Origin of the sequence: Thauera carbonicopians (genome assembly GCF_025699485.1) — a bacterium.
Lineage (GTDB): Bacteria > Pseudomonadota > Gammaproteobacteria > Burkholderiales > Rhodocyclaceae > Thauera.
In genome coordinates, this window is the sequence record NZ_JANUXN010000002.1 from 55193 (window position 1) to 111252 (window position 56060).

At 66.9% G+C, this 56060-nt stretch carries 54 protein-coding genes, 1 tRNA gene, 1 pseudogene and 1 other annotated feature (2 of these 57 running past the window's edge); of the genes and pseudogenes, 35 read left to right on the forward strand and 21 right to left on the reverse strand.

The annotated features are described in order from the left end of the window. From NX068_RS02795 to NX068_RS02855, 13 genes and pseudogenes are all read left to right on the forward strand, one after another. On the forward strand, positions 1-139 hold the 3' end of the coding sequence (locus tag NX068_RS02795) for a serine protease (protein WP_263459779.1). The gene continues 1613 nt to the left of window position 1, outside the view; the window shows 139 of its 1752 coding nt (coding positions 1614-1752); its start codon lies off the left edge, out of view; its stop codon occupies positions 137-139. A gap of 86 nt (positions 140-225) precedes the next feature. Beyond that, positions 226-2532: a serine protease gene (locus NX068_RS02800; RefSeq protein ID WP_263459780.1), complete on the forward strand. Its 2307-nt coding sequence runs from the start codon at positions 226-228 to the stop codon at positions 2530-2532. Between the two features lie 40 nt (positions 2533-2572). Next, positions 2573-2962, forward strand: coding sequence for a RidA family protein (locus tag NX068_RS02805; RefSeq protein WP_263459781.1), 390 nt, complete (start codon positions 2573-2575; stop codon positions 2960-2962). 94 nt (positions 2963-3056) lie between these two features. Beyond that, positions 3057-4367 (forward strand): NAD(P)/FAD-dependent oxidoreductase, encoded by a 1311-nt coding sequence (locus tag NX068_RS02810; RefSeq protein ID WP_263459782.1) that lies wholly within the window; start codon positions 3057-3059, stop codon positions 4365-4367. A 184-nt stretch (positions 4368-4551) separates the two neighbouring features. After that, positions 4552-5776 (forward strand): annotated as a pseudogene (locus NX068_RS02815) (IS3 family transposase). Next, positions 4832-4948: a sequence feature (AL1L pseudoknot), on the forward strand. Its footprint overlaps the pseudogene before it by 117 nt. Before the next feature lie 138 nt (positions 5777-5914). Beyond that, positions 5915-6406: a hypothetical protein gene (locus tag NX068_RS02820; RefSeq protein ID WP_263459783.1), complete on the forward strand. Its 492-nt coding sequence runs from the start codon at positions 5915-5917 to the stop codon at positions 6404-6406. Continuing rightward, on the forward strand, positions 6363-7148 hold the full coding sequence (locus tag NX068_RS02825) for a hypothetical protein (RefSeq protein WP_263459784.1): 786 nt from the start codon (positions 6363-6365) through the stop codon (positions 7146-7148). Before NX068_RS02820 ends, NX068_RS02825 begins: the two co-directional genes overlap by 44 nt. 220 nt (positions 7149-7368) lie before the next feature. Continuing rightward, a complete protein-coding gene (locus NX068_RS02830) occupies positions 7369-8211 on the forward strand; it encodes a phosphate/phosphite/phosphonate ABC transporter substrate-binding protein (protein ID WP_263459785.1) in 843 nt (280 codons plus the stop codon). Positions 8212-8229: 18 nt separating this feature from the next. Continuing rightward, complete coding sequence (locus NX068_RS02835; protein ID WP_263459786.1) at positions 8230-9225, forward strand: DUF2157 domain-containing protein; 996 nt, start codon at positions 8230-8232, stop codon at positions 9223-9225. Further along, a complete protein-coding gene (locus NX068_RS02840; RefSeq protein WP_263459787.1) occupies positions 9222-10274 on the forward strand; it encodes a DUF4401 domain-containing protein in 1053 nt (350 codons plus the stop codon). Before NX068_RS02835 ends, NX068_RS02840 begins: the two co-directional genes overlap by 4 nt. After that, on the forward strand, positions 10271-10789 hold the full coding sequence (locus NX068_RS02845; protein WP_263459788.1) for a GDYXXLXY domain-containing protein: 519 nt from the start codon (positions 10271-10273) through the stop codon (positions 10787-10789). The genes NX068_RS02840 and NX068_RS02845 overlap by 4 nt, the downstream gene beginning before the upstream one ends. Positions 10790-10939: 150 nt before the next feature. Continuing rightward, positions 10940-12025, forward strand: coding sequence for an efflux RND transporter periplasmic adaptor subunit (locus tag NX068_RS02850; protein WP_263459789.1), 1086 nt, complete (start codon positions 10940-10942; stop codon positions 12023-12025). A gap of 18 nt (positions 12026-12043) precedes the next feature. Beyond that, entirely contained in the window at positions 12044-15124 is a 3081-nt protein-coding gene (locus NX068_RS02855) for an efflux RND transporter permease subunit (protein ID WP_263459790.1), read from the forward strand. A 95-nt stretch (positions 15125-15219) separates the two neighbouring features. Here the strand turns inward: NX068_RS02855 and NX068_RS02860 are convergent, their stop codons facing one another. The 3 genes from NX068_RS02860 to miaA form a co-directional block, all read right to left on the reverse strand. After that, positions 15220-15441 (reverse strand): HP1242/YdcH family protein, encoded by a 222-nt coding sequence (locus NX068_RS02860; protein ID WP_263459791.1) that lies wholly within the window; start codon positions 15439-15441, stop codon positions 15220-15222. A 113-nt stretch (positions 15442-15554) separates the two neighbouring features. Continuing rightward, positions 15555-16100 (reverse strand): DUF1415 domain-containing protein, encoded by a 546-nt coding sequence (locus NX068_RS02865; protein ID WP_263459792.1) that lies wholly within the window; start codon positions 16098-16100, stop codon positions 15555-15557. A 30-nt stretch (positions 16101-16130) separates the two neighbouring features. Continuing rightward, positions 16131-17096 carry a tRNA (adenosine(37)-N6)-dimethylallyltransferase MiaA gene (gene miaA, locus NX068_RS02870; protein ID WP_263459793.1) on the reverse strand — a complete coding sequence of 322 codons (966 nt, stop codon included), beginning with the start codon at positions 17094-17096 and terminating at the stop codon, positions 16131-16133. 193 nt (positions 17097-17289) lie between these two features. Here miaA and NX068_RS02875 point away from each other — a divergent pair, with 193 nt between their 5' ends. Then, positions 17290-18162 (forward strand): DNA ligase, encoded by an 873-nt coding sequence (locus tag NX068_RS02875; RefSeq protein WP_442806675.1) that lies wholly within the window; start codon positions 17290-17292, stop codon positions 18160-18162. A gap of 231 nt (positions 18163-18393) precedes the next feature. Here NX068_RS02875 and mutL read toward each other — a convergent pair whose 3' ends face one another. After that, positions 18394-20262 carry a DNA mismatch repair endonuclease MutL gene (gene mutL / locus NX068_RS02880; RefSeq protein WP_263459795.1) on the reverse strand — a complete coding sequence of 623 codons (1869 nt, stop codon included), beginning with the start codon at positions 20260-20262 and terminating at the stop codon, positions 18394-18396. 112 nt (positions 20263-20374) lie between these two features. Between mutL and NX068_RS02885 the strand changes: the two genes are divergently transcribed. The 5 genes from NX068_RS02885 to NX068_RS02905 are packed head-to-tail and all read left to right on the forward strand — an operon-like array spanning position 20375 to position 24544. Next, positions 20375-21133: a hypothetical protein gene (locus tag NX068_RS02885; protein WP_263459796.1), complete on the forward strand. Its 759-nt coding sequence runs from the start codon at positions 20375-20377 to the stop codon at positions 21131-21133. A 50-nt stretch (positions 21134-21183) separates the two neighbouring features. Further along, on the forward strand, positions 21184-21846 hold the full coding sequence (gene purN / locus NX068_RS02890) for a phosphoribosylglycinamide formyltransferase (RefSeq protein WP_263459797.1): 663 nt from the start codon (positions 21184-21186) through the stop codon (positions 21844-21846). Further along, complete coding sequence (locus tag NX068_RS02895; RefSeq protein WP_263459798.1) at positions 21843-22592, forward strand: DUF3108 domain-containing protein; 750 nt, start codon at positions 21843-21845, stop codon at positions 22590-22592. The genes purN and NX068_RS02895 overlap by 4 nt, the downstream gene beginning before the upstream one ends. A gap of 1 nt (position 22593) precedes the next feature. Beyond that, positions 22594-23958 (forward strand): RsmB/NOP family class I SAM-dependent RNA methyltransferase, encoded by a 1365-nt coding sequence (locus NX068_RS02900; protein WP_263459799.1) that lies wholly within the window; start codon positions 22594-22596, stop codon positions 23956-23958. A gap of 58 nt (positions 23959-24016) precedes the next feature. Further along, positions 24017-24544, forward strand: coding sequence for a phospholipase D family nuclease (locus NX068_RS02905; protein WP_263459800.1), 528 nt, complete (start codon positions 24017-24019; stop codon positions 24542-24544). Positions 24545-24557: 13 nt separating this feature from the next. Here NX068_RS02905 and queD read toward each other — a convergent pair whose 3' ends face one another. Both queD and NX068_RS02915 read right to left on the reverse strand, forming a co-directional pair. Then, entirely contained in the window at positions 24558-25001 is a 444-nt protein-coding gene (gene queD, locus NX068_RS02910) for a 6-carboxytetrahydropterin synthase QueD (RefSeq protein WP_263459801.1), read from the reverse strand. A 206-nt stretch (positions 25002-25207) separates the two neighbouring features. Then, on the reverse strand, positions 25208-25501 hold the full coding sequence (locus tag NX068_RS02915; protein WP_068634944.1) for a helix-turn-helix domain-containing protein: 294 nt from the start codon (positions 25499-25501) through the stop codon (positions 25208-25210). A gap of 259 nt (positions 25502-25760) precedes the next feature. Between NX068_RS02915 and NX068_RS02920 the strand changes: the two genes are divergently transcribed. Both NX068_RS02920 and NX068_RS02925 read left to right on the forward strand, forming a co-directional pair. Then, positions 25761-26990, forward strand: coding sequence for an aspartate kinase (locus tag NX068_RS02920; protein WP_263459802.1), 1230 nt, complete (start codon positions 25761-25763; stop codon positions 26988-26990). 62 nt (positions 26991-27052) lie between these two features. Further along, positions 27053-27145: transfer RNA gene (locus tag NX068_RS02925), tRNA-Ser, on the forward strand. A 78-nt stretch (positions 27146-27223) separates the two neighbouring features. Here NX068_RS02925 and NX068_RS02930 read toward each other — a convergent pair. Continuing rightward, the gene (locus NX068_RS02930) at positions 27224-27967 is read right to left on the reverse strand and encodes a flagellar brake domain-containing protein (RefSeq protein ID WP_263459803.1); all 744 of its coding nucleotides are present in this window, start codon (positions 27965-27967) and stop codon (positions 27224-27226) included. A gap of 107 nt (positions 27968-28074) precedes the next feature. Here NX068_RS02930 and NX068_RS02935 point away from each other — a divergent pair, with 107 nt between their 5' ends. Beyond that, entirely contained in the window at positions 28075-28941 is an 867-nt protein-coding gene (locus NX068_RS02935; RefSeq protein ID WP_263459804.1) for a putative RNA methyltransferase, read from the forward strand. A gap of 107 nt (positions 28942-29048) precedes the next feature. Next, positions 29049-29732 carry a DUF3334 family protein gene (locus tag NX068_RS02940; RefSeq protein ID WP_263459805.1) on the forward strand — a complete coding sequence of 228 codons (684 nt, stop codon included), beginning with the start codon at positions 29049-29051 and terminating at the stop codon, positions 29730-29732. Between the two features lie 11 nt (positions 29733-29743). Here the strand turns inward: NX068_RS02940 and NX068_RS02945 are convergent, their stop codons facing one another. From NX068_RS02945 to NX068_RS02960, 4 genes are read right to left on the reverse strand one after another with little or no spacing between them, the layout of a single operon-like run. Next, on the reverse strand, positions 29744-31093 hold the full coding sequence (locus tag NX068_RS02945; RefSeq protein WP_263459806.1) for a hypothetical protein: 1350 nt from the start codon (positions 31091-31093) through the stop codon (positions 29744-29746). A gap of 49 nt (positions 31094-31142) precedes the next feature. Next, on the reverse strand, positions 31143-32549 hold the full coding sequence (locus NX068_RS02950) for a hypothetical protein (protein ID WP_263459807.1): 1407 nt from the start codon (positions 32547-32549) through the stop codon (positions 31143-31145). Next, positions 32546-33424, reverse strand: a complete 879-nt coding sequence (locus tag NX068_RS02955; protein WP_263459808.1) for an ABC transporter ATP-binding protein — start codon at positions 33422-33424, stop codon at positions 32546-32548. Before NX068_RS02955 ends, NX068_RS02950 begins: the two co-directional genes overlap by 4 nt. Positions 33425-33426: 2 nt before the next feature. Further along, the gene (locus tag NX068_RS02960) at positions 33427-33816 is read right to left on the reverse strand and encodes a GntR family transcriptional regulator (RefSeq protein ID WP_263459809.1); all 390 of its coding nucleotides are present in this window, start codon (positions 33814-33816) and stop codon (positions 33427-33429) included. A 166-nt stretch (positions 33817-33982) separates the two neighbouring features. Here NX068_RS02960 and aroQ point away from each other — a divergent pair, with 166 nt between their 5' ends. From aroQ to NX068_RS03015, 11 genes are all read left to right on the forward strand, one after another. Continuing rightward, complete coding sequence (gene aroQ, locus NX068_RS02965) at positions 33983-34420, forward strand: type II 3-dehydroquinate dehydratase (protein ID WP_263459810.1); 438 nt, start codon at positions 33983-33985, stop codon at positions 34418-34420. Between the two features lie 98 nt (positions 34421-34518). Continuing rightward, a complete protein-coding gene (locus NX068_RS02970) occupies positions 34519-34731 on the forward strand; it encodes a DUF3079 domain-containing protein (protein WP_263459811.1) in 213 nt (70 codons plus the stop codon). A gap of 126 nt (positions 34732-34857) precedes the next feature. Then, positions 34858-35574, forward strand: coding sequence for a PepSY domain-containing protein (locus NX068_RS02975; RefSeq protein WP_263459812.1), 717 nt, complete (start codon positions 34858-34860; stop codon positions 35572-35574). Continuing rightward, on the forward strand, positions 35574-36248 hold the full coding sequence (locus NX068_RS02980; protein WP_263459813.1) for a response regulator transcription factor: 675 nt from the start codon (positions 35574-35576) through the stop codon (positions 36246-36248). Before NX068_RS02975 ends, NX068_RS02980 begins: the two co-directional genes overlap by 1 nt. After that, entirely contained in the window at positions 36241-37545 is a 1305-nt protein-coding gene (locus NX068_RS02985; protein WP_263459814.1) for a sensor histidine kinase, read from the forward strand. Before NX068_RS02980 ends, NX068_RS02985 begins: the two co-directional genes overlap by 8 nt. Positions 37546-37711: 166 nt before the next feature. Then, on the forward strand, positions 37712-38890 hold the full coding sequence (locus tag NX068_RS02990) for a glycosyltransferase family protein (protein ID WP_263459815.1): 1179 nt from the start codon (positions 37712-37714) through the stop codon (positions 38888-38890). Further along, complete coding sequence (locus NX068_RS02995) at positions 38880-40109, forward strand: glycosyltransferase (RefSeq protein ID WP_263459816.1); 1230 nt, start codon at positions 38880-38882, stop codon at positions 40107-40109. Before NX068_RS02990 ends, NX068_RS02995 begins: the two co-directional genes overlap by 11 nt. Then, on the forward strand, positions 40109-41290 hold the full coding sequence (locus NX068_RS03000; RefSeq protein ID WP_263459817.1) for a glycosyltransferase family 4 protein: 1182 nt from the start codon (positions 40109-40111) through the stop codon (positions 41288-41290). The genes NX068_RS02995 and NX068_RS03000 overlap by 1 nt, the downstream gene beginning before the upstream one ends. Beyond that, positions 41287-43086, forward strand: a complete 1800-nt coding sequence (locus tag NX068_RS03005; RefSeq protein ID WP_263459818.1) for an ABC transporter ATP-binding protein — start codon at positions 41287-41289, stop codon at positions 43084-43086. The genes NX068_RS03000 and NX068_RS03005 overlap by 4 nt, the downstream gene beginning before the upstream one ends. Then, positions 43076-45349 carry an aminoglycoside phosphotransferase family protein gene (locus tag NX068_RS03010; RefSeq protein ID WP_263459819.1) on the forward strand — a complete coding sequence of 758 codons (2274 nt, stop codon included), beginning with the start codon at positions 43076-43078 and terminating at the stop codon, positions 45347-45349. Before NX068_RS03005 ends, NX068_RS03010 begins: the two co-directional genes overlap by 11 nt. Further along, entirely contained in the window at positions 45346-46623 is a 1278-nt protein-coding gene (locus NX068_RS03015) for an alginate export family protein (protein WP_263459820.1), read from the forward strand. The genes NX068_RS03010 and NX068_RS03015 overlap by 4 nt, the downstream gene beginning before the upstream one ends. Before the next feature lie 6 nt (positions 46624-46629). On the opposite strand, the gene NX068_RS03020 is transcribed toward NX068_RS03015, so the two are convergent. Further along, entirely contained in the window at positions 46630-47352 is a 723-nt protein-coding gene (locus tag NX068_RS03020) for a fumarylacetoacetate hydrolase family protein (RefSeq protein ID WP_263459821.1), read from the reverse strand. A 209-nt stretch (positions 47353-47561) separates the two neighbouring features. Here NX068_RS03020 and NX068_RS03025 point away from each other — a divergent pair, with 209 nt between their 5' ends. After that, positions 47562-48788: an MFS transporter gene (locus NX068_RS03025; protein ID WP_263459822.1), complete on the forward strand. Its 1227-nt coding sequence runs from the start codon at positions 47562-47564 to the stop codon at positions 48786-48788. Here NX068_RS03025 and NX068_RS03030 read toward each other — a convergent pair whose 3' ends face one another. The 9 genes from NX068_RS03030 to NX068_RS03070 form a co-directional block, all read right to left on the reverse strand. Next, positions 48789-49571: a flagellar brake protein gene (locus NX068_RS03030; RefSeq protein WP_263459823.1), complete on the reverse strand. Its 783-nt coding sequence runs from the start codon at positions 49569-49571 to the stop codon at positions 48789-48791. Positions 49572-49591: 20 nt separating this feature from the next. Continuing rightward, the gene (locus tag NX068_RS03035; protein WP_263459824.1) at positions 49592-50359 is read right to left on the reverse strand and encodes a flagellar brake protein; all 768 of its coding nucleotides are present in this window, start codon (positions 50357-50359) and stop codon (positions 49592-49594) included. A 74-nt stretch (positions 50360-50433) separates the two neighbouring features. Then, on the reverse strand, positions 50434-50775 hold the full coding sequence (locus tag NX068_RS03040) for an EscU/YscU/HrcU family type III secretion system export apparatus switch protein (RefSeq protein ID WP_263459825.1): 342 nt from the start codon (positions 50773-50775) through the stop codon (positions 50434-50436). Further along, complete coding sequence (fliK, locus tag NX068_RS03045) at positions 50768-51916, reverse strand: flagellar hook-length control protein FliK (RefSeq protein WP_263459826.1); 1149 nt, start codon at positions 51914-51916, stop codon at positions 50768-50770. The genes NX068_RS03040 and fliK overlap by 8 nt, the downstream gene beginning before the upstream one ends. A gap of 47 nt (positions 51917-51963) precedes the next feature. Further along, entirely contained in the window at positions 51964-52284 is a 321-nt protein-coding gene (locus NX068_RS03050) for a flagellar protein FliT (protein WP_263459827.1), read from the reverse strand. A gap of 13 nt (positions 52285-52297) precedes the next feature. Next, positions 52298-52702: a flagellar export chaperone FliS gene (gene fliS, locus NX068_RS03055; protein ID WP_263459828.1), complete on the reverse strand. Its 405-nt coding sequence runs from the start codon at positions 52700-52702 to the stop codon at positions 52298-52300. A gap of 14 nt (positions 52703-52716) precedes the next feature. Beyond that, entirely contained in the window at positions 52717-54174 is a 1458-nt protein-coding gene (gene fliD / locus NX068_RS03060; RefSeq protein WP_263459829.1) for a flagellar filament capping protein FliD, read from the reverse strand. Between the two features lie 23 nt (positions 54175-54197). Next, a complete protein-coding gene (locus NX068_RS03065; protein WP_263459830.1) occupies positions 54198-54587 on the reverse strand; it encodes a flagellar protein FlaG in 390 nt (129 codons plus the stop codon). A gap of 82 nt (positions 54588-54669) precedes the next feature. Then, on the reverse strand, positions 54670-56060 hold the 3' portion of the coding sequence (locus NX068_RS03070) for a flagellin N-terminal helical domain-containing protein (protein ID WP_263459831.1). It continues 91 nt past the right edge of the window; only the last 1391 of its 1482 coding nucleotides appear in the window; its start codon lies off the right edge, out of view — the gene reads right to left on this strand; it ends in the stop codon at positions 54670-54672.

The following is a 56060-nucleotide window of genomic DNA, read 5'->3' on the forward strand; positions in this document are numbered from 1 at the left end:
CCTGATGATGCTCTATCGTGCCGCTGGCCGCGATGCGGATGTCCGGCGCGCCCATACCCACTTGCGTGGCCTGGATGCAGAGATGGCCGAGCGTGCCTACTTCGGGATGATCCGGCCCTACGAGGTCTCTCCGCAATGAAATCCAGCACTGGATTCCTTTTCCGCCAGGCGATTCGTGCCTCGGCGGTGCGCTTGTCGGCCTTGTTGATGACGTCCGTTTGCGTCATGTCCGCCGGGTATGCGGCCGACGATGCACAGGCAGTGTTCGCCCGCGCAGCCCCTTCGGTCGTCACCGTCATCGCCCATGCCGAAGGCGGCATCTACGGCGGCCAGGGGAGCGGCGTGGTGGTCGACAAGGGCCGGGTGGCGACCAACTGCCACGTCGTTCGCGATGCAGGCAGCCTCAGCGTGCAGCATGGCACGGCGGAGCTCGCGGCGCGCTGGACGGAGGCAGACCGCAGCCGGGATCTGTGCATACTCGACGTGAAGGGGCTGCAGGCGCCGCCGGTGCGCGTCCGCAAGCGCAACAGCCTGGCCGTGGGCGAGCGGGTGCATGCGGTGGGCAATCCGCTCGGTTTCGGACTGACGGTGTCGAGCGGCATCGTCTCGCATTTTCCGCACATCGATGGCGAGGAGCTGATCCTCAGCACCGCTTCGCAGTCGCCGGGTTCGAGCGGCGGTGGGCTGTTCGACGACGAAGGGTGGCTGGTGGGGCTGACGACCAGCGTGTTCACAGCGGGGCAGAACCTCAATCTTGCGCTGCCTGCGGAGTGGATCGGCGAACTCGCCAAGCGCGCTGTGACACCGATTCCTCCACCCGCGCCGCCCGCGGCCGAGCCGCGCTGGCTGGCAGACGCCGAAGCCCTGATGGCGGCCGCACGCTGGGCTGAACTCGAAAAGCATGCTCGCAGGTGGATGGCTGCCCAACCCGGCTCCGTCCGGGCCAGGGTGGAACTGGCGCGTGCCTTGGGCTCGATGCAGAAGCGGAGCGAAGCCGAGGCGATCCTGCGCGAAGCGCTCGAGCTGGACGCGTTTTCGGTGAATGCCTTGCGCTTGCTCGCCGTCCTGCTGAAGGAGGATGGCAGACGTGCCGAAGCCGAAGCGCATCTGACGCGCGCCGAGGCGATTCTGCCCGGCAGCAGCGACCTGGCGGCCTTGCGCGCAAGCTGGCTGCTCGACGACGGCCAGCCGGAGCTGGCCCTGGCCCGGATCGAACGTGCGCTTGCCTACGATCCGCTGTTCCATGGCCACTGGAACCAGCTCGGCCGCATTCATCGCGCACTCGGCCAGGCCGATGCGGCGCAAAAGGCCTTCCGTACCGCGCTCGACCTCAACCGGCAGGACGAGGAGGCACGCAAGGCACTGGCGCGGCTGCTGGCCGAAAGTGGAAATGCCGACGAAGCTCATCGCGCACTTGCAAGCAAGCCGGGGGAGGCCAGCACCGATGTCCCGACCTGGCTCCAGATCGGCATCACCGATTACAACCGCCAGCACTATGCGCCGGCCGAAGATGCGTTCCGCAAGGCACTCGAGCTCGACCCCGGCTTTGCCGAAGGCTGGGAAAAGCTCGGCATGACCCTGGCGCGGACGCTGAGGGACAAGGAAGCGGAGTCGGCGCAGGACCGTGCGCTCGAACTCGATCCGACGCTGTTCGAGGCCAGGCTGGAGCGCGCCGAACTGCGCGCCCGCCGCGGCGACTTGCAAGGGGCCATCGAGGATGCCCGGCGCCTGACCGAACTGGCGCCGACGGAAGCGCGCGCATGGCGCACGCTCGGCAGACATCGTTTCACTGCTCAGGATCAGCGCGGCGCGATGGCGGCTTACCGGCAGATCGATGCACTGGGCAAGGCGGACGCCACCGACCTCGCCGCGCTGGCCGATCTCCTCGGCAAACTGGGCGATCGCGCGGGCGCGCTGGCCGTCTTCGAGCGGGCCGAGAAAATCGACCCGAACAACGCCGGCGTGTTCATCAACCTCGCCGGCTTCCATGGCCGCAATGGCGATCTCGACAAGGCCTGGACGTACATCGAGCGGGCGCTGACGCATGATCCGCGCAACGCCACCGCTCTCAGTACCAAGGGCTACATCCAGTTGCTGCGCGGCAAGCCGGTCGAAGCGGCGCAGACCCTGGAGCAGGCCGTACTGTACGAACCGAAGCTGGCCAACGGCTGGATCAACCTCGGGCACGCCCATTTGCGCAACCGCGATGTCGGTCGGGCCATCCCCGCGCTGGAAAAAGCGCTGTCGCTCGCTCCCCAGGCGCTCGATGCCCACCTCTACATCGCTCAGGCCCATCTTACGGCGCGAAATGCGGCAAAGGCCCGCGCCCATGCCGAAACCATCCTGATGCGGCAGGCCGACATGCCGGCGGCGCTGAGCATCGTCACGCTGGCCCACCTGATGGAAGGCAGCCAGGCGCAAGCTGTCTCGGCTCATGCGAAACTGCGCGCCCGAGACGCGAAAATCGCCGCTGGCGTGAAGCAGCAGGCGCTGGCGCTGGGCTTGTCAGGTGCAGCCAGCCTGTCCGATTGATCCGTGTTTCAACCCCATTCCAGATTCCGGAGTCCTGCCCATGCCAAGATCGCTCGTCCCCGCCCCGCTTTTCCCGCCCATAGGCCCCTACAGTCACGCCGTCGTGGCCGGCGGCCAGGTCTTCATCTCGGGCACGCCCGGTGTCGATCCCGAAACCGGCCAGATGGCCGGGGATGACGCCTACCGGCAGTCGAAGCAGATCCTGAGGAATTTCCAGGCCATGCTCGAAGCGGCCGGCGGCACACTCGACGACATCGTCAATGTCCAGGTCAACCTCGTGAATGTTGACGACTTCCACGAGATGAACCGGGCTTATGCCGAGTTCTTCACCGAGCCTTACCCTGCCCGCGCCGTGGTGGCGATTGCGGCATTGCCGAAGCAGGGGGCGCTGATGACGATGAGTGCGATCGCGGTGCTGAAGAAGGGCTGAAGGCGAGGTGAAAATGGCTTGAGTCCGTCGGGCTGGCAGCCGGAAACGAGACTGGTTATTCTTCATTTCCAACCCAACAGAGCCCGAGGAAAAAATGGAGAATGCCCGGAGTGGCAGCATTGTCGTCATCGGCGGCGGCGCAGGCGGGCTGGAGCTGGTTTGCAAGCTTGGCAGAAAGCTCGGCCGCGACAAGGTGGTTCTCGTGGAGCGGAACCTGACCCATATATGGAAGCCCACGCTTCACGAAGTTGCCGCCGGCACATTGGACATGAACCAGGAAGGCCTGTCGTATCCGATGCTCGCTTACCAGAACAACTTCACTTTCGTATATGGGGCCTTCTCCGGCATCGATCTCGCGGCGAGTGAAATCGTCGTATCGGCATCGGGGGGCGAAGATGGCGGGCTCGTATATCCCGAGCGCAGGATCAAGTTTTCCAGGCTCTGCATTTCCGTTGGCAGCACGTCGAACTACTACAACACGCCCGGAGCGGACGAGAACACCATCTCGCTGAACAGTCCCCGGGACGCGGATCGCTTCAGGGCCGAAATGATGGCCCAGATGATTCGTGCGGAAAATGAAAAGGCCAAAGGCAATTCGGGCACCATCGACGTGGTGATCATCGGCGGCGGCGCCACCGGCGTCGAACTTGCGGCCGAGCTGCGTGAAGCGGGTGGAATCTATGCGAACTACGGCTTCACCCATCTGGTGCCCAACACGGACGTGAGGATCACCTTGCTCGAAGGCTCCAGCCGCATTCTGGCGCCGCTGAGCGAGCGGGTTTCCAATGGGGCAACCCATCTCCTGGCCAAGAGAAACATTCAAGTGGTGACGAATTGCCGCGTCAGCCGAATAGAGAAGGACCATCTGCTCGACGCGAACGGGAAAAGATACGATTTCGACATGTGCGTCTGGGCCGCGGGGATCAAGGCACCGGATTTTCTTGCTTCACTGGGATTCCCGACGAACAGGATCGGGCAGCTCGAAGTGACGGACAGCTTGAACGTCAAGGGCCATGAGCATATCCATGCCCTCGGCGATTGCGCATCGTGCATGCAGGCCGATGGCAAGCCTGTTCCGCCGAGGGCCCAGGCCGCGCATCAGCAGGCGGATTACGTCTTCAAGGCAATCATGAGCGCCGTCGAGGGGCGTGAGCCCGTGAAGCAGCCCTACTGCTACAAGGATCATGGCTCCCTGGTTTCATTGGGTACGCAGACCAGCGTGGGCAGCCTGATGGGCTCATTGACCGGCGGGACGCTGTTCGTCGATGGCCTCTTCGCGCGCTGGCTCTACATCAGCCTGCACCTGATGCACCACAAGGCCATTCTCGGTTTTGGCCGCACGGCGGTGCTGGCAATTGCCAGAGTACTCGTCAAGAGAAGTACGGCATTGGTCAAGCTGCACTGATCTGCTTGCTTCTCGCCACCATGACTTCATGCCCAATTGTTGTGCCTACTGCCAAGAGCTCACCGAACACACACCAGACAAACCGAACACCTAGCAGCCAAGCCCCCTTGAAAGGGCAAACGGCACCAGGCTGAATCGCCCCGGGTTTTGAGGAGGCTCCAACTCTTGAGAAGATGGAGCCCTGATGAAGAAGTCGATGAAGTTTTCCCCAGAAGTCGTCGAGCGCGCCGTGCGTATGGTGTTCGAGGCCAAGGATCAGTACGGATCCCAGTGGGCGGCGATCGTGTCGATTGCGGCAAAGATTGGCTGCACGGGGCCGAAACGCTGCGGCGATGGGTTCGCCAACATGAGCGCGACGCCGGCCAGCGTGAGGGGCTCACGAACGCCGAGCAGCAACGCATCAGGGAACTCGAGCGCGAGGTGCGCGAGTTGAAGAAGGCCAACGAGATCCTGCGCCTGGCTAGCGCGTATTTCGCACAGGCGGAGCTCGACCGCCGCAACAAGTGATGAACGGTTTCATCGACATGCACCGCGAGCGCTTCGGGGTCGAGCCGATCTGCAAGGTGCTGCAGGTTGCCCCGTCGGCCTATCGGCGCGCGGTGGCGCACCGGCGCGATCCGGCTTTGCGCTGTGCGCGAGCCCGCCGCGACGAGGTGCTGGAAGGTCACATCGAGCGGGTCTGGCAGGCGAATCTGCAGGTGCATGGGGCGCGCAAGGTGTGGCGGCAGTTGCGCCGCGAAGGCCTCGAGGTCGCCCGTTGTACCATCGAACGACTGATGCGGACCAAAGGGCTGCGCGGCGCCATGCGCGGCAAGGCAATTCGGACCACCCGTGCCGATCCGGCTGCACCTTGTCCGCTCGATCGCGTCAATCGGCAGTTCGCTGCGCAGCGCCCCAACCAGCTTTGGGTCTCCGACTTCACCTATGTCTCGACCTGGCAGGGTTTCGGGTACGTCGCCTTCATCATCGACGTCTTCGCTCGCTACATCGTAGGCTGGCGCGTCAGTCGGTCCATGCATACGGAGTTTGTCCTCGATGCGCTGGAACAGGCCCTTTGGGCGCGCCAACCCGAACGTAATGCTTTGATTCATCATAGCGACCGCGGCTCGCAGTACGTCTCGATCCGCTACAGCGAGCGATTGGCGGAAGCCGGTATCGAGCCCTCGGTCGGCAGTCGGGGCGACAGCTACGACAACGCGCTGGCCGAGACCATCAACGGGCTGTACAAGGCAGAAGTAATCCACCGGCGCGGCCCCTGGAAAAGCGTCGAAGCGGTCGAACTGGCCACCCTCGAATGGGTCTCCTGGTTCAACCACCACCGGTTGCTTGAGCCAATCGGCTACCTTCCTCCAGCCGAGGCTGAGGCAAACTATTACCGCAGTCAAACTGGGCAGGCCGTTCCTGCCTGACTCAAACAAAACGGCCTCCGCGAATCCCGGGGCGATTCAGGCTGTTAATTGTCATATGCATGCGTCAAAGACTCTTGCGTCACCACAGAACTCTGCTAACATACAAATGCAATTAATTATCATTCTCGTGGAGGATGCATGACCAGTCAACTCATCAGAAGATCACTCCCCATTCTACTGATCTGCTTAGGAACTAGCGGCTATGCATCCGCAGAGCAGGTAATTTCCCCTACATGGAACATGTGGATGTTCTCAAGGGCCAACTGCATCAACAATGAAACTATTTCCTTTGAATATGCTTTGAACGAGTACTGGCAAATGGAAATAATGTCTTCCCACTTCAACTTTGAAGCCGGGGAAGGCAGCCCTTCAGAGCTATTTTTCTTTGAGCCTTCGACAGTGACATATCGAGCAGCGGCCGTGAACTGGGGGGGAGGCCTTTTTGGTTACTGGGAAGTTCTTGGGTGGCATGGATTAGGTCCCGCATGGGGAACAATATTGGATGAAGCATATCAACTAATCGGCCAAAATTGCCCACATGATAACTTTAGCTGGAGCTTTACAGGCGGAGGTCACGAAATTCATTATGTTGGCCAATGCAAAGTTACATACACCGATTCGTGCTGGTAAAACCGGTAAAATCATCATGGAAAAATACTCGATGTCGCGAAAAGTTGCTATCAGTTTATTTATAATGCATCCATTTTTCGTCACTCAAGCCGAAATAGAAACAGAATTCCTCCCCCCTTCGCAGATCAAACCCCCAACAAGCATAAGCGCTGCTGCGCAAGAAGAGTTCAATAAAAGAATAAAGCTACAAATACAGAACCAAAAAAGAGAAAAAGAGCAGCGCCCGGACCCAGAATCAGTTTTGTCAATTCAGCAGATCCCTGTCAGAATGGGGAATTTCACATCACTACCAAATGTTGCGGAAAAGTTATTACACCTTCCAGACACGGCTTTTACGACAAAATCACCTTCCGTAAATATCGCTGACATATCTAAAACTGCCCTTCGCGAGTGCGAACTACTTAAGTCCCTTCCAATCGGCGGCGAGCTAAAGGACTCGGTCACAGGCAATGGAAAGTTTTTTTATTGTAACTCCATCGGGGTCGTAAGCCTGGAAGAGTCATTGCTATATTCGAACCGTCATGTAGACACAGTAAACACTCTTGCCGTAAATGCAAAAATAATTATTGGTGGAATTAGGCGGGGCGCCATCGTTTCACGAATTCGCAATGAATCAGGCGATGATGGGGTCACTCGGATCCAATGGCGCAGTGGTGAAAAAAATATGGTAATTCGTGCCCAAGGATTCGACGACAAAATAGCTCAGCATGTAGAGCATATAGTTGCCACCTTCCCGGACTGACCCAAGGCGCGGAACATCTAGCACCGCAAGATGTTCCGCGCTTTACCTGAGTTCGTTAAATGACCATCCAGCTTCATATCGAACTCTGCGTTCATGACTACAAGCGAACTCGTTGCTCCTGCAGCCGCGTGACGGAATGCACATTCCGTCCGCGGCCATGGCTGCGATCATGGGCGATCCGTTCCAGGCCAATGATTCCCACTCCAGGTACCGGCTGCGCATGAAAACTCCTTCGTTTCGCCATCTCGTCCCGTCGCTCGCAATCCTTGCGGCAATCTCCCTGGGCCCCCTGCCGGCCGTGGCACAGGAGGTGAAGCCGATTGCGCTGGCCGTCAGCGAAGGCACCTCGGGCGGTATCGATGCTGCGGCAGGCCGCAAGAAATACGCGCCGATGGCGGACCGCCTGTCGGCCGCGCTCGGCAGGAAGGTCGAAGTCGTTTTCGTGCGCGAATTCGCCGAGCTGGAAAAGGGCATGAAGGATGGCCGTTTCGATTTCGTCGTTGCCCGTCCGTCCGACTATCCGGCGCGCGGCCTGCGCGACTACGGCTACCAGTACGTCGCCAATGCCGAGCCCGAGGGGCATTGCATGCTGGCCGTGCCAGCCGGTTCGCCGATCCGGACGCTCGCGCAACTGCGCGGCAAGACCTTCGTGCTGCCGGAGGAAGTCGCCTACATGACGCGCTTCTGCCGTGCCGAATTGCGCGACAAGGGCATCGACCTGGCGAAGGAGAAGGTTTTCTACGTGCGAGAACAGGGCGCGATCCCGTTCGGCCTGGAAAACGGCATCGTCGATGTCGGCGGCATGGCGTCCTATTCCGGGGCGATCCGCCAGTGGCGGGAGAAGGGACACCGCGTGCTGCACGAATCGGTCGGTCAACCCTACATGCCCGTCGTCGCCGGCCCCCGGGTATCGGCCGAGGCGCTGGATTCGGCGCGTGTGACGCTGCTCGGGCTGTCTGCGGACGAACAGGGCAGGGCTTTCCTGCGCCAACTCGGGATCGACGGCTTCGCTGCAGACGGTGAAGATCGCCTGCGTGCCTTGCTGGAATGGTTGGGGGTTTGAGTCGGGTTTCTCTTTTTCATGAACTGGTCTTTCACACAACGCGCGCAGATATTCCGCCTTGCCGAGGCGGGTGGGCTGACGCCGGCACAACTTGCGCGGGCGGCGGCCTGCGGACCCTTGCAGCCTGAGCCTGACGAGTGGCGGCGGATGCTCGACCGTTTGCTGGCTTTCGGCGGTGCCTTGCTGCTGGGGGCCGGCGTGGTGTTCTTCTTCGCCTGGAACTGGGATGCACTGCATCGCTTCGCCAAGTTCGGCCTGGCGGCTGCGGCCTTGCTGGCTTGCGGAGCCACGGCCTTGTGGGCGACGCCGCGCGGGATCGCGTTCCGGGCGGCGCTGTTCGGCGCCTGCATTGCCACCGGCGCACTGCTGGCGCTGATCGGCCAGACTTACCAGACCGGCGCGGACGTGTGGGAGCTGTTCGCGGCCTGGGCGGCGCTGATGCTGCCTTTCGTGCTGCTGTCGCGTTCGTCGGCCAGCTGGACGCTGTGGCTGGCGGTGGCGAACATGGCCTTGCTGCGCGCCCTCTCGCAGACTGGGTCGATGGGCCTCTGGGGCTATCTCGACGGCGTGTTCGGCCTGTATTCGCTGCTGCTGGTGGCGGGCTTGAACCTGGTGTTGCTGCTGGCCTTCGAGTGCCTGGGGCGCTGGCTGCTGGTCGATGCGCAGCGCTGGATGGCGCGGCTGGCGGCGCTGGGGGTGGTGGCACCCTTGTGCGTGGCGGCGGTGCTGGGCTGGTTCGAGGTCGATTTCCGGCCGGGGCTGACGGTGTTTGCGCTGGCCGCGCTTGCGGGTGGCGCGGCGTATGGCCTGTGGCGGCGGGATGTCGCGATCCTGGCCTTGCTGACCTACGCGGCGATTGCGGTGCTGACCGCGGGGCTGCTGCGCGTGCTCGATACATACGATTTTGCCGCCTTGAACGTCCTCGGGCTGTTCGTGATCCTTGCCTCCAGCGCCGCGGGCTGGGCGCTGATGCGGCTCCATCGCGAGGCTGGCGACGGCGGGAGCGGATCATGAGCGTGCACGAATCGGCAGGTGGCGGCAGGCTTGCCGATCTGCTGCGCGAGCGCGGCATCGTCGATGAGGCGGAGCAGCCGGCGCTGCCGGCGCAGCAGTCCGGGCCCTGGTGGTTGATGCTGCTGCAGGCGCTGGCGGCATGGCTGGCGTCGCTGCTGATCGTGGCGGGGCTGGTGCTGCCCGCGGTCGGCCTCGGTACGGCGGGGACCGGCGTCATGGGCGGCGTGTCGTGCATCGCCGCGGTCGCGCTGTTCCGGCGCGGCGCCCTGTTCACCGATCAGATGGGGCTGGCCTTGTCGCTGGCGGGGCAGGGATTGCTGATGTGGACGGCGGACGAATGGTTCGAGCCCGGTGCCTGGCGTCAGATGGCGGGCGTGGGCGTGCTGGTGAGCGGGGCGATGCTGCTGCCGCGGGCGAGCCGGCTGCACCGGATCGTGTGCGCGCTGCTGCTGAGCCTTGCGCTCGGCGTGCTGATCGGGCCGGGGCTTGCGTGCGAGCTGTTCGGCATCGCGCTGATGGCGGCGGCGATACTGGCTTGCGCCACCCGCGAGCGCTGGGCGGCGCAGCCGTGGGGCGGTCTGCTCGGCGCGGTGACGCTGGCTTTGGGTCTGGCTGCGCTGCTGTTGCCGCCTTTGCTGTCGCGGGCGCGAGCCGATTTCCTGCTCGATGGCACGGATTTCCGCGGCCCGATGATCTGGCTGGCGATCGGTGCTGCGCTGGTGCTGGTCGCCTTGCTCGGCCATCTGCTGCGGGCAGCTTCTCCCGGGCTGCAACTGGCGGCGGGCGGGCTCGCGCTGTCGTGGGCGCTGGTGTTCCATACCGCGCCGGGCCTGATCGTGGCCGTCGGTGTGTTCATTGCCGCCTTCCAGGCCAGCCAGCGCACGCTGGCGGGGTTTGCGCTGCTGGCGGCGGTGCTGTACGTGGGCGAGTTCTACTATCTGCTCGACGTGAGCCTGCTGCACAAGTCCGGCCTGCTGGTGCTGGGCGGCGCGGCCTTGCTGGCCTTGCGTGCCTGGGTGCTGCGCACTGCCGCGGGAGCGCGGACATGAGCAATCGGAGCTGGCTGCGCATTGCCGTCGTTGCGGCGATGGCGCTGGTGCTGGGCGTGTCGCTGAAGGCGGTCCTCGACCGCGAGCGCACGCTGACGCAAGGCCGCGTCGTGCTGCTGGAGCTGGCGCCGGTCGATCCGCGCTCGCTGATGCAGGGTGACTACATGGCGCTGCGCTTCGCCATCGACCGCGGCTTGACGGCTCAGGGGGACGAGAGCGAGGCGCTTGACGGCCCGCCTGGGGCTTACGCCGTGCTGGCGCTGGATGCCGATGGCCGTGCCCGGCTGGCGGGTGTTGCCGATGCGCTGCCGGCCGGCGACACGGTGGCGATGCGCATCCGCTGGCGCGACGGCGGCCCCACGGTCGGGCCGAATGCCTTCTTCTTCCAGGAAGGCACGGCCGAAACCTACGAAGCGGCGCGCTGGGGAGAGTTCCGCGTGGCGCCGGACGGCAGCGCGCTGCTGACGCATCTGCGCGACGAGGCGCTGACGCGGCTGGGCGAGCAGCGGCGCTGAGGCCGCCTGCGGTGACCGGCCGTGGCAGGCGTCACGGGCGCATGAACTTGCACCATGTCCGCGGTGTCTGCTTTCAGCAGCGCGGTACTTGCCTGTGGGACAATCGCGGCGCCGTGTTTCGTTCTCATTCTCGTCTCCCGCTGGATTGCCATGTCGTCTCGCCGCCCCGTCATCGTCGCCCTGTGCACCATCGGCCTTGCCGGCCTGGCGGCTTACGCATGGTATGCCAACCAGCCGCGCAGCACGCCGGCGGACACGCTGCTGGCGGTGGAGGCGCCGGTGGTGGTCGAAGTGGCGAGAGTGGAAAGGCGGGCGATGGCCGACGACGTCACTGCCGTCGGTTCGCTGGTGTCCAATGAATCGGTGGTGCTGCGGCCCGAAGTGGCGGGGCGCATTTCGCGCATCGCCTTCCGCGACGGCGAGCCGGTCAGGCGCGGCGACGTGCTGGTCGAGCTGGATGCGGCGGTGCAGCGTGCCGAACTGCAGCAGGCGCAGGCCAACCTGACGCTGGCCGAAGCCAATTTCCGCCGCAGCGAAGACCTGTTCGCGCGCAAGTTCGTCAGCCAGAGCAGCCGCGACAATGCCCGCGCCGAACTCGAAGTGGCGCGCGCCGGTGTCGCGCTGGCGCGGGCGCGGCTGGAACGCACGCAGCTTCGGGCGCCTTTCGACGGCGTGGTCGGCATCCGCAGCGTCAGTCCGGGCGATTACGTCAAGGACGGCGATGCGCTGATCAACCTCGAGGACATCGCCCGGCTGAAGGTGGATTTCCGCCTGCCCGAGCTTTATCTCGACCGTGTGAAGCCCGGCCAGACGCTCGAGCTGAGCAGCGACGTATTGCCCGGCGGCAGCTTCGCCGCGCGGGTGGATGCGATCGACCCGCTGGTCGATGCCCAGGGCCGCGCGGTGCGCCTGCGCGCCAGCCTGGCCAACCCCGAAGGCCGCCTGCGCCCCGGCGTGTTCGTGCGCGTGCGGCTGATCCTGGCCGAACGGCCCGAGGTGCTGGTGGTGCCGGAAACGGCGCTGGTGCCGGCGCCCGGCAACGTGCAGTTCGTCTATCGGGTGGTGGATGGCAAGGCGCAGCGGGTGGACGTGCGCACCGGCATGCGGCGCGAGACGATGGTGGAAATTACCGATGGCCTGGATGCCGGGGCGGAGGTGGTCACCGCCGGCCAGCTCAAGCTGCGCGACGGTGCGCCGGTGAACGTGCTGCAGGGCTCCTTGGCCGGCGCCGCCTGAGCGACGGGAGCCGCGAAGATGGTCATTTCCGATATCTGCATCAAGCGCCCGGTGTTCGCCACCGTGCTGTCGCTGCTGGTGCTGCTGGTGGGGCTGATGTCGTACTCGCGGCTGACGGTGCGCGAGTACCCCAACATCGACGAACCGGTGGTGACGGTCGATACCACCTACCGCGGCGCCAGCGCGGCGATCGTCGAGTCCCAGGTGACGAAGCCGCTGGAAGATTCGCTGGCCGGCATCGAGGGCGTGGACGTGCTGTCGTCGATCAGCCGCCAGGAGCGCAGCCAGATCACCGTGCGCTTTCGCATCGAGCGCAATGCCGACAGCGCCGCCGCCGACGTGCGCGACCGCGTGTCGCGTGTGCGCCGCCGCCTGCCCGACGACGTCGACGAGCCGGTGATCGCCAAGGTCGAGGCCGACGCCAACCCGATCATCTGGGTGGCGTTTTCGTCCGATCGCCATTCCCCGCTGGAAATGAGCGACTTCGCCAACCGCGTCATCAAGCCGCGCCTGCAGACCCTGCCGGGCGCGGCGGATGCGCGCATGTTCGGCGAGCGGCGCTATTCGATGCGGATCTGGCTGGACCGCGAGCGCCTGGCGGCGTTCGGCCTGACCGTACAGGAAGTGGAGAACGCCATCCGCGGCCAGAACGTGGAACTGCCCGCCGGCCGCATCGAAAGCAGCCAGCGCGAGTTCACCGTGGTGGCGCGCACCGACCTGGCGCAGATCGACGAATTCGAGGCGGTGGTGGTGCGCCAGCCGGCCAATGCGGCCGACTACCCGGTGCGCATCCGCGACATCGGCCGCGTCGAAGTGGCGCCGGAGAACGAACGCTCGTCGGTGCGCTTCATGGGCCGGCCGTCGATCTCGCTCGGGCTCATCAAGCAGGCCACCGCCAACCCGCTCGATCTCAAGCGCGGGCTGGAAGAGATGCTGCCGAGGCTGGAGCACGAACTGCCCGAAGGCATGTCGATGACGATCGCCAACGACACCACGGTGTTCATCGAGCGTTCGATCGATGCGGTGTTCTCGACGATCTGGGAGGCGGTGCTGCTGGTGGCGGCGGTGTGCCTGTTCTTCCTGCGCAACTGGCGTGCGATGCTGGTGCCGCTGGTGACGATTCCGGTGTCGCTGGTGGGCGTGTTCACGCTGATGTTCGCGCTGGGCTTTTCGATCAACACACTGACGCTGCTCGCGTTGGTGCTGGCGATCGGCCTGGTGGTGGACGACGCCATCGTGGTGCTGGAGAACATCTACCGCCATATCGAGGAAGGCATGGCGCCGGTGGCCGCCGCCTTCCAGGGCGCGAAGGAGATCGGCTTCGCCGTGGTGGCGATGACGATCACGCTGGCGGCGGTGTATGCGCCGGTGGCTTTCATGACCGGGCGCACCGGCAAGCTGTTCACCGAGTTCGCGCTGACGCTGGCCGGCGCGGTGATCGTGTCCGGCTTCGTCGCGCTGACGCTGTCGCCGATGATGTGCTCCAGGCTGCTGCGCCACGAACGCAGCCATGGTCCGATCTACAACGCCGTCGAAGGCTTCCTGAACTGGCTCACCGAAGGCTATCGCAGCCTGCTGGCGGCGTCGCTGAAAGTACGCTGGCTGGTGATGCTGGCGTTCGTGCTGGTGGCGGGGACCTCGGTGCTGCTGCTGGGGCAGTTGAAGAACGAACTGGCGCCGCTGGAAGATCGCGGCCGGGTGGTCGGCATGTTCAACGGCCCCGAAGGTTCGACCATCGACTACATGTCGCGCTATGCGCTGGAGATCGAGCGCATCTATGCCAGCCTGCCGGAAGTCGACCGCTATCTGGTCATTACCGGCAACCCCACGGTGTCGCAGGGGATTTCCTTCGTCGGCTTCACCGACTGGAGCGAGCGCGAACGCGGCGCAGCGCAGATCGCCGAAGAACTGGGGCCCAGGCTGAAGGCGATTCCGGGCGTGAACGCCTTCCCGGTGATGCCGGCCTCCTTCGGCCAGAGCCCGCGTTCGCGGCCGCTCAGCTTCGTGGTGTCGACGTCGGAATCCTATGACGAACTCGCCCGCCATGCGGAGGCGATCCTGGACGAGATGCGCGGCAACCCGGGCCTCGTCTCGCCCGACACCGACCTCAAGCTGACGCTGCCGGAACTGTCGGTCGAGGTCGATCGCGACCGCGCCGCGGACCTGGGGGTGCCGGTCGACGTCATCGGCCGCACGCTGGAAACCATGCTCGGCGGCCGCCAGGTGACGCGCTACAAGAAGGATGCGGAACAGTACGACGTGATCGTGCAGGTCGGTGCCGTCAGCCGCACCGATCCCCACGACATCAGCGACATCTTCGTGCGCGCCCGCAATGGCGACATGGTGCCGCTGGCCAACGTGGTGAAGGTCAGCGAGGCGGTGGCGCCGCGCGAACTGAACCACTTCGGCCAGCGCCGCTCGGTGACGATCTCGGCCAGCCTCGCGCCCGACTACGCGCTGGGCGAGGCCTTGCAATGGATGGAGCAGACCGCCGCGCGCCTGCTGCCGCCGGGCTACGCCACCGACTACGACGGTCAGTCGCGCGAGTTCAAGACCAGCTCGGCCAGCCTGGTGCTGGTGTTCATGCTGGCGCTGGCCTTCATCTACCTGGTGCTGGCGGCGCAGTTCGAGAGCTTCCGCGATCCATTCATCATCATGCTGACCGTGCCGCTGTCGATGACCGGCGCGCTCGGCGCGCTGTGGCTGACCGGCGGCACGCTCAACGTCTATAGCCAGATCGGGCTGGTGACGCTGGTGGGCCTGATCACCAAGCACGGCATCCTGATCGTGGAATTCTCCAACCAGTTGCGCGAGCAGGGCCGCGAGCTGATGGAGGCGGTGGTCGAAGCCGCGGTGCTGCGCCTGCGGCCGATCCTGATGACCACCGGCGCGATGGTGCTGGGCTCGGTGCCGCTCGCGCTGGCAACCGGCGCCGGCGCCGAGAGCCGCCAGCAGATCGGCTGGGTCATCGTCGGCGGCCTGCTGCTCGGCACCTTCTTCACGCTTTTCGTGGTGCCGACGGTGTATTCGCTGCTGGCGCGCAAGCAGCGCGAAGCGGTGGAGCCTCCTGGTGCCAAAGGGGGCGAGCTGCAGGTCTGAGCGGCCAACCGAGCCGACTGGCGGGCCTGTCAGCAAAAAACCCCCTGGCACGGGTGTGCATCAGGGGGTATTCGGCGGTGCTGCCTTCCTGCCCGTCAGGCCGTGGATTCGGTCTTCTGCAGGATCGCGTACATCTGATCCTTCAGCAGCAGCTTCTGCTTCTTCAGGATCTCGACCTCTTCGTGTGTCGCGTGTTCGATGTGCGACTCGATGTTCTTGATCTGCTGATCGAGCGCGTTGTGCTTGTCGAACAGGTTCAGGAAGTGACGGTCGGTGGTCTTCAACTGGGTGATCTGGTCGCGGTACTCAGGAAACATAGGCTCACTCCGGTGATCGAGGGAAAAGTAAACCGGATCCGTTGCCTGAACTCTACTCCTCGGCAGGCGGCCAGCCAAGCACTGTGGGCGGGCGGGCCGCCCGGTTCGGGCGCTCAGCCGAACAGGTAGGGGAACAGCCGCTGCTTTTCCTCATTGCTCAGGGCTTCCATGCGCGCGATGTTGCGCGCCGGGATGCCGTCGACGTCGGGGTGGTGCTCGATCGCCTTCTCCAGGCTTTCCTCGCGGATGATGTGCAGCAGCGGCCAGGGCGAACGATTGGTCAGGTTGCCGGCGTCGTCGGCTTCGGTGTCGGCGAACTGGTACTGCGGGTGGAAGCTTGCCACCTGCAGCTCGCCTTCCCAGCCGAACTGCTCCACCCACAGGTCGACCGCGTCGAGGAAGTCGTTGTAGTCGCCGAAATCTTCGAGCATGTCCGGAATCGCCAGCAGCGTGGTTTCGAGTTCCTCCGCCGGAGTGTCGGACAGGCGCTCGAGTTCGGCCTGCAGCTCGTTGAGCAGGGTTTCCTCGTCGGTGGCGTGGCTGATGGCGATGCGCACGCGCTTCTCGCGCCGCGGCCGGGCGGCGAAGGGACAGAGGTCGAGGCCGATGACGACTTCGTCGAGCCACTGGTTGATGTCGTCGATGATCTGCTGATCCATGGGGTTCTTCCGTGTGTGCAAAAGAGGTATTCAGGCGGCGATCAGTTGCAGCGCGGTGTAGAGGACGGCGTCGGCGAGGTCCGGACGCAGGCAGTCGAGTTCCACCAGGCCGGGCCAGGTTTCGCGGAACTGGCGCTGCCAGGTGAGCTGGCGCTTGGCGAGCTGGCGGGTGGCGGCGACGCCCTTGAAGCGCAACTCGTCGTAGCCGATGTCGCCGTCGAGGTATTCCCAGGCCTGGCGGTAGCCGACGCAGCGCATCGAGGGCATCTCCGGGTTCAGCCGGTAGGTCCTGCGCAACCGGCGGACTTCGTCGACGAAGCCGCCGTGCAGCATGGTATCGAAGCGTTCGGCGATGCGCGCGTGCAGCACGCCGCGGTCCGAGGGTGCGAGCGCCATCGTCAGCAGGCGGCAGGGCAGGGCCTCGTCCTCCTTGCGGGCATAGCTTTCGGCCAGCGGCCGGCCGGTGAGGCGGACGATCTCGAGTGCGCGCTGGATGCGCTGGGCATCGCTGGGCTCCAGCCGCGCGGCGGCGGCGGGGTCGAGGCGGGCGAGCTCGGCGTGCAGTGCCGGCCAGCCATGTGCGGCGGCCTCTTCGTCGATGGCGCGGCGCAGCTCGGCATCCGCTGCCGGCAGGTCGGACAACCCGTCGCGCAGCGCCTTGAAGTACAGCATCGTGCCGCCGGCCAGCAGCGGGATGCGGCCGCGCGCGCTGATCTCGCGCATCAGGCGGATGGCGTCGGCGCGGAAGCGCGCGGCCGAATAGCTTGCTTCCGGCGACACGACGTCGATCAGGTGGTGGGGGCAGACCGCACGCTCCTCGGCGCTGGGCTTGGCCGTGCCGATGTCCATGTCGCGGTATACCAGCGCGGAGTCGACGCTGACGATCTCGACCGGCAGGCGGCGGGCGATGGCGAGCGCACAGGCGGTCTTGCCGCTGGCGGTGGGGCCGAGCAGCAGCAGGGCGGGCGGGAGCGTGGTGGGCGGCGTGTCGGTCACGGCGTGAGAAGGGCGAGGAAGGAATCAAGCGCCCGGACGAGGCAACTGATCGAGGCAGTTGGCCGGCATCCGGCTGGGGCGGATTATCCGCTGCTTGACGGGCCTTGGGCAAAGCGATGGCAAGGGAGTCTGTGCCCTCGATCATCGATGATGCCATTTGTATTATGATAATGGTATTTGAGCCCTTTCTCCCATGCCTCGCGAAGATCCGTTCCGCTGCAGGCGGCGTTTGCTGCGTGCGCTTTGCCTGCTGCCGGCCTGCCTGTTGCCGGGGCGATCGCCTGCCGCCGCGCCGGCGCTGATGCTGGCGGGCCGCTGGCGTGACGGACTCGACCCTTCGGCCTATTGGGTGAGCGAGAAGCTGGATGGCGTCAGGGCCTATTGGGATGGACAACAGTTGTACTTTCGCAGCGGGCGGTCGATTGCCGTGCCGGCGTGGTTCGTCGCCGGCCTGCCGGAGGTGCCGTTCGACGGCGAGCTGTGGCTCGGCCGGGGGCGCTTCGAGCAGTTGTCGGGGCTGGTACGTCGCGAGGAGGCGGCCGAACAGGGCTGGCGCTGGGTGCGTTACATGGTGTTCGACCTGCCGGGCCGGCCGGGACCGTTCGACGAACGCCTGCGAGCGCTGCAGGCACTGGTCGAGGCGGCCGGCATTCCGCACCTGCAGGCTGTTCCGCAGTTCCGCGTGGAAAACCTCCCAGCGCTGGCAGCCACGCTCGCCCGCGTCGTCGCCGCGGGAGGCGAGGGCCTGATGCTGCATCGTGCCGACGCCTGGTGGCAGGCGGGCCGCGGCGATGCGATCCTGAAGCTGACGCCTTTCCTCGATGCCGAAGCCCGGGTCGTCGGACACCTGCCGGGCAAGGGCAGGCACAACGGCGTCCTGGGCGCTCTGGAAGTGGAATCGGCCGATGGACGACGTTTTCGTCTCGGCACAGGGTTCAGCGATGCCGAGCGGCGCGATCCGCCGGCGATCGGCAGCGTGGTGACTTACCGCTATCGTGAGCTGACTGCGCAGGGTATACCGCGCTTTCCGGTGTTCCTGCGTGTTCGCGATGGCAGGACGGACTGAACCGGCTTCATCCTGGCTGAATAGCTATCGTCTTGCCCATAGAGGCGGACAGGATGGCCGGGCCGTGTGGATGGGGCCGCAGGCGAAATCCGTCGATTCAGGCTGCCTCTTTTTTAGGCAGTGTCGCCGAAGGCCGTGCCATCAGGCAGTTGCGGCACTTATCCACAGCTTGTCCAGACGCCTGTTCACGGCGGCTGGGGAAAAGTGTGGGTGCGGGGGATGAAGCCCGCCTCACTGGCCGCGCATGAAGAAGCGGTCGAGATCGCCCATCGTCAACTGCGTCCAGGTGGGCCGGCCGTGGTTGCACTGGTCGGCGCGTTCGGTGGCCTCCATGTCTCGCAGCAGCGCGTTCATCTCGGGGATGGTCAGTTGGCGGTTGGCGCGCACCGCGCCGTGGCAGGCCATGGTGGCGAGCAGCTCGTTGCGGCGTGCGGTGACGACGTCGGAAGCGGGGAATTCGCGCAGCTCTTCGAGCAGATTGCGCATCAGCTCCGCCACCGGCGCATTGGCGAGCAGGGCCGGCACGCTGCGCACCGCCAGTTCCTGTGGGCCGGCGGCGCCGACGTCGAAGCCCAGCGCCGCGAGGACTTCGCTGCATTCCTCGGCGGCGGCCATGTCCTTGGCGCCGACCGAGAACACCGCGGGAATCAGCAGGCGCTGCACCGAAGGGCGGCCGTCGAGCACGGTCTTGAGCTTTTCGTAGAGGATGCGTTCGTGCGCGGCATGCATGTCCACCAGCACCAGGCCGGCGCGGTTCTGCGCCAGGATGTAGACGCCATGCAGCTGTGCCAGGGCGAAGCCCAGCGGCGGTGCGCCATCGCCGTCGTCCGGCAGGGGGCGTGGAGCCGCCGCCGGCATGCCGGCAGATGGCGCGCCGCCGGCGGGTGGGCGAGCGCTGGCGGCGAAGTCGAGATAGGCACGGCTGGCCGAATCCATCGCCAGCTGCCCCTGCCTTGGGATGGCTGGAGGAGTGGATGAAGGCCAGGGGCGGGCGCTGTCGTAGCTGGATGAGGCGGCATCCGCCGGGCGTTCCGCCGAAGTGTAGCGCAAGGTGTTGGCGGCGCCGCCGAAGCCCGTGCCCGGCGTGGACGGCACGGCTGCCTGCGTATCGATCCTTCCCGCACCGGATTCGGCCAGCACGCGCTTGAGCGCGTGGTAGACGAACTGGTGCACCGCGCGCGATTCACGGAAGCGCACTTCGATCTTGGCCGGATGCACGTTGACGTCCACGCCGGCCGGGTCCAGGTCCAGGAACAGCACGTAGGCCGGATGGCGGCTGCCGTGCAGGATGTCGGTGTAGGCCTCGCGCACCGCGTGCGTCAGCAGCTTGTCGCGGACGAAGCGGCCATTGACGAAGAAGAACTGCGCGTCGCGGCTGGCGCGCGAATAGGCCGGCAGCGAGGCGAAGCCGGTCAGGCGCAGCAGGCCGCCTTCGGCCGACACTTCGCGCGCGTGCTGCAGGAAGTCGTCGCCCATCAGCGCGCCGATGCGCGCCGCCGGCGTGCCCGGCGGCAGGCGATGGACGACGCGGCCGTTGTGCGACAACTGCATGCCGACGTCCGGCCGCGCCAGCGCGACGCGGCGGAACATGTCGTCGCAGTGGGCGTACTCGGTGCCTTCGGTCTTCAGGAACTTGCGCCGTGCCGGGGTGTTGTAATACAGGTCGGCGACGTCCACCACCGTGCCCTGGTTGAGTGCGGCGGGCGCCAGGCTGCGGTCGCCGCCGTCGATGCGCCAGGCATGGCCGGCACCGGTGGCGCGGCTGGTGATCGAGGTGCGCGCCACCGCGGCGATGGCGGCCAGCGCCTCGCCGCGAAAGCCCATGGTGCCGACCTGCTCGAGGTCGTCGAGGGTGGCGATCTTGCTGGTGGCGTGGCGCTCCAGCGCCAGCGCGAGGTCGTCGCGGTCGATGCCGCAGCCGTCGTCGGCAACGCGGATGCGGCGCACGCCGCCCTGTTCCAGTTGCACCTCGATCGCGCGTGCGCCGGCATCGACGGCGTTTTCCAGCACTTCCTTCAGCACCGAGGCCGGCCGTTCGACGACCTCGCCGGCGGCGATCTGGTTGACCAGCAGGTCGGACAGGCGGTGGATGACGGACATGGCCGGGCCCGGTTGGATGGGGAAGGGCGCAATTATACGGCGTGGCCCGATGCCGCTGCGGGCGGTGGCGGGCCGTGCTTCCGGTATGATGCCGGGCCTGGATCCCGTAGACATGACGCGCATGAGCAAGCCCCCGCCAGCCCCGAAGGCCGATCGCCAGGCATCGCGTCGGCGCATGGCGCTGGCCGTGGTGCTCGGGCTGGTGCTGGCCGGCTGTTCGACGCCGGGTACCGCACCCGGCGCGGCGAGGGAGCGCGGCTTCTACCCGGGCCAGTTGTTCAAGACCGATCTCAACCGCGTCGCCGAAGCGCACCAGCAGCAGATCTTCGCCAGCCTGCGCCGCCTCGCCGACAAGCTGTACAAGCGCAATCCGCGCGAATGGCGCAAGTCCGACGCGGCGAGTGCCGAGGCGGCCATTTCGCGCATCTTCGACGAGCGCCACCGCTGGCGCTTCGCCTCGCTCGGCAACCGGCGCGACCTGGCCGCGCTGCACGTCGCGCTGCACTCCGAATACCGCGGCGACCGGGTGCAGGCCCTGGTGGTGGGACTGGCCAGCATGGTGCAGTCGGCCTTCGGCGACCGCGAAGGTTTCTACCTGCTGGATGATCTGGAGCCGCAGCACCTCTACAATGCGGCCCGTAACGTCGAGATCGCGGTGTGGAAGCTGGCGACCGCGCGTGACGGCAACGGCGAGTTGCTGCTGCTGTCGAACGACTTCGGCGACCCGCCCAACCTCAGCTTCGAGCGCGAGTTCGGCCGCATCATCGGCCTGCTCGACGCCTTGTCCGACGTGATCGAGGAAGAGACCGAACGCACGGTGACGCGCGTGGTCCAGAACCTGACCACGGCGGTCTTCCTGCCGGTGTATTGAGGCGCTGCCCCGGCGACTCGATCCTGCCCTCCCAACCCATCGTTTTCAAAATGAAGTCCATCGTCATTCTCGTTTCCGGCCGCGGCAGCAACATGCAGGCCATCGTCGATGCCGCCATTCCCGGTGCGCGCATCGCTGCCGTCGTCAGCAACCGCCCGGATGCAGGCGGCCTGGCGTTCGCCGCCGAACGCGGCATCGCCACCGCCGTGGTGGATCACAAGGCCTACCCGGATCGCGCCGCGTTCGACGATGCGCTGGCCGGATGCATCGACCGCTTCGCGCCCGACCTGGTCGTGCTGGCCGGTTTCATGCGCGTGCTGACCGATGATTTCGTGCGCCGCTACGCAGGCCGCCTGATCAACATCCATCCTTCGCTGCTGCCGTCCTTCCCGGGCCTGCATACGCATCGGCGCGCGATCGAGGCCGGCGTGCGCGTGCATGGCGCGACGGTGCATTTTGTCACGCCGACGCTGGACTGTGGCCCGATCGTCGTCCAGGCGGTGGTGCCGGTATTGCCCGGCGACGACGAAGCCAGCCTGTCGGCGCGGGTGTTGCTACAGGAGCACCGGATCTATCCGCAGGCGGTGCGCTGGTTCGTCGAGGGCCGGCTGAGCGTGAATGAGGCGGGGCGCGTGTCGCTGCGCGGCGCAGGGATCGAAGCCGAAAGCGGGTATGTCGTACCCGCCATCGAAGATGTGGGAGCCGAACGATGAAGATGAAACGGCGTGAGGTGTTGCAGGCTTTGGCGGTGCTGACGGGAGGCGTTTTCCTGCCTTCGGGATGGGTAGTGGCCGCCGTGCCGGCCTCGGCCGGCAGCATCCGTTTCGACGTGCATTACGGCTCGCAGGGCTTCAAGGTCGGTGAAGCGCTGCACGAATGGAGAATCGAACGGGATCGTTACGCACTGCGCCTGAATCTCGCCGCGAGCGGCCTGGCGGGTTTGTTCGGCCTGCAGTACGAGCAGCGCAGCGAGGGCAGGGTCGGGCCGGAAGGGATGTTGCCGGACGAGTTCGTCGTCGATCAGCGTGGGCGCAAGCTCGACAGCGCCCACTTCGACTGGGCGGCAGCCCGCGTCAGCCTGCGGCGCGACGGCAAGGAGCGTCGCCATGGCACGATCGGCGCGGGCGACCAGGATCTGCTCAGCCTGTGGCACCAGGCGCGACGCCATGCGCGGGCGGACAAGCCGGTCGCCCTGAACGTCATCACCGGCAAGAGCATCAAGCAGGCGAAGCTGGAACCGATGGGGCCGGAGAAGCTGAAACTGCCGGCCGGCGAACTGGAAACCCTGAAGATGCGGGCGACGGCCGAAGGCGGCGAGCTCGACATCGACATCTGGCTGTCCGTCCAGCATGAGCTGCTGCCGGTCCGAATCCGCATCACCGACGACGATGGCGGGGTGCTGGATCAGCGTGCCGCGGCGATCGAAGTCGGCGCATCTGCAAACACCAAGAAGAACTGACATGAACAAGAGCAACGACAAGAGCAGGAACAAGGCCCGCGGCGTATCCGGCGGTGCAGTCAAAAAAGCTGCGGTGAAAAGCGCCCCGGCAGCGGCCGAAGGCGCCGTTTCGCGCGCGCTGTTCATCCAGACCACGCAGGTTCTCGGTGCCGTGCTGGCGTTCGAGTTTCCGGCCGACGCGGTGCTGTCGCGCCATTTCCGCGACAACCGCGAACTGGGCCACCGCGACCGCGGCTTCATCGCCGAGACGGTCTATGGCGTGCTGCGCCGGCTGCGCTGGCTGCGCCGGCTGGCGGGCGACAAGGCGACGCCGCGCGAACTGCTGCTGGCCTGGTTCGCCCGCGGCGAAGGCTGGCCGATGCGCAATTTCGAAGGCCTCGCCTCGGCCACCGAGCGCGACTGGGTGGCGGCGGTGAAGGCGGCGGAGCTGGGTGAAGCCAGCCTGGCCGAGCGCGCCGACCTGCCCGACTGGCTGGCCGAACGCCTGCTGCGCAGCTTCGACGAGGCCGGCGTGCTGGCGCTGGCGCAGGGCCTGAACCGGCCGGCGCCGCTCGACCTGCGCGCCAACCTGCTGAAGATCGACCGCGACAGCCTGCTCGCACGCCTGCGCGAGGACGGCATCGCCGCCGAGCCGGGCAGCCTGTCGCCGCAGGCGGTGCGCTTGTCGGGCAAGCCGGCGCTGCAGAAGCATCCGCTGTTCCTGGACGGCAGCTTCGAGGTGCAGGACGAGGGCAGCCAGTTGCTCGGCCTGCTGGTGCAGCCCCGGCGCGGCGAACTGGTGGTCGATTTCTGCGCCGGCGCGGGCGGCAAGACGCTGCAGCTCGGTGCGATGATGCGTTCGACCGGGCGGCTGTATGCCTTCGACGTGTCGGAAAAACGCCTCGCCAAGCTCAAGCCGCGCATGGCGCGCGCCGGCCTGTCGAACGTGCATCCGATGCTGATCGCGCACGAGAACGACGCCAAGCTCAAGCGCATGGCCGGCAAGGCCGACCGCGTGCTGGTCGATGCGCCTTGTACCGGCCTGGGCACGCTGCGCCGCAACCCCGATCTGAAGTGGCGCCAGTCGCCGGCCGCGGTGGATGAAATGGTGGCCAAGCAGGGCGCGATCCTGGCCGCGGCGGCGCGCCTGGTGCGTCCGGGCGGGCGGCTGGTCTATGCGACCTGCAGCCTGCTGGCCGAGGAGAACGACGCAGTGGTCGATGCCTTCCTGGCGGCACATCCGCAGTTCCGCCCGGTGGCGGCGCAGGAGGTGCTGGACAAGCAGGGCGTGAAACTGGAAACCGGCGAGCGCCTGCGCCTGCTGCCGCATGTGCACGATACCGACGGCTTCTTCGCCGCGGTGATGGAGCGGGTGGCGGATGCCTGAAGCCGGCAGGCCGGGTTTGCCGGCTAGGTTGCTGCCAGCTGTGGCGATGGCTTTGGTGATGGCACTGCCGCCGGCGGCATCGGCGTCGCAGCGCTTTGCCGCCAAGGGGGAGATCGAGCTCGCCTTCACGCCGCGCGATGATGCCGAATCGCTGCTGGTCGGCGTCATCGAGCGCGCGCGCCACAGCCTGCACGTGCAGGCCTATGCCTTCACCAGCAAGCGGATCGCCAACGCAATGGTGGCGGCCCACCGGCGCGGCGTGAAGGTGCAGGTGCTGGCCGATGCCCACATGAACCGCAATCCCAAGGGCAATGCCTTGCCGATCCTGCTGGCGGGTGGGGTGCCGGTGGCGGTCGAGACCGAGTACAACGCCGCGCACAACAAGGTGCTGATCGCCGATGCCGACGGTCCGGGCTGCGCGGTGCTTACAGGCTCCTACAATTTCACCTGGTCGGCGCAGAACCGCAACGCGGAAAACGTCATCGTGCTGCGCGGCCATTGCGAGCTGGCGCAGGCCTATCGAGACAACTGGCTGGCGCATCGCCGCAAGGCGATGGTGATCACCGCGCTGCCGTTCAAGCGCTGAACGGCAAGGGGGCTCAACTGCGGACGGCGTCGGCCCAGCAGTTGGGGGTTTCGTACAGGCGTACGCGTTCGAGTCGCAGATGGTTGCCGTAGGTGTCGCGGTAGGCCGGGTCGAGGATGCGGAACGCTTCGGCGGCGAGGTTCTCCGCCGTCGGCACGACGTCGAGCACGACGGTCTTGTGGCCGGGAATGGCGTCGAGCATGGTGACGACCTGGGTGTCGCCCCGATAGACCAGGAAGGCATGATCCCAGCGCGACACGACGAGGTCGTTGGCGATGCGCTTGACGTCGGCGAAATCCATCACCATGCCGTTGACCGGCAGGCCATCGGCCTTGATGACTTCGCCGGAAAGGGTCACTTCCAGTGCGTAGCGATGGCCGTGAAGGTGACGGCACTGGCTGGCATGGTCGGGAATCCTGTGTCCGGCATCGAATTCGAGACGGCGGGTGATGCGCATGGCTGACCTCATTCAAACGGGCGCGGATTATAGCATCAGCGATATGCGACCCTTGCTGCGGCAATATCCGCAAGTGATTGAGTCGAAGCCGCTTTTCCGGGCGCCCGGGCTTTTCCTGGCTGGATGCAGGCAGGGCCGCAGGCGGGCGGCGCACATAAAAAAGGCTGACGGTTCGCGTCAGCCTTCGATGCTGCGTCGCACGGCGCTCAGCGCTCTTTCTTCTTTGCGCGTGCTTCCTTCTTCAGGGTCTTGTACAGCTCGGGGTTGGTGGCCTTAAGGTACTCGGCCACTTCCACGTCGTCCTTCTTGACCTTGTTGATGTCGATCTGCTCGACGTGGACCAGGCGCAGCAGCGCCTGAACGGGGCGGGGAATGTTGCGGCCGCTTTCGTAGCGGGAGCCGCCGCTCTGGGTGACGCCGATCTTGGACCAGAACTGGGACTGGTTCAGACCCAGCTTGCGACGGATTTCGCGGACGTCGATGTTGTCACTGGATTTCATCTCTATTTCCTTGGTTGAGTGCACTTGTCATGGATTTACCATGACAGCGCTAGCGCGATTGTAGGCTGGTTTATGACTTAAGTAATACTACAAGAAAAAGTATAGATCACTATCCCGTACAAATACAATGACAGATTTCACGTTTTTGGCATTAAGTGCGTAGGGAGTGCGTTTAGCGGTTTGGGCATGTGATGTCCTGCAAAATTTTCCACGTTTCGCTAGAATCATCCGCTTTATCCACAGGTACTTGGATACGACGATGGCACTGATAGTTCAGAAGTACGGCGGCACCTCGGTAGGCAGCCCCGAGCGCATCAAGAACGTCGCCCGCAAGGTGGCGAAGTTCCGTTCGCAGGGGCATCAGGTGGTTGTCGTGGTGTCGGCGATGAGCGGCGAGACCAATCGCCTGATCGCTCTCACCAAGGAAGTTGCATCGAACCCCGCACCGCGCGAGCTCGATGTGGTCGTATCCACCGGCGAGCAGGTCACGATCGGCCTGCTGTGCATGGCGCTGGAGGACATCGGCGTACCAGCGAAGAGCTACACCGGCGGCCAGGTCAGGATCCTGACCGATTCGCTGCATACCAAGGCGCGCATCCTGGACATCGACGAGGCCCCGGTACGCAAGGATCTGGACGACGGCCGGGTTGTCGTCGTCGCCGGTTTCCAGGGTGTGGATGAGCACGGCGCCATCACCACGCTCGGCCGCGGCGGTTCGGACACCACTGCGGTGGCGCTGGCCGCGGCGCTGAAGGCCGACGAGTGCCAGATCTACACCGACGTCGATGGGGTCTATACCACCGATCCGCGCATCGTCCCCGAAGCCCGCAAGCTCGACACCATCACCTTCGAGGAAATGCTGGAAATGGCCAGCCTCGGCTCGAAGGTCCTGCAGATCCGCTCGGTCGAATTCGCCGGCAAGTACAAGGTCAAGCTGCGCGTCCTCTCCAGTTTCGAAGATCGCGAAGGCGAGGGCACGCTCATCACCGTTGAGGAAGACAAGAACATGGAACAACCCATCATCTCCGGCATCGCCTTCTCGCGCGACGAGGCCAAGCTCATCGTGGTCGGCGCGCCCGACAAGCCGGGCATCGCCTACCAGATCCTGGGGCCGATCGCCGAGGCCAACATCGATGTCGACATGATCATCCAGAACGTCAGCCACGACGGCACCACCGACTTCTCGTTCACGGTGGCGCGCGGCGATCTGGACAAGGCCGTCAAGGTGCTCGACGGTGTCAAGACCCACATCGGCGCCCGCGCGATCGAAACCGACAACACCATGTGCAAGGTTTCCATCGTCGGTGTCGGCATGCGTTCGCACCCTGGCGTGGCCTCGCAGATGTTCCGCACGCTGGCCGAGGAAGGCATCAACATCCAGATGATCTCGACTTCGGAAATCAAGATTTCGGTCGCGATCGAAGACAAGTATCTGGAACTCGCCGTGCGTGCGCTGCACAAGGCTTTCGGCCTCGACACTGCGGCCTGATAAAGCTAGTGAATAGCGTTTGACCGAGAGGCGCGAACTCGCTATGATCGCGCCTTCCTGATGGAGACGTGGCCGAGAGGTCGAAGGCACTCCCCTGCTAAGGGAGCATACCGTCAAAAACGGTATCGAGGGTTCGAATCCCTCCGTCTCCGCCAGACAAGCACATAACCCGCTGATTCAGCGGGTTTTTGCTTTTTTGCGGACGAATGGCATCTTTGCGGCCTTGCACCGCATCAGCACACCGAGTCCGGGTAGTCCACGATCTGCTGGTAGACGTATGCCTTGAGCAGCATTGCGTCGTTAGCATCGAAGCCGGTGAACTTCAGGCCGTAGCTGTGGATGCCGCTGCCGTTCGCTTCCACGTGGTGGCTGACGATCATGCTGTCGGCTTCCAGCGTGATGCTGTTGCCGTGCAGCATCAATACGGTGCTGAAGCGCAGGGGGAACTCGGAGTCGAGCAGGTTCTCCGTACAAACCAGTGCGCCGAGGGCGCTGAGGTTCTCGATTTGCGCACGGATCGGCTCTGCCCGATCTGGGCAGTCCGAGTGCAGATCGGCCTCGAGTTCGGTTCTGACGCGCGGGGATCGGCGCACGGGTCGGCCGAAGACGCTGTCCGGAAACGACAGATGGACATGGTCGAAGGGTAGCCGGCTCACGCGCAGCACGGATGCCCGGAAAGCGTAGGCGTTGGTTCCGGAGAAGCCGCGGACGAGCACGTTGTCATTTTCCACCAATTCCAGCCGGCATCCGCCGATGGTCGGTGTGGTGACGATGATCGATCGATCCTTCAGGTAACCCACCAGCTTGACGTAGGTTTTCTGCGACTTCAGCGGCATTCCCCAGTCGAGCTGCAGCGAATCCCCGATCGACGGGCGCATGTCGACGAGGTTGCTGCGATCGGCATGAGCGGCTGTCCGGGGAGTCTGATTTCGAGCCGACTTCTCTGCGATGTCGGATGAGGCCGTTACGGTGTTCATGGCGCGTCCTGCGTGGGTCTTGCTCGATTGTACGGTGTCCGCGGATGCCTGGCATCTGGGGCGGCGATGCTTGTGTTTGCGCCTGGCCTGCTGCACGCTTCGCGCCCATGATCATTCCGTTCCAGAATCTGGTTTGTCCACTGGATGCGACGCCGCTCCGGCGTGACGGCTCTACCTGGCGCTGTCCTGCCGGACATGGCTTCGACATTGCCCGCGAAGGCTATGTCAACCTGCTGCCGGTGCAGCAAAAGCGTTCGCGCGACCCTGGCGACAGCAAGGAAATGGTCGCGGCACGCAGACGCTTCCTGAATGCCGGCCATTACCAGCCGATTGCCGACGAGGTGAGCCGCAAGGTGCTGGCCGGGCTGCCGCCGCAGGGGCAGGCGAGCTGCCTCGACGCCGGCTGCGGCGAAGGCTACTACCTGCGCCAGCTCGGGATTGCGGCCGCAGCCCGGGAGCTTGCCCCGGTCGGCGTGGATATTTCCAAATGGGCGGTGCAGGCGGCGGCCAGGCAGCAGCGCGAAGCGACCTGGCTGGTGGGCAGCAATGCCAGGCTGCCGCTGGCGGATGCCACGCTCGACTGCGTGCTGTGCATGTTCGGTTTTCCGGTATATGCGGAGTTCGCCCGGGTGCTGAAACCCGGTGGTCTGCTGCTGCAGGTCGATGCCGGCCCGGATCATCTGCGAGAACTGCGCGAGATCATCTATCCGGCGCTGAAGCCCGAGCGCAAGAGCGAACCTTCGGTGCCGGCAGGATTCGATTGGGGCGCATATGACAGCCTGCGCTTCGCCCTGGACCTGGAAGGCGCCGAGGTGATCGCCGACCTGTTGCTGATGACGCCCCACCTGTTCCGAGCCACGGCCGAGGGGCGGGCGAGAGCTGCGGCCTTGACTGCGCTGTCTCTGACCGTGGATGCCAGGGTGTCGGCACTGGTGCGCGACGGAAGGCCCGCCGTGTCCGGCTCCGCCGGGTGACGGAGGGTGATCCGTGCATGAATGCACGCGGCTTATGAGATCGGCCTGCGCGGCGATCTCCGGCTGTGCTACAAAAGCTCATCGATCCCATCCGTTTCCCGAGCGCCATGAACAAGGCTGACCACCCCGTCGTATTCGGCACCGAAGACCTGCTGCTGGGCCTGTGCAACTCCGTCTCCTCGGTGCTCGGCAAGGCCACCCAGGGCGAGATCCGCTTCTCCGGCATGGTGCAGAAGATCACCAAGACCTGCCTCAAGCCCGACATCGGCTGCTTCGTGCTGTTCGACGGCGGCTTCTCTGGGCTGGTGGTGATGAACTTCTCGGCGCAGGCGGCGATGGAGATCTACGAGCGCTACATGCTCAGCATGGGCATGGCCAGATCCGAGCTGGCGGTGTCCTACACGTCCGACGAAGTCAGCAACGTCATGGGCGAACTGATGAACCAGATCGTCGGCAATTTCACCGGTAAGGTCGGGCGCGAACTGCAGATCGACATCACGCAGAACCAGCCCAAGATGCTGGTGCTCAACAAGCAGGTCATCCTCAGCGTCGATACCAAGCTGGATCAGCCCGAAGCGCGGCGCGTGACTTTCTACACCGCGCAGAACAACGTCTTCTACCTGGAACTGGCGGTCGACCACACCGAATTCATCAAGCTCGTCGATTTCGAACCGAACGAGGCGCCCGATCCGGACGAACTGCTGGAGCAGAACCGCCGGCCGGCGGAGACCGCAGCGCCGGCGGCCGATGCCGACGAGCACGATGCGCTGCTGAAGTCGCTGGGCATGTGAGCGCGCCGGGCCTAGCGGCTTGCCTGGAGCCGGCGCCGGGCAAATGCGAACCGGGTCAGCGCCCATAGCAGGAATGCCGCCCAGGCCAGGACCAGCCATGCGGGCGGGGCGTGCGGATGAGCCAGCATCCATCCATGGGTGCCAAGACTCAGGATGCCGAAGGCGATGAGCCATGTCAGACCTGACTGCTGTCCATGCCAGGCCAGCCAGGTCGAATACAGCCCCAGCAGCACCGACAGCACGGCGAAGCCAGCCATCCACAATCCCCACCACGGATTCAGCAGGAAGCTCATCTGCATCGCTGCCGGCATGGCAATCGCGATCAGCAGCGCTTTCTCCCGCAGGGACAGGAAAGCCTGCTGCAGCACGGCCTGTTCCAGAGAAGCCTGCGGAGGCAGGCCAGGGGCGAGGAACAGCTCGGCCCGCTGCCCCTGCAGCCGTGTGCGCAAAGCCATCAGGGCGCGTTGTGGCTTTTGTACGAGCATCGCCAAGCTGAACCAACTGATGACGAACATGACCGGATTGCCGGACACCGAGCGCGTTCTCTCGACGTCGGCGAAATGGCCGTAGATCAGCAATGCCGCGCTGCCGCCCAGGAAGATCGCCCAGGTCAGCACCTGGCGGCGCGGGCCGTAGGTCTGGCGAAGGGTCTGGAAATCCTGCCCGAGAATCCTGGCGAGCATGGCCTGGCTGTTTTCCGCAATCGCCGGGGAGGCGGCAGGCGCCGCCGGGATTCGCTCGCCGAGTGGGGTGGCCGGCAAACGTCCGATCAGGCGCAACTGCGGCGTCGAGTCTTCCACCCAGGCACCGAAGGACGCCAGCAGAACGTGCCGCCGCCGGGCGATGTGCCAATGCCACGACAGGCCGGCCAGCAGCAGCGCGGCGCAGCCGGCGGCGAAACGGATGGTCGGCTCGTCCAGTCCGTCCCAATTGAGAATCAGCAGCACGCTTGGCGCGAAGGCGAGCGGCAGCGGCAGGCTGATGACCAGCAGGCCGATGGTGGAGCCGAGCCACAATGCCGCGGCCAGGGACGGGAGGCTGTTTTCGGTTCCGGTCTGTTGCGGCTGCCACAACAGCATCACCAGCATCGGCAGACCGACGCTGAACAGCAGGTGAAGGCTGACTGCATCGCGAAAGGTGGCGCCGATGCGCGGCAGGCGCAGTGCCAGCATGCGGTCGAGCGTCACACACATCCGTGTGCCCATGAAAGCCCACCACAGCGCGGCCACGGCCGTCCAGGTCGCCGGCCAGAAGCGCCTTGCCTCGGCGTCGCCGTCGAAGAAGCTGGGCAGGCTGCCCATGCCTAGGCCGAACACATACAGTACGATGCCCAGCACGCACACCCAGGCTTCGGGGAACAAAGGCCGTAGCCGGTGGGCGTGCCTTCGTGTCCCGCTCCGTGGCATGCGCTCAGCCATTCCATCCATCTCCGTTCGTCCTCGTGTTGATCCGGCGCCTGGCAGTCCGGAAATGCGCCAGCATCGCGCCCAGATAAATCACCCAGCCCAGCGCGGTCCAGGCATAGGACATCGGGCCATAAGGTGAATGCTGCTGGAGCAGCCACAGATTGGTGGAGAGGGACAAGGCGAAGAACCCTGCGATCCGCGCGGTCGCCCACAGCGTGATGGCGCTCAGCGGCCGTCCATGCCAGCTCAGCCAGGCCTTATGCACACCTTGCAGCAGCACGATCAGGGCAAAGCACACCCACCACAGCGCCCACCACATGTTCAGCGAATAGCTCAACTGCACGACTGCGGGCAGGAACAGGGCAAGCAGCAGTACCCGCTCCCCCACGCAGCGGAAGATCTGCCGCATCACTGCGCCCTCCAGATGGGCGCGCGGCGGCAGGCCGGGGGCGAGATAGAGCTCCACCCATTGGGTGCGGCGCTTGGTGAGCAGCTTGTCGACCATATGCTGAGAGTGGTCGATCAGAAGCATGAGCATGATGGCAAGGATCGCCACCTTGTCCTTCCCCCACGCCGGTTCGGGCCACACACGGCCAAGCGCAAGCAGCCCGGCGATGCAGCCCGCGACGAGCAGCCAGATCAGCCATTGGCCGCGCCGGCCGTAAGCCTGGCGGAAGGTCTGGAACCTGCGCCCAAGCATCCTGGCCAGCAGATCCTGGTCGTACCGGGCCGGTACCGGGCTGGCGGATGAAACCATGCCGGCCGGGCTGCCGTTGACCGGTGGCGATCGGCGGCCAGTCTGCAATGGCAACGATGCCTGCAAGGAACGGCCGCCGAGCCAGGCGCCGCAGGGGGCCCAGATACCGGGGCGCAGCCGGGACAGATGCCAGCGCCAGCACAGTTCGGCCAGCAGCAGCGCGATGCTGCCGGCGACGAACTGGACTGCAGGGGCGTCGAAATGATCCCAGCCCAGAATCAGCACGAGTGCCGGCACGACGGCCAGCGGCACCGGCAGGCTCAGGGTCAGCAGGCTGATCGCGGAGCCCAGCCACAGTGCGGCGGCCAGGGCGCTGAGCATGCTTGCCGAGGGCTGCCAGAGCTGCACGGTCAGCACGGGCAGGGCGACACCCACCACTGCATGCAGGCCGACGGATTTGCGCAACGAGGAGGCGATGCGCGGCAGGCGCAGCGGCAGCATGCGGTGGGCCGTCAGGCACATCTGTTGCCCCACCAGCCATGACCACACTGCGGCGATGACCACCCACGTTGCTGGCCAGGGTGTTTGCGTCTCGGTACTCCGGCCGGAGAGAAAGGGGTACAGCGTCATGCCCAGAAAGACCGCCAGCAGCAAGGCGTAAAGCACGTACGCCCAGATCGGGGGAGCCAATTGGCGCAGGGCACGCGCGTTCATGCCGCCAGTTCCACGAACAGATCTTCGAGCGCCAGCGGGTTCAACCTGGCTTCCGCCGGCCAATGCCCGGCCTGAAGGTCTGCATCGCGCAATATCAGGCTCCAGCCGCCTTCCTCCAGCGGCCGCCGCGACAGTTCGCCTGCCAGCGGCGTTTCGGGCAGGGGCGTTGATGCCGGCCACCACAGCCGCCGCAGGCTGTCCTTGATGTCGTCCAGCGCGGCGTGCAGGCGGATGCGGCCGCCATGCAGCAGGGCGACGTGCGAAGCCACCCGTTCGAGGTCGGAGATGATGTGGGTGGAGAACACCACCGTGGTGCCGTCCTCCAGCGCCAGATCGACGATCTCGCGCAGCAGGGTGCGGCGCGCAACCGGGTCGAGCGCCGAAGCCGGTTCGTCCAGCACCAGCAGCGCAGGGCGGGGCGCCAGCGCGCGGATGATCGCGACCTGCTGGCGCTCGCCCGGCGACAGCGTGGACAGGCGGCGGTCGCCGTACAGATCCCAGGTGTCGAGCAGGCGCGCGGCTAGTTGCGCATCCCAGCCTGGATAGAGTCCGGCGATCATGCCCAGCATCTCGTCGATCGTCATCCAGTCGAAGCCGTCCGGCTGCTGCGGCACGTAGCCCAGGCGCATCTTGTCGGCATCGTCCATGCGCTCGGGTGGCTTGCCGAACACCAGGGCGCTGCCACGGTCGGCGCGGCGCAGGCCCAGCAGGCATTCCAGCAAGCTGCTCTTGCCGGCGCCGTTGCGGCCGACCAGGCCGAGGATGCAACCGGGTTCGACGGCCAGCGACACGCCATCCAGGATGCGGCGCTTGCCGTAATCCTTGCCGAGTTCCCGCACTTCGATCAGCGGTGCCTGTGCTGTGATTCCATCCATCTTCATTGCTCCCTGTCTTCGTTCTGCATGAGCTGGCGCAAGGCTTCGATCACTGGCCCCGCTTCCAGCCCGAGCTGTCCGGCCTGGCGTGCCACTTCCTCCAGCGCCGGCGCCAATGCCTGCAGCCTGTCTTCGATGGAACGGTGTGCCGGTGCCTGCGCCGCCACCACCATGCCCTTGCCGCGCTGGCGCTCCAGCAGGCCCTGGGCTTCGAGCTGGGCATAGGCCTTGGAAACCGTCATCGGATTCACCGCATGGGCCGCCGCGACCTCGCGCACCGAAGGCAGGCGCGTGCCCGGCGGGCATTGGCCGGCAGCGACCATGCGCGCGACCTGGCCGACGATCTGGCGATAGATCGGGTCGGGCGAGCTGGGCTCGATGTGCAGGCTCATGGCATCCATGTGTATTACTATAGCAATACACATTGGCAGTGCTCAAGACATGCGGCGGTCCATACTGCGGCAGCCAGTGCGGCGGCGCTCGATACCGTGGCGGTCGATACCGCTGCAACCGATACTGCGGCACACTGCGGGTCTTTCTGCAAAGGAGCATTCCCGCATGAGCAAGGTCCTGATCATCAATGGCCCGAACCTGAACCTGCTCGGCACGCGCGAGCCGCACATCTACGGTTCGACGACGCTGGCTGACGTCGAGAACGGCCTGCGCGCGCAGGGAGGGGAACTGGGCCTGGAAGTCGACTGCTTCCAGAGCAACCACGAAGGCGCGATCGTCGACCGCATCCACCAGGCGCGGCTGGAGGGCGTGCAGTTCGTCATCATCAATCCGGGTGCCTACACCCATACCAGTGTGGCGATCCGCGATGCCTTCGGCGGCGTGGCGATTCCCTTCGTCGAAGTGCATATTTCCAACGTGCATAAGCGCGAAGTTTTTCGCCATCACTCCTATCTGTCGGACATCGCCGAAGCGGTAATGGCGGGTTTCGGCACGCTGGGCTACGAGCTCGCGCTGCAGTTCGTTGCCAGCAAGCTGCGCTGAAGCATCCGGTCGCGTTTGATCGAGGTCAAGGCAGTAGGCTCATAACCCGACAAAAATACTCGGGTATTGCATTCGCCGCTCGCGGGAGGACGACAGCCATGGCCAAGAAATTCCCTCTCCATCCCAAGCATCCCGAGCGGATCTGCTGGGGCTGCGACAAGTACTGTCCGGTCGATGCCCTGGGCTGTGGCAATGGCTCGGGACGTACCATGCACCCGGCCGAAGTGCTGGGCGAGGACTGGTATCTGTACGGCGACTGGGACATCGAGCCCGACGACAAGGGCAAGAACGTGCGTTCGGGCGAGCACTGAGGGCGGGCAGGGCGGCAGTCTTGCGGCGTTCACCCGCCGTTCACCCGCGCCGGCGGATGATGCCGGCAGTGATGCGCAGCGCGGTGAAGCGTGTCACGATGTCCCGCTCGCACATTCACGCCCGCCATGATGCCTTCCCGCTGCCTGTCGCTGTTCGCCACGATGCTGCTGCTTGCGGCGCCGATTGCCGCTGCGGTGGAGCAGGATATGGTACGCCGTGCGGTCGAAGCCGGACAGCTGATGCCGCTGAAGGACATCCTGGGCCGGGTGCAGGGGCGTTATCCGGGCAAGGTGCTGGATGTCGAACTCGACCGCGACCCCTCTGGCCGCCGCATCTACGAGATCAAGATCCTGCAGGAGAACGGCCGCCGCAAGGAAGTCCACGTCGATGCCGTGACCGGCCTCGTGCTCGACGACCGCGCGGCCGAAATCGCGGTCGTGATGCCCTTGCCGCAGGTATTGCGCGCGGTTCTCGAACGCTACCCCGGACACGTGCTGGACGTGGAGCTCGACCAGAACCCCGGCGAGCCCGCGGTCTATGAGGTGCGTATTGCCCAGGCGGGCGGACGCCAGGTCGAGCTGCTCGTCGATGCCCGCAGCGGCCAGATCGTTCCCGGCAGCGAACTGCGTTCCGGCACGCTGCAATGGGTGAAGCCCCTGCCGGACGTGCTCGACCTGATTCTCGCGCTCTACCGCGGCGTCATCCTCGAGGCCGAGCTCGAATTCGGCAAGGACGACCGGCCCTATTACGAAGTCGAAGTCCTGCTGAGCGATGGCCGCAAGATCGAAGTACATGTCGATGCGCTGACGGGCGAGCTGCTGCGCCAGGAGGGCGCCGAATAATGCGCGTGCTGGTGGTGGAGGACGATGCCGAACTGGCGGACCGGATCGCCGAGGACCTGCGCCTGTCGGGCATGGTGGTGGACATCGCCCGCGACGGCAACGAGGCGGATTTCATGGGCTGCACCGAAGCCTACGACGCGGCGGTGCTCGACCTCGGGCTGCCCGGCCTGGATGGCGTGTCGGTGCTGCGCAGCTGGCGCGAGCACGGGCGCGACATGCCGGTGCTGATCCTGACCGCGCGCGGGCGCTGGAGCGACAAGCTGGCCGGCTTCGACGCCGGTGCCGACGACTACCTGACCAAGCCTTTCCTGCACGAGGAGGTCGCCTTGCGCCTGCGCGTGCTGACGCGGCGCGCGCGCGGCCATGCCCATCCGCTGATCACCGTCGGCCCGCTCAGCTACGACAGCAACGCCGATCGCTTCATGCTGGAGGGCCGGCCACTGGTGCTGACCGCACAGGAGCAACTGATCCTCGCCTACCTGATCCAGCGCCACGGCTGCGTGGTGTCGCGCAGCGAGATCGCCGAGCACGTCTATGCCCGCGACCTCGATCCCGACTCGAACACGCTCGACGTCATGATCGGCCGCATCCGCCGGCGCCTGGGCCATCCGCTGATCCATACCGAGCGCGGGCGCGGTTACCGCCTCGCCGACGACAGTGGCGGCGATGGCTAGGCGCATCGGGCTCGGCGGCCGCCTGCTGCTGATCGGCACCGCGGCGACCATGCTGGTGAGTGCCGCGGGGGGCTGGGTGCTACGGCAGAAAGTGCATGACACGCTTTACAACGGCATGGTGTTGCGCCTTCAGGAGCATGCCGACCGCATCGGGGCGAACTTCGTTTCAGGCACCGATGGGGCCCTCGTGCAGGGGCAGTACCGCGGCACGGACGAGTTCAGCCGCATCTTTTCCGGCTGGTACTGGCAACTGGAGGACGGCACGCGCCTGCTGCGTTCCCGCTCGCTGTGGGACAGCGGGCTGGAAACCGCCAAGGCGCTGCCGAGCGGGCATGGCGAAAGCCTGCAGCGCCTGACCGGGCCGCGCGGCGAGCGGCTGTTCGGCATCGTGCGCGCGGTCGGCGCCGACGAGCACCAGGCGCGGCTGCACGTGTATGGGCCGGCGGCGGAAACGGAGCGCGAGCTCGCCTATCTGGACCGTATCCTGGTCGCAACCGGTGCCGGCCTGATCGTGTCGCTGATCCTGCTGATGCTCATCCAGATCCGCTTCGGCCTGTCGCCGCTGCGGCGCCTGCATACGGCCCTGTCCAGGGTCCGCCAGGGCACGGCGGAGCGGATCGGGCGCGGCTACGGTCCCGATCTCGACCCGCTGGCCGAAGAGATGGACGAAGTGCTGACGCGCAACGCGCGCATCGTCGGCCGCGCGCGCGCCCATGCCGCCGACCTCAGCCATGCGCTCAAGAAGCCGCTCGCCCTGCTGGCGCATGCCGGCAACGACGGCGAACTGCTGCGCAGCCAGGTCGCCACCATGTCGCGCCTGATCGACCGCTACCTGGCGCGTGCCGGCAGCGGCTCGGGCGAGATGCGCCGCATCTCCGTCCAGGAGCGCATCACGGCGCTGCTGGTGCTGATGCGTCGCCTGCACCAAGCCCATGCCTTGGTCTGGCACATGGACGTGCCGGCCGCGCTGATGTGGCGCGGGGAGCCGACCGACTTCGAGGAGATGCTCGGCAACCTGCTCGACAACGCCGGCAAGTGGGCCAGGAGCGAGGTGCGGGTGAGGGCGCGTGCCGAAGCCGGGATGTTGTCGATTTGTATCGAGGACGATGGCCCGGGCCTGAGCCGCGAGCAGATCGAGCAGCGCCTGCGGCGCGGCCAGCGCTTCGACGAGAGCGTGGAGGGCTCAGGCCTCGGGCTGGCCATTTCGGCCGACATTGCCGAGACCTATGACGGAGCGCTCGGCCTGGAGTCGAGCGAACTGGGTGGCCTGAGGGTCGAGCTGCAGCTGCCGATGTAGGGATGCCGGCGGCAAGCGTGCCGGCCCGTGTGAAGAAAGTGTGAACGAAGCGTGAACGGCCGCGTCATGCGACGTTCAGATTCGGATTCCTAGACTGGATGGGTAATGGGCAGCCGCCCGTTCCGCCAGTCCGGATGCATGGCTGGCCTCACTGTGGAGCTTTGCCATGAATCCGTCCCATGCCGGACCCAGAATCGCGCTCTATTCCCACGACACGATGGGCTTCGGCCACATCCGGCGCAACATCCTGCTGGCGCGCGCGCTGGCGGCGGCCGAGCCGCAGGCGCAGATCCTGCTGGTCTCCGGCATCCGCGAGGCCGGCGCCTTCGCGCTGCCGCCCGGCGTCGACAGCATCACCTTGCCCGCCTACCGCAAGCAGACGGACGGCAGCTACGTGCCGCGCGCGCTCGGTGGCGACATCGGCCGCCTGGTCGCCCTCCGCGGCGAGACCATCGCCGCCGCGCTGCGCCGCTTCGAACCCGATCTGGTGGTCGTGGACAACGTGCCGCGCGGCGCGATGAACGAGCTCGACGGCGTGCTGCCGGTGCTGCGCCGGATGCCGACGCGGCTGGTGCTCGGCCTGCGCGACGTCCTCGACACGCCGGCCGCGGTGCTGCGCCAATGGCGCAAGCATCGCAACTTCCGGGCCATCCGCGAGTTCTACGATGCCGTCTGGGTGTATGGCGACCACAAGGTCTACGACACGGCCGAAGCCTGCGGCTTCGATGCCGACATCCGGCGCAAGATCACCGCGCTGGGCTATCTCGACCACTGCGCCCATGTCGAGCTGCCGGCGGCTCGGGCGGGCGAGCCTTTCGTGCTGTGCATGGTCGGCGGCGGCCAGGACGGCTTCCTTCTGACCGAGGCCTTCGTGCGCGCGACGCTGCCGCCCGGGCACCGCGGCATCGTCGTCACCGGCTCGATGATGCCCGCCGTGTCCCGCGAACGGTTGCGCGAACTGGCGGCCGAGCGCCCCGGGATGTCGGTGCTGGAGTTCGTTGCCGACCCGCTGGCGCTGATGCGCGATGCCGCCGCGGTGGTGTCGATGGGCGGCTACAACACCACCATCGAGATCCTCGCGCTGAACAAGCGCGCGCTGCTGGTGCCGCGCGTGGTGCCGCGCAAGGAACAGTGGATCCGCAGCAGCCGGCTGGCCGCGCTGGGCCTGGTCGACTGCCTGCATCCGGACGATCTCAGCGCTGAGGCGATGAGCCACTGGCTGGCGCACGGCCGGCAGCCGCCCGCCGCCCGCGAACTGCTGGATTTCAACGGACTGGACCGGTTCTGCCGCCTGGCCGCGGAACTGATCAGCGCTTTACCCAAGGACATCTGCCATGCCGCCTGAAAGCATCCCGCGTCTAGGCTACGTGCTGAAGCGCTATCCGCGCTTTTCCGAGACCTTCGTCGTCAATGAAATCCTCGCCCACGAGGCGGCGGGCGCGCAGATCGATATCTTTGCCCTCGGCCCGGTGGAGGAAACGCATTTCCAGGACGCGATCGCGCGCGTGCGTGCGCCGGTCACCCGGCTGCAGCACCGCCTGCGCAACGGCGATGCACTGTGGCAGCTCATCGTCCGCGCCTGCCGCGAGCTGCCGCGTTTCGCCGAACGGATGGCGCCGGCGGAAGAGGTCGCCGGCGATCTGGTGGGGCAGGCGATCCAGCTCGCGCTCGAAGCGAAGGCGCGGGGCATCGAGCACCTGCATGCCCATTTCGGCACCCAGGCCGCCACCGTCACCCGTCTCGCCGCCGCCTTCGCGGATATCGCCTACACCTTCACCGCCCACGCCAAGGACATCTATTACGAATACGAGGAGCCGGTGCGGCTCGACCAGAAGATGCGCGATGCCGCCTGCACCGTGACCGTCTCCGACTACAACCTCGCCTACCTGCGCGAACGCTACGGCACGGCGGCCGAACGCACGCTGCGCTTGTACAACGGCCTGGATCTCGCCCATTTCCGCTGGCAGCCGCCGCCGCCCCGGGCGGACGAGATCCTGGCGGTGGGCCGGCTGGTCGAGAAGAAAGGCTTCGACGTGCTGCTCGAGGCGCTGGCCGTGCTGAAGGCGCGCGGCGTCGAGTGCCGCTGCACGCTGATCGGCGACGGCCCGCTCAGGGCGCAACTGGAAGCGCAGCGCGCGGCGCTGGGGCTGGAAGACCGCCTGTCGATGCCGGGCCTGCGCCCGCAGCCGGAAGTGCAGCAGGCGCTGCGCGAAGCGGCGCTGCTGGCCGCGCCCTGCGTCGTCAGCGCCGACGGCGACCGCGACGGCTTGCCCACGGTGCTGCTCGAAGCGATGGCGCTGGGCACGCCCTGCATCTCGACCCGGGTGGCCGGCATTCCCGAACTGGTCCGCGACGGCGATACCGGGCTGTGCGTCGAAGGCGGCGATGCGCGCGCCCTGGCCGACGCGATCGAGCAACTGCTGGGCGATCCGGTGCTGCGCGAGCGCCTGTCGGCCAATGCGCGCCGGCTGATCGAGGCCGACTACGACATCCACCGCAACGCCGCCATTCAGCGCGAGCTGTTCCGGCGCGCGCGGGACGGACGGCACGGGCGGGCCTGCTGATGCGAATCGCCTACGTCTGCGCCGACCCCGGCATTCCGGTGTTCGGCACCAAGGGGGCATCGGTGCATGTGCAGGAAGTGCTGCGCGGCCTGCGGCGGGCGGCTGCCGAGCCGGTGCTGTTCGCCAGCCGCATCGGCGGCGAGCCGCCGGCCGATCTCGCCGGCCTGCGCGTGGTCGAGCTGCCGCCGCTGCCCAAGGGCGAGCCGCTCGCCCGTGCCCGCGCCGCGCTCGATGCCAATGCCGCGGTGATGGCGGCGCTGGAGGCGGCGGGGCCGTTCGAGCTGGTATATGAACGCTATTCGCTGTGGAGCGATGCCGGCATGGTCTGGGCGCGGCGTGCCGGCTGCCCGGGGCTGCTCGAAGTCAACGCGCCGCTGATCGAGGAGCAGCGCAAGTATCGCGGCCTGGTGCTCGAAGACGAGGCGTTGCGGATCGCGCAGTCGGTGTTCGGCGCGGCCAGCGCACTGGCCGCGGTGTCGCCCGGCGTCGCGGCCTATCTCGAAGGCCAGCCGGCTGCGCGCGGCCGTGTCCATGTCGTCGCCAACGGCGTCGACCCGGCACGCTTCGCCGCCGCGGCGGCCGGCCGCGGCCAGGGCAATGCCGGCAAGGCGCCGGTGATCGGCTTCCTCGGCACGCTGAAGCCTTGGCATGGGCTGCCGGTGCTGATGGAAGCCTTCGTCCGCCTGCGCCGCCGGCATGGCGTCGATGTCCGCCTGTTGCTCGTCGGCGACGGTCCCGAGCGCGATGCGCTGGCGGCGAGCGCCGAAGCGGCCGGTGTGGCGGCGATGGTCGAGTTCGCCGGCGCGGTCGAGCCGGCCGCGGTGCCGGACTGGCTGGCGCGGATGGACGTCGCCGTCGCGCCTTATCCGGCGCTGGACGACTTCTACTTCTCGCCGCTGAAGATCTACGAATACATGGCCGCCGGGCTGCCGGTGGTGGCGAGCGCGGTCGGCCACCTGGCGACGGTCGTCGCCGACGGCGAGGACGGTATGCTGGTCGCGCCCGACGATGTCGATGCGCTCGCCGCCGCGCTGGCCGGGCTGCTCACCGATCCCGCGCGCTGCCTGCGGCTCGGCCGCGCGGGTCGGCGCAAGGTCGAGCGCGAGCACAGCTGGGATGCGGTCGTCGGCCGCCTGCTGGCGATCGCCCGCGGCACGATGGCGCAAGGGCAGGGCCGATGAGCACGCCGCTGCTGCGCATCGCACGGCGCTTCGGGCCCTATCTGCGCGGCCACCGGCCGCTGCTGTCCGGCGCCGCCGCCGCGCTGGTGTTCTCCACCGCGATGCGCCTGCTCGAACCCTGGCCGCTCGCCCTGATCATCGACGGCCTGGTGGCCGGCAAGCCGCCGGCTTTGCTGGCCGGCCTCGATCCGATGATCGCGCTCGCCGTGTGCGCCGCGGCGGTGATCGCCATCGCCGCGCTGAAAGCGGGATCGGCCTACCTCAGCACGATCGGCTTCGCCCTGGCGGGCAACCGCATCCTCGGCCGGGTGCGCATCGACCTGTTCGCCCACCTGCAGCGCTTGTCGCTGGCCTTCCACCACCGCGCCCGCAGCGGCGACCTGACGCTGCGCCTGGTCAACGACGTCGGCATGCTGAAGGAGGCGATGGTCACCGCGCTGATGCCGATGAGCGCCAACCTGCTGATCCTGGGCGGCATGCTGGCGGTGATGCTGGCGCTCAACTGGCAGCTCGCGCTGGTGGCGATCCTGCCGGTGCCGGTGCTGCTGCTGGCGACCGTGCGCCGAGGCCGCCGCATCCACGAAGCCAGCCGCGCCCAGCGCAAGCGCGACGGCGCGATGGCGTCCACCGCCGGCGAGGCGCTGGCGGCGATCCGCACCGTGCAGTCGCTGTCGCTGGAGCCGGCGATCGCGAAAGCCATCGGCGCTTCGGACCAGCATAGCCAGCAGGCCGACGTGCGCGCCAAGCGCCTGTCGGCCGGGCTCGAACGCGGCGTCGACCTGCTGGTGGCGGTGGCGACCGCGCTGGTGCTGTGGCAGGGCACGCGGCAGGTGCTGGCCGGTTCGCTCAGCCCGGGCGACCTGCTGGTCTTCGTCACCTATCTGAAGAATTCCTTCCGTCCGGTGCGCGAATACGCGAAGTACGCCAGCCGCCTGTCGAAGGCGCTGGCGGCCGGCGAGCGCATCGCCGACGTGCTCGACGAGACGCCGGAGATCACCGACCGCCCGGACGCCGTCGAAGCCGGCAGGCTGAAGGGTGCGGTGCGCTTCCGGCAGGTCGATTTCGCCTATGCCGCTGGCGGCGCGAAAGTGCTCGACGGCTTCGAGCTCGAGCTGCGGCCGGGCGAGCACGTTGCCCTCGTCGGCGCCTCGGGCGCCGGCAAATCGACGATCGGCAGCCTGCTGCTGCGTTTGTACGACCCGAGCAGCGGTGCGATCGAAGTCGACGGCCACGACCTGCGCGATTTGACCGTCGCCAGCCTGCGCCGCCAGGTCTGCCTGGTGCCGCAGGACAATCTGCTGTTCGCCGCCACGGTGCGCGACAACATCGCGCTCGCGGCGCTGAGGCCGGTCGAGCAGGAGGAGGTCGAACAGGCGGCGCGCCTCGCCAATGCCCATGAGTTCATCATGGCGCTGCCGGCGGGCTACGACACCGTGATCGGCGAGCGCGGCGCGACCCTGTCCGGCGGGCAGCGCCAGCGCATCTCGGTGGCGCGCGCCGCCTTGCGCGACAGCGCCATCGTGGTGCTCGACGAACCCACCGTCGGCCTCGACCGCGACAACGAGCGCATCGTCATCGACGCACTGCGCCACCTGGCCCAGGGACGGACCACGTTCACCATCACCCACGACCCGATGCTGGCGGCCGAAGCCGACCGCATCGTCTTCCTCGATGGCGGGCGCGTGGTCGAACAAGGCGCGCCGGTGGAACTGATCGCCCGTGGCGGGCGCTTCGCCGCGCTCTGGCGCGGCCGGCGGGACGAACAGGCGGCAAGCGAGGCCTGCGATGCACTGTGAAGCCGATGCCGCCATCGCCGCACGCGACACCGCGCTGCCCGGCCTCGCCGTGCTGCTCGACGAGGCGCGGCTGCTCGCGCTGCTGCGTGGCCTGCCCGGGCTGGCCGCGGCCGGCGGGGTGGTGGTCGACTATCTGCGCTACAAGCCCGGCGTCAGCTGCACCGCCGGTGTCTGCGTCCAGCTCCAGGATGGGGCGCCGCTGCGGCTCCAGTTGCGAGCATTGACGGCGGCGCGCTACGCGCAGGCGATGGCGCGGCCGAAATGGCAGGCCGAGATCGCCGCCGGCCGGGCCGATGCGCCCTGCATGCTGGCCGGGGCGGGTATCGTGGTGCTGCGGCTGCGCCACGACCGCTCGATCAGGGCACTGCGGCTGTGCGACGACCGCGCCAGGCTCGCCGACCTGCTGTCGCGGCTCGGCGTATGCAGCGAGGATGGCGAGGCTGGGCTGGTGCTCGACATCCTGCGCTACAAGCCCGAGCGCAGGCTGGTTGCGCGCGTGTCGCTGGCGGGACGGCCGGTCGCGGTGCTGCGTGCCTGCCCGAAGGACGGTTTCGGCACGATGCTGAGCAATGCCGCGCTCGCCGCCGCGGTGGGTGGCCCGCGCCTGCTGGGCATGTGGAGCAAACGGCAGGTCTTCGCCTGCGCATGGACCGAAGGCCGGAGCTTGTGCCCCGAGGATGGCAGCCTGGCCGACGCGGCGACGCTGCGCGGCATCGGCGCCGTGCTTGCCGGCATCCATCGCAGCGGCCTCGCCGCGCCGCTGCGGCGCGAGCGGACGGACGAGCGCGAAGCCGTCGAGCAGGCGGTGGCTGCGCTGGGTGTGCTGTGCCCCGAGCAGTCGCAAGCCGCCCGCGAGCTTGCCGAGCGCAGCCTCGCCGCGCTGTCGGCGATGCCGCTGTCGCCGTGCTTCATCCACGGCGACTTTTCCATCGACCAGGTGATCGCCGATGCCGGCCGTCTGACCGTGATCGACTGGGACCGCGCCTGCCAGGGCGATCCGGCGGCAGACCTCGCTTCGCTGTGCGCACGGCTGGACCTGCAGGTGATCGAAGGCCTGCTGACCCGGTCGCAGGCGGACAAGGCCGCCGCTGCCTGCATCGCGGGCTACTGCGAAGCGGCCGGTGCGCTGCCGGCCGCGCTGCCCTGGCAGCGCGTGGCCGAACTGCTCAAGCTGCTGGCCGAGCCTTTCCGCAAGCGCGGCCGCGACTGGCCGCAGCAGGTCGAGCGCTTGCTCGGCCGTGCCCGTGTGCTCGCCGCCGAGGCTGCTGCAGCGGCGGCGCTGCCGAGCGAAGTGGCATCGGCCGGCCTGCCGACCTTGGCGCAGGCGCTCGATGCCGCGCAGATGCGCCCGCATCTGGCGCGCTGTCTGGGGCTGGCGGAAGACGGTTGCGAGCTGCAGGCCGTGCTCCGGCGGCTCAAACCCGGGCGGCGGGCGCTGATCGAGTACGTCGTCACGCCGTCGGGCGGTGCGCCGCAGAGCGTGCTCGGCAAGCTGCGCGCCAAGGGCCTGGACCGCCGCGGCTACGAGACGCAGCGCAGCTTGTGGCAGGCCGGCTTGAGCCGGGGGCCGGTGGTCGTGCCCGAGCCGCTCGGCACCGTACCCGAGCTGGCCTTGTGGCTGCAGCGCGCTGTGGCGGGGCAGCCGGCTTCGGGCTGCTTCGCGCCGGAGACCGGTACCGGCGCCGCGTGGCGCATCGGCGAGGCGCTGGCGCTGCTGCACCGGCAGGCGCTGCGGCCGGCGCGCGCATGGAGCATCGACGACGAACTGGCCATGCTGCGGCGCTGCCTGGCGTTGGCCGCGCAGGCGCGGCCCGGCCTGGCCGCGCGCATCGAGTCCGTCGCCCGCGCCTGCGAACGATTGGCGAACAGGCTGCCGCCAGCGATGGCGTGCGGCGTGCATCGCGATTTCTATCCGGACCAGGTGCTGGTGGACGGCGAAACCATCGTGCTGCTGGACTTCGATCTGCATGCGCTGGGCGATCCCGCGCTGGACGTCGGCAACTTCGTCGCCCACCTCATCGAGCAGTCGACCCGCTTCCACGGCGACGCCGGCGCCCTGGCAGCGCATGAAGCTGCCTTCATCCAAGCCTACCGGGCCGGCATGGCCGACGTGGCAGTGGCGTCGATCGCCGGCTACACGACGCTTTCGCTCGCCCGCCACATCCATTTGAGCACCCGCTTCGAGGACCGTACCCATACCACGATGATGTTGCTGGAAAGCTGCGAGGCTCGCCTCGCCCCCTGGTCGGAGCCGTCCGCATGATGCGCCCGGTTCTGCTGTCCGTGCTCGGCGCTTGCTGGCTTGCCACGGCCGCCGGCGCGGCCGAGGACGAAAAGATCGTCGATCTGCGCACCACGCTGATCGTCGAAGCCGCCGCCGAGCGCAATCTCACGCTCGAACGCGGCCGTGTCGAGCGCGCCGAGGAATACGAGCCCCAGCTTCGGCTGCAGGCGCGCTTCTTCCCCGAGCGCAGGGTGTGGGGCCTGATCGAGACCGAACTGATCCGCCGCATCAAGCGCGAGCGCGGCGAGCCGACCGAGACCGACAACCGCCTCAACCTGACCCATGCCTATCTCGCCATCGAGGATGTGCTGCCCGATACCCGCTTGCGGCTGGGCCGCTGGCTGCAGCGCGACGAGCGCGAATGGCTGATGGACGAGAACCTGGACGGTGTGCATCTGGAATACGACCGCGGCCGCTGGGAAGGCGAGCTGTTCGTCGCCCGCGTCGACCATTGGCGGCGTGATCTGCTCGACAACGACAGCCACGGCGAGCCGGTCAATTTCATCGCCGCCTTCGGCCGCTACGAGATGGACCGGAAGTGGGTCAAGGACTGGCAGATCGGCGCCTACGTGGTGCGCCAGCACGACGTCTCGGCGGAGGATACCTACCTCAACCACGTCGGCCTGCGCTCGCATGCCACGCCGGACAAGGGCTGGCGGCACTGGCTGGAGCTGGCCCACGTCGGCGGCCGCGACGGCGGCGAGCGCGTCGACGGCCACGCCATCGACCTGGGCGTGACCTACGCCTTCGACACCGCGCCGCTGCGGCCGCGCCTGACCCTGGGCTATGCCTACGCCAGCGGCGACCCCGAGCGCGGCGACCGTGGCGGCGGCGCCTATCGCCAGACCGGGCTGCATTCGAACGAGGCCACGTTCGGCGGCGTGGCGAAGTTCCACATCTACGGCGAGACGCTCGATCCGGACCTGAGCAATCTGCACGTGCTGACCGCCGGCCTGGGGCTGGACCTGGGGCGTGAGCTGTCGCTGGACCTGGTCTATCACCGCTACAGGCAGGACGTGCTCAGCAAGGTGCGCGAGACCGAGCTGGATCCGGAGGAAGACAGGCGCGACGACCGCCATCTCGGCGATGCCTTCGACCTGGTGCTGGGCTGGCGGCCGTCGGACCGTGTCAAGCTGGAGGCCGCGCTCGGCTGGTTCCGCCCGTCCTCGCGCTTCCGCAGCGACGATGACGACGATGCGCCGCGCGGCGGGGATGCTTATTCGGCGCGGCTCGAATTCAATTACCGCTTCTAGCGATGCTCATTCCGGTTCGCCGATCTCCAGCTCGATGTCGCCGATGCCTTCGATGTGGCCGCTGAGGCGGTCGCCCGGCTGCACGGCGCCGACGCCTTCGGGCGTGCCGGTGTAGATCAGGTCGCCCGGCTGCAGGTGGTAGAAGCACGACAGGTCGGCGATCAGTTCGCGGATGTTCCAGATCAGCATCGACAGGTCGCCGGACTGGCGGCTCTGGCCGTTGACCTGCAGCGTGATCGCGCCCTTGTCGAGCAGGCCGAGGCCGGCAGCGGGGACGATCTCGCCGCAGACCGCGCCGTGCTCGAAGTTCTTGCCCAGATCCCAGGGCCGGCCCTGGCCCTGGCAGAGCTTCTGCAGGTCGCGGCGGGTCATGTCGAGGCCGGCGGCGTAGCCGTAGACCAGCCGGTCGGCATCGGCGGCGGAAACCTCGAAGCCTTCGGCGCCGATGGCGACGACCAGCTCGATCTCGTGGTGGTAGTTGGCGGTACCGGGCGGATAGGGCACGCGCGCTGGCTTCCCGGCGCTCGTCTCGACCAGGCTGCCGGCATCCTTGATGAAGTAGAAGGGCCGCATCGTTGTTTTGTCGATCGGCGTGCCCATCTCGATGGCGTGGCCCTGGTAGTTGCGGCCGACGCAGAAGATGCGCCGGACCGGCAGGCGGGCAGCGGTGCCGCGTACCGGCAGGGAAGGTGTCGGGGCGGGGGGCCACAGGTAGTCGGTCTGGCTCATCGGTGCTTCGCTCGCGATGTGATGGGTCTGGGAGTAAGCATGCCGCCAATTCATCGTGCCCGTCCAGCGCAGGTATGCCGCAGAGCGCTCCTTCGGCAGATTCAGGTGGTCCCGCGCGCGCCGAACGGCGAGAATCCGCATCTGGTGAAGAATCGACGAATTCGCGGCGGGCTGCGGCCTGCCACGCTGGAGCGGATGTGAGGGCGCGGATGAAGGCAGGGGGGCAGCAGGAGCGGGCGGCGACGCACTGGCTGGCGGTCGCGGCGGCGCTGCTGTGTGGTGTGGCAGTGGCCAGCAACGTCGGCAAGGTGTCGATCATGATTTCGGCCTTGCGCGAGGATCTGGGCCTGAGCCTGGTGCAGGCCGGCTGGCTGTCGTCGGCGATCAACGTGTTCGCGGTGTGCGCCGCAGTGATGTTCGGCTTTTCGGCCGACCGCATCGGCGGGTTGCGGCTCTGCCTGGCGGGGATCGGCCTGAGTCTGGCAGGCGGCGCGGCCAGCCTGCTGGCGACGAGCTTCCCACTGCTGCTGGCGGGGCGGGTGATCGAAGGGGCGGGCTACATGGCGGTGGCGGTATCGGCACCGATCCTGCTGTCGGCAGCGAGCCGGCTGGAGGATCGGCGCTTCGTGCTGGGCGTGTGGGGAACCTACATGCCGGGCGGCATCGGCCTGGTGATGGTCGCTGCGCCCTTGCTGCAGGGGCTGGGCGGCTGGCGGGTGATCTGGGGCTTCGCCATCGTGCTGCTGCTGGCGGGCGGGGTGTCGGCATGGCTGCAGCGGCGGCATTACCGCTTCGCCGAAGCGCCGAGCGAGGGCCAGGAAGAACGCGCCCTGGCGGTGGCGCGGGAGGTCATGCGCCAGCCGCTGGCATGGACCCTGGGACTGCTGTTCGCGACCTGGGCGCTGCAGCATTTCACCCTGATCGTGTGGCTGCCGACCTTCCTGCGCGAGCAGCGCGGACTGGACATGCACTGGGTCGCCGCGCTGTCCTGCATCATGGTGCTGGCCAACGTGCCGGGCAACGTCATCGGTGGCACGCTGCTGCGGCGCGGCGTGGCGCGCGGCAAGTTGTTGATGCTGGGCAGCAGCCTGAGCGGCCTGTTCATGTACACAGCCTTTTCGCCGGCCTTGCCGGATGCCGTGCGCTATCTGGCCTGTGTGGCGGTATCCCTGGTCGGCGGCCTGATTCCGTCATCCGTCCTGTCGGCCTCGACCGTCATCGCCCGGACCTCGCGCCAGATCGGCACTTTCCAGGGGCTGAGCCTGCAGATTTCCAACCTCGGGCAATTGCTCGGTCCACCGTTGATCGCGGCCCTGGTCGCCAGCCGGGGAAGCTGGGAAGCCGCGGTGACGCTGCCCGTCGGCGCCGCCATGCTGGGCGTGCTGCTGGGCGCGGCCGCGTGGCGGTTGGAAAAGGGGTATGGCGCGCGGCGCTGATCACAGCCCGCCGCGCTCGCGTGCGGCGCGTTCGCGGTCGGTGTTGAAGATGTAGCGCTGGATGGTGTTCTCGATCTTGTGCGGCAGCTCGACGAAGGCCAGGCCGACGCGCAGCATCTGCGAGCCGCTGCGCTGCTCCTGGCGGTCGAGATAGCAGACGCGCAACTGGACGCTGATCGGGTCGAGGTTCGGCAACTGCAGCCGGCAGGCCTGCAGCCGTTCGCCGATGACGAGTCGTGCGGCGTCCGGCGGCAGTTGCAGCGCGATGCCGCCGACGCTGATGTCGAGCAGCCGTCCCGTTAGCGTGGCCTGGGTGCCGGCGGTGCCCTTGACGCCGATCTGGCCGGTGGCGGCGTGGCTCAGCGGCACGCTCAGGCGGTAGGCGGCGCGGCGCTGCAGGCGCAGCACTTCGCGCGGCACCGGCGCATGGAACAGGCTGCGCCCGTCTTCCCGGCCTTCCTGCAGGTCGTGCAGCGCGAACTGGATGCGGATGTGCTCGAGCTGGGTCACGCAGACGAGCTTGGGCGCCGCCAGGATGCGGCGGTTGGCATCCGGGTCCGGGCTGGCATCCAGCACCAGGGTTTCCTCGTCGTCCGAAAGTTCGAGCAGGGCGGTCAGGAAGGAGCGGCCATTGCCGAAATGCCCGCTGACCAGGGCGCGATGCTCGATCAGCTCCTGCAGCAGCTGGCGCACCTGCCGGCGGCCGTTGAGGATGAACTGTTCGATCGTGTCGCGCCGGTCCATGTCGATCGGGGTGGGCGTGTGGTCGGCGTCGGAAGTCATGGCCTGTGTCTGCGAATGGATCAGCCCAGGGCGCGCTGGCGTGCGCTGCGCTGGCGCTCGATCTTCAGGATGTAGCGTTGTATGGCCTCTTCCGCTCCCGGCGGCATGTCCGAGAATTCGCAGCCCGCGCGCAGCATGCCGACGCCGTTGCGGGTGGTCAGGCGGAACAGGTTGCGCACCGTCAGGCGCGCGTGGATCGGCGGACTGTCGGGAAGCTTGATCCGGCAACCGGGGAATTCGTCGCCTGGCGCAAAGGATGCATCGTTCGGCGGGACGGCGATGGCAATGCCGCCACCGCTGATGTCGATGATGCGCCACGCCATTTCGCCGCTGCCGGGCAGTGGCACGCTGCAGGTCAGCGCGTGGGTGGCCGGCGTCTGCAGGCGGTAGAACTCCCTGCGCTGCAGGCGCAGCAGTTCGACCGGCATGGCTGCACGGAAAGCGGCGCCGCTGCCCCAGGTCTGCAGCATCGGCCGTTCGAGCATGAACTGGATGCGGACCTTGTCGAGCTGGGTGACGCAGTCGAGCTGAGCGGCGCGGCCGAGGCGGGCATTGATGCCCTCGTCGGGGCTGCCGTCCAGCACGAGCACCGCGTCGTCCTCGTCGACCTGCAGCAGCGCGGTCAGAAAGGAGTCGCCATCCGGCGTGCCGCGTGCCCTCACCAGCTCGCGCGCATCGAGCAGGCGGCGGAGCACGGCCGTGATCTCGCGCCGATCCTTCAGCAGGTATTTCGACGGGTCGTCGGCCTGCAGCAGCTCGACGCGGGTCATCTCGTGTTCGATCGTCATGCCGTGATGGGAAGCTTGTTTTGCCGATGCTGTTCGTCGTTGCTTATAGCACGACTCATCGTCGCCGGCGTAGCCTACTCCGGCGTGCCGGCCGGCCTCGGCCGCAGCGACTCGGGCAGGTCGTGCGCCACTGGTGCGGGCCCGGCGTCGCTGCCTTGCTCCACGCTGTACAGCCAGGCCAGCAGTTCGGCCACGGCGACGTAGAGCTGGGGCGGAATCCGCGTGTCGAGGTCGACCTGCATCAGCAGGCTGACGAGCTCGGGCGATTCATGCACGTAGATGCCGGCTTCGCGTGCCCGCTCGAGAATCTCCCTTGCCAGCACGCCCTTGCCCTTGGCCACCACGCGCGGCGCCGTCTCGCCGGCGGTGTAGGCCAGCGCGACGGCTTCGCTGCGCTGGGGCCTGGATTCAGTCATCACGGCGTTCCACCACCAGGCCGGTCAGCTTCAGGCCGGCTGCTTCGAGTGATTCGGCCAGCCTGGCGGCGCCGGCGTCCAGCGCAACGATGCTGGCGTCGTCGTTCGAGCGCAGGCGCAGCGCGACGCCGGCCGGCGTCAACTGCATGTGCGCTTCGATGCTGCCCAGGCGGGGCAGGCTCAGGCGCAGCGTGGTGTTCCAGTCCTGTGCCGTGTTGTCGTCTTCGCCATCGTCCCGTTCGGGGTCGTCGATGATCCATTCCATCTGCTGTCCCGGCCAGGCCTGACCCTGCCACACGTACTGATGGGTGGCGAGCGCTTCCAGCTGCTGATGGACCACGGGCAGCAGGCGTTCGGGAATCGGTGCGCTGGTGCTGCTGCGGACCGGCGCTGCGTCATCGGCGATGACGCGCAGGGCGGCGTTCGTGCGTTCGCTGCCGTCCGCCGCGCTGGCTTGCCCACCGCCGGTGGCTGCAGTGTGCGCCGCGGCCGCCTGGGGCGCGGCGGAGCCGGTGCCGGTGGGGCGTCCGCCTGCCGCTGGGTGGCCAGCCTGCGCCTGTACTTGCGCCTGTGGTTCCCGCATCAGGCTGGCGCCGTCGCGCGTGCCCAGTACCCATTCGGCCTGGTGCGATTCGTAGAACAGGCCGCTCTGGCCCAGCGCCTGGCGCAGCAGCGGCACCAGCGGCGCGCCGCTGGTGGGCGGGGCGGTGAGCAAGGGCTGGTTGCCGGCAAGATTTGCCGGTGGCGGCGAAGGCTGGCCGGTGAGCAGGAAGCTGATCAGCCGGCCGGTCTGGCTCAGTGCGGGCTGGGCCGAGGCGTTGGCGCTGGCGGCATCGTTGCCGACGACGCGGGCGAACACTGCCTGCTGCGTCACGCGCGAAGTTTCGAGCTCGAGGGTGTCGCCGGGCTTGGCGGAGGTGTTCAGCGCCAGCGTCATTTCCTTGCCGGCGACCACGGCGCGGAACGAGCCGTCGGGCAGGGTGCGCAGCAGCGTGGCGAAGAAGCGCTGGCCTTGCTGCAGCTCCGGCAGCAGTGCCTGGATTTCGCGCGCGCGCTGCAGGCCGGCAACTGGCGGGCTGGTATTGAAGAAGCTGGCCTCGGTGAGTGTTCTCAGCCGGGCGGCGAGGTCAGCGGGGATCATCGCGGTTCCCTCCTTGCCCGGGATAGTCTACCCCAGGGTCGGGCGCGTCAGATGTTGCCGTACGTATCGCGCACGTTGCGCCTGCGTATCGTGCCGGATAGCAGCTTGCGCGTGCTCTCCAGGAAGGGTTCGGCATGGCTGCGAACGTCGGCGTCGAGTTCCAGCATGCGCTGGATCATCGTCGCCATTTCCCGCTGCGCAGCATCCGGCAGCCCGGCGGTGTCGGCAGGGGCGGCCGCGGCCGCCTTGCGCAGTTCGGAGCTCGCCGCTTCGAGTTCGGCGAGCCGGCTCCAGTCGTTGCGCACCGCGGCCTCGGCCATGGCTTCGTACAACGCAAGCAGTCTGCGGCAGCTTTCCGGTGTCAGCATGTCGGGCTCCCGTTCAGACCGCTGCCTGGTCGGCGATGCCGGCCCAGGCTTCGCGCAGGCTGGCGAGCAGGCCGACGACTTCGTTCAGCGCCGCTTCGCTGCTGTGCAGGTTGGCATACAGCAGGCGCTCGCTCATGTACTCGTACAGCGCATGCAGGCGTCCGGCCAGCTCGCCGCCGGCATTCATGTCGAGGCTGACCTTGAGGCCGTTGTCGATGATGTTGATGGCCTTGGAAATCGACTGGCCCTTGGTCGGGATGTCCTTGTTGCGGACGGCGACCAGCGCGGTGCGCAGCGCCAGCAGGGCGCCGTCGTACAGCATCAGGATGAGCTTGTGCGGGCTGGCCGCGTCGACGCTGGTTTCGGTGCCGACGCGGGCGTAGGCCGAGGCGCGGTTGGCGTAGGAGGTGCCGAACATGGTGCTCCGTCTCCTCAGTTGCCGATCTTGGGCAGGTTGGCCAGTTGCTGGGCCAGGTAGCTGCTGGTCTGCGACATGCCGGCGAGCAGGCTGTCGAGGCGCGAGAATTCGAGGCGGTAGCGTTCTTCCATGCTCACGATGCGCTCGTCGATGCGGTTGTACTGTTCCTCCAGGGACTTGATGTTGTCGTCGATGCCCTTGGTACGGGTGGCGATCAGGCCCGTCCTGTCGTCGAGCAGGCCGCCGAGGCGTTCGCTGAAGGTCGTGGCGAAGCCTTTTATGCTGTCCTTGCCGTTGAAGAACGCCGCCAGATCCTTGCTCGGGTCCGACAGCGCGGCATCGAACTTGGCACTGTCGAGCGACAGCTTGCCATCGACTGTCACCTGGCCGCTTTCCTTGTCCAGCTTGGCTCCGCCGCCGATGCCCAGCTCCGCCAGCGACTGTATCCCTCCCAGTCCGCCCAGCGCGTCGTTGAGGGCGTTGCGTAATGTGGACTGGATGTTGCGCACGGTGGAGTCGCCGGTCAGCGTCGAGCCCTGGCGGGTGGTGGCGTCATAGGCGGTCAGCGATTTCAGGGTGTCGGTGACTTCGTTGTAGGCCTTGACGAAGGCGTCGATCGCCTTGCGCGCCTGTTCGTTGTCGGTGGCGACCGCCAGTGTGCCCTTCAGGCTGGCCACGTCGGTTTCCGGCTCATCGTTCAACGTCAGCGTGACGCTTTCCAGCACGTCGTCGATGGTGTTCTTGCCGCGCGAAATCTCGATGCCGTCCACCTTCAGGCGGGCGTCCTGTGCCGCCTGCACCGAGTACATGCCATTGCCGCCGGCGCCCGTGCCGGGATCGTAGCTCAGCCCTTCCAGGCCATCGGCGCCGGTGAGCTTGAAAGCCATGTTCGCGCCGGTGGCCGGGCCGTTGATGCCTGCGCCAGTGAGCACCAACTGATCGGCCCTGCCGTTGTTGACGATGGTGGCCTTGATGCCGAGCGAGGCGTCCTTGTTGATGGCGTCGCGCAGTTCGGCAAGCGTGCCACCCTCGAACTCGAACGAAGCCATCCGCTCTGCGTCGGCTTCGAAGCTGCCGCTTTCGTTGATGATGCCGAACTGGATGCTCAGCCTGCCGGCGGCCGGCACGAAGCTGGTGGCGGCATCGGTGGAGACGCGCTGTTCCTTGGCGAGCTGGAATACTTCGATGGAGTGATTACCGGTCGAGGCGCCCGCCTTGGCGGCGGCGGTGAAGCCCTTGCCGCTGACCGTGGCCTTGACTCCGCCGAACACGTCGTTCTTGCCCAGTGCCTCGGCCGCCGTCTGCAGGCTGCTCAACGCCCCCTTGATCTGGCCGAAGGCCGAGAGCTTGGCGGTCTGCTCGGCCTGTTTGGTGACCAGCGGTTGCTGGGTCGTCCTGCGCTCGGCGGTGATCAACTGGCTGACGATGGAGGTGATGTCGAGGACGGAACCCCCGGACGTGATCGCGGCCATGATGTGCTCTCCTTCTGTGTTGCTCAGGCCTGCTGCTTGATCAGCAGCCCCTGCAGCTTGTCCATCGCCTTGGCGATGGCGACGATTTCCTCGGATGGGATCTGGCGGATGACCTCGTCGGTGGATGCATCCACAACTTTGACGATGGTACGGCCAATATCCTGGTCGATGGAGAATTGCAAGTTCTGTGCCACAGGAGAAATGGCGGCACGCATCTCTTCCACGGCCTGCGCGATCTGTTGCGCATCGGGCTGCTGCACGGCCGCCGTGGTGACCGTCGGTGTGCCGGTGGCCGGCATGCCGGTTGCGACTGCCTCGGGACTGGGTGCCGCCGCCTGCGGCGCAGACTGCGTGGCCTGCGACAGGATGCGTGTCGTTTGCGGAATGGCGTTGCCGATCGACTCGATGTTCACGATTCACCTCCTTGATGGGCGAACGGCGCGAGACTCTTGCGAGCCCCGCGCCGGGTGATGCTACACCGTCAGGTTGCGACTATCAGCGCAGCAGCGACAGCACGTTGTTGGGCAGGGCATTGGCTTGCGACAGCATCGCGGTGCCGGCCTGTTGCAGGATCTGCGCGCGGGTCAGGTTGGCCGTTTCGGAGGCGAAGTCGGTGTCGCGGATGCGGCTGCGGGAGGCCGACATGTTTTCCGAGGTGGTCTGCAGGTTGGCGATCGTGGTCTCGAAGCGCGACTGCAGGGCGCCGTACTTGGCACGCTGGCTATTCACCGCGGCGAGCGCGGAGTCGACCAGGGCCAGGCTGCGTTGCGCTGAATCCACCGAGCTGACGTCGAGGTCGGCCACCTTCTGCAATTGCCCCGATGCGGCTGCAGCGCTGAAGAAGTCGCTGGTGTTGGCCGCTTCGATGCTGAAGGTGCGCTCCGAATCCAGCACCAACTGGCCGGTCGCGACGGCGGTCGCGCCTGCGGCAGTGGCTGTGCCGCCGACGGTTGCCGATGCCGAGCCGCTTGCGGCGTTGGCGACGGTGATGTTCTCGCCGTTGGCATTGAGCAGGGTGATGCCGTTGCCGCCGTCATTGACGCGGGCAGTCACGCCGGTCTTGGCCGACACGTCGTTGAAGGCATTGACCGCGGCGGCCAGGCCGTCCTGGTCGATCGCGCTGCCGACTGTGAAGGACACGGTGACAGCAGTGGCGTTGTCCGACGTCAAGTCGAACTTGTACGAGGTGTTGGCGGTCATGGCCGTGACGTCGATCTCGGTCTTGGCGGATGCCTTGACGCCGGTCTTGCCGGTTTCGGCGTTGATCTGCTCGGCAGCCTTCTTGGCCGAGGCGCCGGCGGCAATGGTGACGGTAGCCGCGCCGGTGGCGCCGTTGATCGTGACGGCTCCGCCCGCCACGCGGCTGGTGGCCGCGGCGTTCGAGGCGATCGCGTTGGCCGTGCTGCCGGCGGTCAGGTCGCCCTTGGCGCCGGCGTCGGTGGCAACCTTGGAACCGACACGGTAGTTGCCGTACTGGCTGGTGCTGAAGTTGGCCGAGGTGGCGGTGATGCTCTGGCCGGCGTTGGCGCCGACTTGGAACACGGCCGAGGTGAAGGAACCGTCGAGCAGCTTCTGGCCGTTGAATTCGGTGGTCTTGGCGATGCGGTCGAGTTCGGCGGTCAGTTCGTTGACTTCGGCGTTGAGCGCCTGGCGGTCGGAGGCCGAGTTGGTGGCGTTGGACGACTGCACGGCGAGCTGGCGGATGCGTTGCAGCACGTTGCCGGCGGATTCGAGCGCGCTTTCGGCGGTCTGCGCGAGCGAGATACCGTCGTTGGCGTTGCGGCGCGCCTGATCCAGGCCCTTGATCTGGGAAGTGAAGCGTTCGGAAATGGCGAGGCCGGCGGCGTCATCCTTGGCGCTGTTAATGCGCAGGCCGGAAGACAGAC

Bases quoted from the DNA above. Each gene is read 5' to 3' on its own strand.
- NX068_RS02800 (WP_263459780.1), top strand. From the start codon at position 226: ATGTCCGCCGGGTATGCGGCCGACGATGCACAGGCAGTGTTCGCCCGC.
- NX068_RS02805 (WP_263459781.1), top strand. From the start codon at position 2,573: ATGCCAAGATCGCTCGTCCCCGCCCCGCTTTTCCCGCCCATAGGCCCC.
- NX068_RS02810 (WP_263459782.1), top strand. From the start codon at position 3,057: ATGGAGAATGCCCGGAGTGGCAGCATTGTCGTCATCGGCGGCGGCGCA.
- NX068_RS02820 (WP_263459783.1), top strand. From the start codon at position 5,915: ATGACCAGTCAACTCATCAGAAGATCACTCCCCATTCTACTGATCTGC.
- NX068_RS02825 (WP_263459784.1), top strand. From the start codon at position 6,363: ATGTTGGCCAATGCAAAGTTACATACACCGATTCGTGCTGGTAAAACC.
- NX068_RS02830 (WP_263459785.1), top strand. From the start codon at position 7,369: ATGAAAACTCCTTCGTTTCGCCATCTCGTCCCGTCGCTCGCAATCCTT.
- NX068_RS02835 (WP_263459786.1), top strand. From the start codon at position 8,230: ATGAACTGGTCTTTCACACAACGCGCGCAGATATTCCGCCTTGCCGAG.
- NX068_RS02840 (WP_263459787.1), top strand. From the start codon at position 9,222: ATGAGCGTGCACGAATCGGCAGGTGGCGGCAGGCTTGCCGATCTGCTG.
- NX068_RS02845 (WP_263459788.1), top strand. From the start codon at position 10,271: ATGAGCAATCGGAGCTGGCTGCGCATTGCCGTCGTTGCGGCGATGGCG.
- NX068_RS02850 (WP_263459789.1), top strand. From the start codon at position 10,940: ATGTCGTCTCGCCGCCCCGTCATCGTCGCCCTGTGCACCATCGGCCTT.
- NX068_RS02855 (WP_263459790.1), top strand. From the start codon at position 12,044: ATGGTCATTTCCGATATCTGCATCAAGCGCCCGGTGTTCGCCACCGTG.
- NX068_RS02860 (WP_263459791.1), bottom strand. From the start codon at position 15,441: ATGTTTCCTGAGTACCGCGACCAGATCACCCAGTTGAAGACCACCGAC.
- NX068_RS02865 (WP_263459792.1), bottom strand. From the start codon at position 16,100: ATGGATCAGCAGATCATCGACGACATCAACCAGTGGCTCGACGAAGTC.
- NX068_RS02875 (WP_442806675.1), top strand. From the start codon at position 17,290: ATGCCTCGCGAAGATCCGTTCCGCTGCAGGCGGCGTTTGCTGCGTGCG.
- mutL (WP_263459795.1), bottom strand. From the start codon at position 20,262: ATGTCCGTCATCCACCGCCTGTCCGACCTGCTGGTCAACCAGATCGCC.
- NX068_RS02885 (WP_263459796.1), top strand. From the start codon at position 20,375: ATGACGCGCATGAGCAAGCCCCCGCCAGCCCCGAAGGCCGATCGCCAG.
- purN (WP_263459797.1), top strand. From the start codon at position 21,184: ATGAAGTCCATCGTCATTCTCGTTTCCGGCCGCGGCAGCAACATGCAG.
- NX068_RS02895 (WP_263459798.1), top strand. From the start codon at position 21,843: ATGAAGATGAAACGGCGTGAGGTGTTGCAGGCTTTGGCGGTGCTGACG.
- NX068_RS02900 (WP_263459799.1), top strand. From the start codon at position 22,594: ATGAACAAGAGCAACGACAAGAGCAGGAACAAGGCCCGCGGCGTATCC.
- NX068_RS02905 (WP_263459800.1), top strand. From the start codon at position 24,017: ATGGCACTGCCGCCGGCGGCATCGGCGTCGCAGCGCTTTGCCGCCAAG.
- queD (WP_263459801.1), bottom strand. From the start codon at position 25,001: ATGCGCATCACCCGCCGTCTCGAATTCGATGCCGGACACAGGATTCCC.
- NX068_RS02915 (WP_068634944.1), bottom strand. From the start codon at position 25,501: ATGAAATCCAGTGACAACATCGACGTCCGCGAAATCCGTCGCAAGCTG.
- NX068_RS02920 (WP_263459802.1), top strand. From the start codon at position 25,761: ATGGCACTGATAGTTCAGAAGTACGGCGGCACCTCGGTAGGCAGCCCC.
- NX068_RS02930 (WP_263459803.1), bottom strand. From the start codon at position 27,967: ATGAACACCGTAACGGCCTCATCCGACATCGCAGAGAAGTCGGCTCGA.
- NX068_RS02935 (WP_263459804.1), top strand. From the start codon at position 28,075: ATGATCATTCCGTTCCAGAATCTGGTTTGTCCACTGGATGCGACGCCG.
- NX068_RS02940 (WP_263459805.1), top strand. From the start codon at position 29,049: ATGAACAAGGCTGACCACCCCGTCGTATTCGGCACCGAAGACCTGCTG.
- NX068_RS02950 (WP_263459807.1), bottom strand. From the start codon at position 32,549: ATGAACGCGCGTGCCCTGCGCCAATTGGCTCCCCCGATCTGGGCGTAC.
- NX068_RS02955 (WP_263459808.1), bottom strand. From the start codon at position 33,424: ATGGATGGAATCACAGCACAGGCACCGCTGATCGAAGTGCGGGAACTC.
- NX068_RS02960 (WP_263459809.1), bottom strand. From the start codon at position 33,816: ATGAGCCTGCACATCGAGCCCAGCTCGCCCGACCCGATCTATCGCCAG.
- aroQ (WP_263459810.1), top strand. From the start codon at position 33,983: ATGAGCAAGGTCCTGATCATCAATGGCCCGAACCTGAACCTGCTCGGC.
- NX068_RS02970 (WP_263459811.1), top strand. From the start codon at position 34,519: ATGGCCAAGAAATTCCCTCTCCATCCCAAGCATCCCGAGCGGATCTGC.
- NX068_RS02975 (WP_263459812.1), top strand. From the start codon at position 34,858: ATGATGCCTTCCCGCTGCCTGTCGCTGTTCGCCACGATGCTGCTGCTT.
- NX068_RS02980 (WP_263459813.1), top strand. From the start codon at position 35,574: ATGCGCGTGCTGGTGGTGGAGGACGATGCCGAACTGGCGGACCGGATC.
- NX068_RS02985 (WP_263459814.1), top strand. From the start codon at position 36,241: ATGGCTAGGCGCATCGGGCTCGGCGGCCGCCTGCTGCTGATCGGCACC.
- NX068_RS02990 (WP_263459815.1), top strand. From the start codon at position 37,712: ATGAATCCGTCCCATGCCGGACCCAGAATCGCGCTCTATTCCCACGAC.
- NX068_RS02995 (WP_263459816.1), top strand. From the start codon at position 38,880: ATGCCGCCTGAAAGCATCCCGCGTCTAGGCTACGTGCTGAAGCGCTAT.
- NX068_RS03000 (WP_263459817.1), top strand. From the start codon at position 40,109: ATGCGAATCGCCTACGTCTGCGCCGACCCCGGCATTCCGGTGTTCGGC.
- NX068_RS03005 (WP_263459818.1), top strand. From the start codon at position 41,287: ATGAGCACGCCGCTGCTGCGCATCGCACGGCGCTTCGGGCCCTATCTG.
- NX068_RS03010 (WP_263459819.1), top strand. From the start codon at position 43,076: ATGCACTGTGAAGCCGATGCCGCCATCGCCGCACGCGACACCGCGCTG.
- NX068_RS03015 (WP_263459820.1), top strand. From the start codon at position 45,346: ATGATGCGCCCGGTTCTGCTGTCCGTGCTCGGCGCTTGCTGGCTTGCC.
- NX068_RS03020 (WP_263459821.1), bottom strand. From the start codon at position 47,352: ATGAGCCAGACCGACTACCTGTGGCCCCCCGCCCCGACACCTTCCCTG.
- NX068_RS03025 (WP_263459822.1), top strand. From the start codon at position 47,562: ATGAAGGCAGGGGGGCAGCAGGAGCGGGCGGCGACGCACTGGCTGGCG.
- NX068_RS03030 (WP_263459823.1), bottom strand. From the start codon at position 49,571: ATGACTTCCGACGCCGACCACACGCCCACCCCGATCGACATGGACCGG.
- NX068_RS03035 (WP_263459824.1), bottom strand. From the start codon at position 50,359: ATGACGATCGAACACGAGATGACCCGCGTCGAGCTGCTGCAGGCCGAC.
- NX068_RS03040 (WP_263459825.1), bottom strand. From the start codon at position 50,775: ATGACTGAATCCAGGCCCCAGCGCAGCGAAGCCGTCGCGCTGGCCTAC.
- fliK (WP_263459826.1), bottom strand. From the start codon at position 51,916: ATGATCCCCGCTGACCTCGCCGCCCGGCTGAGAACACTCACCGAGGCC.
- NX068_RS03050 (WP_263459827.1), bottom strand. From the start codon at position 52,284: ATGCTGACACCGGAAAGCTGCCGCAGACTGCTTGCGTTGTACGAAGCC.
- fliS (WP_263459828.1), bottom strand. From the start codon at position 52,702: ATGTTCGGCACCTCCTACGCCAACCGCGCCTCGGCCTACGCCCGCGTC.
- fliD (WP_263459829.1), bottom strand. From the start codon at position 54,174: ATGGCCGCGATCACGTCCGGGGGTTCCGTCCTCGACATCACCTCCATC.